We start from the raw sequence: 56,067 nt of genomic DNA, 5'->3' as shown, positions 1-56,067 counted from the left end.
AAATCACCTTTGAAGTTCTATTGAAATTCTCCCCTTCAACTTGAACCAAGTAAAGGCCGGCAGGAAGTCCCGAGAAATTCACCTTGACAATTCCATTTACAGGAACGCGTGTTTCTCCCTTTACCAGTGCACCCTTTGCATCGTAGACCAGTATCCTAACCTCGCCTTCATTTTTACCAGTTAAAAGTTCAAGAGTGGTTCTGGCTATAGCTGGAATCGTTATGCTTGGCTTCTTCACCTCTTCGCCAGCATTTACCACCGTGCCCCAGTACCTTGCGTAGGCATCGTCAATATAAGATTGCAAGTTTGTATACGATCCTGCTCCTGCTACAACAAAAGCAACTTTTACTGAATCGTAGGGTGCGATGTTAAAGGGACCCGCTGACACCATTGAAGACCAGTCAGCATTTCTGTCGGTTGATGTAGTTCTATAGGTGCCATTAAGGAAGTTAATCTGAATATTATCAGGGAGTCCATTATAAGGATAAACATAATTTTCGTTGTCAATTACTGAATAATTTGCTATTAAATCTGTTTGTTCTCTGGATGGATTGAGGATTGCGGTACCCATGAAAGTTGAAGAATAGTAGAGGTAAACAAGGTTTCTCGTGGCGTTAGTACCCCCCGCGTTAGAGCTATAATCAACAATATCCCAGTCTGTAAAGAGTCCTGCATAAAGGCCATTTATCGGGTTTGGGGAGGAATTGTACAACGTGTATTCAAGGATTACATAGTTTGGAGCAACACCGTCGTTAAAGGTGTGTCCTCTCTGATATACCCATAGTCCCTTAGACTCTTCACCACCTGCATCGGTGAAGATCGCCTGGGAATATTCATAATAGGGCGGGTAAGGACTATACTTGAAGACTCGCCCATCGGGCTCTGTTGTTGTAACCCAATCGTCATCGTCACCGGAACTTGATTCATAGTACCTATCTATGACGTAAGGGAGTTGGGTTCCTACTGCAAAGGAACCGTAAAATAGGTGGGAATCTGAAGATGATGGGTATTTACACCCGGAACCTTGGTTCTGGTCTGAACTCATATATCCCAGTGTACCGTATTTTGTTATTGTCAAAACTATGTTTCCCGGAGAATGGTCTGCATAATCCACTCCAGGAATGCCGACAGTGATGGAGAAGTTGTAGTTCCAGGTATACCCCCCATCGCAGGTAATGTTAAGGTTGAAATTGACATCCGTTCCGCTGGGAGTAGCGGGATCTGAAGTGACGACGAATGGATCGCTTCCATTGTCAGCTGTCCCGCTGGTGGAGATGTCTCCAAAGAGGGTTGTTCCATCGCTGATGGAGGCATAACCGGAATTTGTAGTAAGGGTACCCTGCACATTGGACGCATCTACCCCGTTGTTTTTAACAGTTACGGTGATATAAATTGTTTCCCCAGCATCCCAGATTGAATTTTCATTTTGATCAGCAAAAGAGTAGTTTAAAAAGACGATGGAAGGCTGGTCAGGTGAGGGGGTATTTATAAGCGCCTGATAAACGTCCAGAACTCCCCAACCGTAGTCGTTATTGGGATAGGGAGCACCCTGTGAAGGTTGGCTTGCATAATCTAAGAGAAGGGAATAGACGGTGTTAAAGTCAAGATTTGGGTTTTTCTGCAGGAGTATGGCCACCGCACCTGCCACATGAGGTGTAGCCATTGATGTGCCGTCCCAGGACTCGTATCCTCCGCCCGGGACTGATGATGGTACACCTACACCGGGCGCGGAGATGTTGGGTTTTACAAAATTCCAGTCGCTCCGTGGCCAGTAGGCTGTATTATTCCATGGGTCCTGATTGGGAGCAGGCCCCCTACAGGAGAAATTGGCTATGTTGTCATTGTTGTCTGTAGCACCAACAGCTATTACATTAGGAAATGATCCCGGTGTATTTATCGTGCCAGAGTTTGGACCATTGTTACCTGCGGCAAAAACCGGTATTATCTCCAGGTTCCTCCAGTTTAAGACATCATTCCAATACTCAGTGTTTGTTATATCTGTGGAACCCCAGGAGTTGGAAACCACCCGAATATCTACACCTTGTGATTTCCACTCCGCTATCTTTTGAAAACCGTTATGAAGCCACGTGGCAGTTGCACTTCCCTGTGAATCAAAAATTTTACAAGAAACGAATTTTGCACCTGGTGCTACTCCGATGTCGTTTGTGAATGATCCAAGGCCGTCTCCACCAAGGATTGTTCCCGTACAATGGGTTCCGTGGCCATGGTCATCGTAGGGTTGTGACTGTCCGTTTACCGCGTCGTACCAGTATCCATAGAACTTCCCGGAGAGGGCAGGGTGGGTAGGATCAACGCCGGTATCCATTATTCCTACTATAATTCCACTTCCGTCATAGCCGGCTTGCCAGCACGAGTCTGCTTTTACTTTCGTAATGTTCCATGTAGGGGATTTTGTGCTTGCATTTTTATCAGATGTTTTAACCTTTTCTAAGGTAATGGTAAAATTGTCAATTAGATACTCCACGTCATCCCTTTGGGCAATCCACTCAATAACCTCTTTTTTGGCTTCAACGTAGAAACCGTTGAAAATCCAGTAGGGCTGTAAGGTTTTGATCTTTTCGCTGAAGTTTTGCTCAAGAGAATTGAGAATATCTCTTTGGGACTCCATTGAGAAGGTTTTCAATACTTCAACGTATTGTGCTGGAGTTAGTCCTTTCATTGCGTGATAGTCAGGTTTTGCTTTGAGGTGGACAATAGCTTCGATGTATTCATTTGGTGAGGCTTTGAAGAGTTTTTCCCCGAGGGCGGGGTAAATGTATGCCCTTGTTGTTAGGAGAGATAATAACAGAAATTTTAACAACACTATACCTCCTTTGCGTACAATTTTATACCCTGTTTAAAATTTTTCAAAAAGGGTAATCCGCATTTTTTATTGTGAATGGCTCTGACGGTGAATTGTCTTTAGAGTGAAAATTTTATTCTGCTTATTTCTTTGTATTTTGTAGTGTAATCTCACTTTAGCAGAATTAGCTTTTTCGTCTCAACAGAGCTTGTGGTCTCTAAATTGCAGAAGTATATACCCTCGGGTAAATCAGCAGAATTCCAGCGTATGGTATGCTTTCCGGCAGGTAATACTCCTCTGACTAAAGTAGCAACTTCCTGGCCGAGCATATTATAGATTCGTAGGGTAACGTAAGTTGATTTTGGTAACTCGTATTGAATATTAGTATATCTGCTGAAAGGATTTGGATAATTCGGGAAAAGTTTCGGTTTTATGTTTAAACTATTTTCGTCTCTTATACTTACAGGGCTGATGAATCTGCCATAGACGTCACCGTCGGTGAGGTCGGAATTTACACGAGTAGCTATCACAAGATAATTCCCGCCTCCAAAGCCGACTCCTCCCACAGGTATTTTGTTGTTTAAAGGAGCAAAGATAACAAAAGGTGTGTCAATAGGTTCACCGAAGGTGTTATAGAATCTTCCTACCATATTTGAATCGGAAAATTGTGTCCAGGTTATTAAATAATTAGTACCATCAAAGGCAACATAGGGTAGAAACGGCATTTTAGTTGTATCACAAATAGTAAATGTATCCTCGAGGGTTCCAGAAGTGGTTATGAATCTGCCAAGCAAAGTCCATTTTGGGAAACCCACGTCACTAAGAGTTTCATGAAATGCCAGCAGGTACCTTGTACCATCAAAGGCAAGGGAGACAGGGTTATCGCTGTAGTATGGGCCGTTGTCAATGACAAAATTGCCCCCCACAAGTGAGCCTGTTTTACTTACAAACTGCCCATAGATGTCTTTGTCATTATTGTCATCAACCCAGACTACGAGAAAATTGTTGCCATCAAATGCAGTGGCATTTTCACGTGCATAGTTATTGCTAATTTGTATTTGGGACCCAATCAGATCACCACTACTGCTTAACATTTGTCCATAGAGATAGCCGTCATTTTTAACGAAAACTGCCAGAAAAACCGTATCGCCCATAGCAATACTATTTCGGCCGTTTGGGTCTAAGTCGGTGGCGATGGTGATTGGAGAACCAACCAGATTTCCGTTCGTATCAATGAATTCTCCTTTAAGAGTTCCATAGAAGTCGCACCACATCAGGAAGTAATTGGTCCCATCAAAGATTGGTATCGCGCCCGGGAAAACTCCTGTATCACCTAAGGAAATTCTTGGGCCTATTAGATCTCCAGGATAGGCAATCAGCTGTGCATTGATACTGTACGGGCTTTCAGAATCACCGTAAATAGCTACCAGGCCGTTGTTATCACCGTAAACCGCTCCTCCAGAAAAAGTCGTATCACTACCCACTGCGATAGGAAATTCCTGGGCACTGATACCTTTTTGGAAGAAAAGAAAAGAAGCAACTGCAAAAACTATTTGGTAAATTTTTTTGGACATATCCCCTCCTTTTTCTAATTTTACACCCAGTTTAATAATTTACCAACATAGAACATTGCAAGTCCTGAGAAAAGTGAACCACTCAGGTTGTCGTCTAATTTCCATGGCAATATCTCAGATATAGCTCCTACTAAAGCACCTATGATGGTAAGAGGAAATGGGTAGTTTGCCAGTTTTGAGTATATATATCCTGCGATTATCCCAAAGGTTGTATAGGCTAAGAAACCTTCCAGGGTTTTTTCAAAGAATCGCCTTCGTCCGTATTCAAGCCCCATGAGTTTGGCAAACATATCACCAAAGACTGGGTAGAGGATTGAGCAGGAGGCAATTTTTCCCGGAAACAGCAAGTAGCTTAAAAAGGATGCTACAGTGAAGTGGGTCATGCTGGAGAAGGTTTTTTCTTCTTTACTTTTAAAGGCAAAACTTAGGGTTTTCATTATAGCCCGATTGATGCCTGCTTTAGAAAGTCTCACAAGATCAAAGATTAGGAAAGCGAGGGCTACAGTGCCGGTTAGTTTTAGAATAAAGCCCTTTGAAGTCTGGAAGTAGATGATTATATACAAAATAGCGAAAGGTCTTGCCACAAATCTTGACCATTTGATTGTCTTTCTTGTTTGTTCACTTAGTTTGTATCCGCTTTTGATCCGGTTGCTGAGACTAACGGAGAAAGTGTAGGCAACGAATACCAACATTATTATCCATTCAAGAGTCGATAAATGGACTGCTACTAATAGAAAGACTGCCGGCAGGATGTATAATCCCAGTATCCTTGAAGGCCCGATGATGTATAATAAAATTAGTGAATAAAAAACCAGAATAAGAAATGCAGTAAGAAAATCGGGCTTTGTAAATAGAGTTCTAAGAAGAAAATACAAAATTATGCCAGTTGCGGTTGCTTCCCCCTGCCCCCCTCTAAATTTAAGGTAGAAGGGAAACACATGCCCGAGAACAGCAGCGAAGGAGATGAGAATATTTAGGGGATACTCTATTCCCACCAGGTGGGCGATCCATGCGGACAACATTCCCTTTGAAAGATCGAAAATGGCTGTAAAGAGTGCAGGAATAGGACCGAGTGTTTTATAGGCATTTATTGTCCCTGCGTTCTTATCTCCCACCTCACGGATATCAATTCCTTTAAGGAGTTTGCCAAGGAAATAGGCAGGTAAAATTGAGCCTAAAATGTAGCTACTTAAGACACTTATAGTAATTTTTATAGCCATGTTTTTATTATAAAGGAAGAGGCATTATAATTTAACGATGAAATTTGTAGCAGTGGTTTTGTGTGGGGGGAAGGGGGAGCGGTTCTGGCCATTGTCGAGGAATGAAAATCCCAAACAGTTTCTTCAAATCGCGGGTGAAGGTACCCTTATTGAGCAAACCGCAAGAAGGTTGAAAAGAGTTCCCGAGTGCGGGGAAATACTCCTGGTTTCTAACGCCAAATTCAGGCAAAAGCTGGATTCTATGTTTCCCGGTGTCTTTAAGATACTTGAGCCGGTCGGTAAAAACACCGCGCCTGCCTGTGCTGTTGCCAACGAGTATGTAAGAAGAAGATATGGAGAGGTGATAGTAGGCGTCTTTCCTTCGGACCATTTCATAAAAGAAGATGATGTTTTCCTGAAAGCTATTGATGAAGCAGTAAAACTGGCCCAGCAAGGTTACATCGTTACCATTGGAATTAAGCCTGCAAGACCTGAAACAGGTTACGGTTATATTGAGAGGGGTGAAAAACTGGGCGAAAAGTCATATAAGGCTATTAAGTTTCACGAGAAGCCTGAAAGAGAAACGGCTGAGAAATATGTCTCGTCAGGGAAGTTTTACTGGAATGCAGGTATGTTTGTATGGAAAACGGATGTCTTTGATGAAGCGGTAAGGAAATTTATGCCAGATTTTTACAAAGTTTTGAAAGAATCCAAGATCCCTGAGGAACTTGATAAAGTTTATGAAAAAGCGCCTGAAATTTCAGTGGATTATGCAATAATGGAAAAGGCTGACAACATAGCAGTTGTGGAAGGGGAATTTTTCTGGGAGGACTTGGGGGCATTTCCATCTCTTTTTAAAGTTTTAGATACTGATGAAGAGGGGAATATTATCTCAGGTGAAGCAGTGGTCTCGGAATGTAAAAATTCTATTTTTATTCAAAGGGGACCGTTAATTGCAGCCTATGGGCTTTCGGATGTCATAGTGGTCTCAACCAATGATGTAGTGCTTGTAATTCCAATGAGTGAGGCTCAAAATATTAAAAAGTTAAGGGCAATTTTAAAGGAAAGAGGGCTTGAAAAATTATTGTAAGCAGGAGGTTTTTATGAAGAGGCTTTTGCCGCTGTTTGCGTTGGCGATATTAATCGCCGGATGCAATCTGAAGATTGAGGAGTGGAACAGCAGTAAAGTGCTGCCACTCGATGTCAGCCTTCCCGTGGTGAACAGGACTTATTTGATGACCGATTTCGTGAATGATAATCCGAGATTTCTCACGATCGGTGGTGACACGATATATTTCGCCGAGGATACAACAATTACGAACACTTATCTGGCTGTGGATAGCACGTTCAACGTAACTTTTTCTCATGGCCTACCTGAGATTCTCGATAGCTCACAAACTACAGTATCCTCAAGGGTCATGGAAATTACCGGAGTCATAAAGCTAAAGGGCAATGTGGTAAGTCCTTTTCACCTGCAAGCTGTCTTTTCCTACTACAAGGAAGGCACATTAGAGCGTTCAGATACTTTGGATATTGCCTTTACTTCTGTTGGCCCTATAGATACAGTGATAAATTTAACGCTTAGTGATATCCCTATTGGTCCCTTTTCCGTTAATTTGAAAGGAACAGGCTCCCTGGGCGCAGTTCAAGCGGATACTCTTTATTTGGGATACAAGATTCCCTCTACGCTCGATTTGAGGGGAGATACACTTGTGTTTGACGAAATTTCAATTAAAGTCGATTCCGCAATTATAGAGGCCGCTCAAAAAGGCCTGATTGACACCGTTCAATTTTCTATGTTTGGAGGAAATAGACTTCCTGTTGGAATACTGGTGAATACGTGGGTACTTAATAAAGAAAAAACGGACAGTGCAAAGGTGTTTGATGTAGATTTTAATCCCGCCACTGTAGATGATCAGGGTTTTGCGATTGGAGAGACAACGTGGGCTATTACTGCAAAGCTTCCAAGAAATGTAATAGATTTTCTTACGAGGGATACGATTTATATCCACCAGTCAATTATTATACCTCAAATGCCAAACCCCGTTGTTGTTAGATCTGTTGACTACATAAGGTACAAAGGCTATATGAGAGTGGTTGGATACCTTGATTTTGAGAAGCTTTCAGAGTAAAGGAGGATAAAAATGAAGAGGCTTTTTATAATGCTTTTTTTAGTCAATTTAACCTGGGCATATCCTATTATCTCCTTTAATGGAGAGTGGTACGGAACTACCGGACATTTTGGCCCATATTCCGTTTTCCATTCCCCGCAAAACTTAGCGGGAAAATACAATCCATCTTTTGTGCTTATGCTTCCTTATTTGCACGCGGGATTTAACAACGATCTAATTTCCCTCGATTTTTATAACAGGCTTGCACCCATGGATACGATAACCGATGAATTTAAGCAAGATGTTTTAGAGAAAATAGGTGATAATTTTGAGTTTAGTCAGTATCTTTCTGCAATGCCCATTGGGCTGTCAATAGGCCCTATTGGTGTTGCCAGCAGGACGGTGGAAGCGGCTAAAGTTAATATCCCAAGAGATTTATTCCGCATCGGCCTTTACGGAGTGCAGGTTAACAAAACTTATGATTTTACAAGCCTTCAGGCAGAGGTAATATCATATCTTCAGCACACCCTTGGCTTTGGATTTAGTGAAAGGATATCCAATAGAAAGGTTCATTTTGGTTTTTCAGGTTCTTACATCCTTGGACAGGCATATGCAAAGATTACATCAAGAACTGGAAAAGTGGAAGTTGCAGATACTGCTATTGAGGTAAAAGATACCGTTGAATTTATGTATTCAACACCGGATTATGTTTATGACATGAGGAATTTTAGTGTCGGGGAGATATATAAGCCCAGTGGTTATGGCTTCTCTCTCTCCCTTGGTTCTTCCGTTGAATTAACACCCAAATTCACATTAGGCCTTGCAATTGAAAACCTTTTTTCAAATATTAAATGGAATTCTGATTCAACATTCACAGGGGTTGCTGCTATTACTTCATCCAGGTTTAATCTTTACGACCTTTATAAAGCAGATTCTCTAAGGGAGATTTTTACCGACACAATTGAAAGGAACGCAGGAAGTTTCAATACTAAACTTCCTGTAATACTGAGGATTTCCGGAATGTATGATTTCTACAGGTTGCCTCTGAAGTTTTATTTTGATCTTGAACAGGGCTTCAAAAACTCTGCTCTTTCCAGTACTACGCCGAGACTTTCCCTTGCAATGGAACTAAATACATTCCTTCCAATTTTGCTCGGTGCGACTTTCGGGGGTGGCCAGAAACCCAGCTTCTCTTTGGGAACGGGCTTTCAGCTTCCCTTCATGTTCATAAATGCGGGTATTTCCAACCAGAGTGGTCTTATAACCTCTGCAGAAGGTCTTTCGGCAACAGTAACGGCAGGATTTAGGAGCCCAATAATTCAAAGGATTGAGGGAACAATCATTGATTCAACGACAGGGAGTCCATTGATTGCAAGAGTTACGATTGAAGGATACGATGGTAAAGAAAGAAGAGTAACCACTGAAGGGGATGGGAAGTTTAGAGTTAAAATACCATGGGGCTGGACCAAAATAAGTGTGTATGCAGAGAATTATACATCGAAGGATACCTTAATCTTTGTGGATAAGAAAGAGAAGGTTAAAACCACCTTCTATTTGAAGCCATTGGTAGGAGAACTGGTTGTTATGGTAACCGATTTTGTAACAGGACTACCAAAGGCTTATGTTCCTGTGATCGTTATGGACGAGTCAGGAAAGGCTGATACCCTTCTGACAGATTCGACTGGTAAGGCCTCCAAAAAGTACCTTGAGGGTGTGTATTCTATTAAGATTGAAGAGGCAAATTACAAACCCATTTACGAAACCTTTGACATAAAACCATTAGAGACACTTACTAAGAATTATACCATTGTACCAAGAGAAGGAGAATTGATTGGAAAGGTTGTTGATGCGAAATCCCTTTCACCCCTTGTTGCAACGGTTGAAATTTACGATTCTGTTGGCAATCTGATTGAGACAATAAATACATCGGAAAACGGAGAATTCTCTCTTAAATTGAAAGAAGGTTTATACAAGGTAAAAGCTCAGGCAGAAAAGTATATCCCCTTTGAAACTACCTTTGTTATTGAGGGTGGAAAGAAGACTACAAAGGATATAGCCCTTCTCAAGAAGAAGATGGTATTTACCTTTAGAAATATTTACTTTGAGTTTAACAAAGCTGACGTAAGGCCTGAGTCCTATCCAGTACTTGACTCGATTGCGTTGTTCCTTAAGGAGTATCCCAATGTTAAGGTGGAGATTGGAGGACATACAGATTCAAGGGGTTCTGATGCATACAATTTGAAGTTGTCTCAGGCAAGAGCCAATGCGGTGAGAGACTACCTCATTAAGGTTCACAATATATCGCCTGATCGCCTTATAGCGAAAGGATATGGTGAAAGAAGACTGGTGGTATATCCCGAAAGGAGCGAGGAAGATTATCAAATGAATAGAAGAGTAGAATTCACAATACTGGGGACCATAGAATAGTAAACAAATTTCGGGAGAACGAAAAAGGGGTCCAATTGGCCCCCTTTTTCGTTCGAACAGATTTAATTTTAGTTAGTGCTTGATTTCGAATCCCTTTTCACCTGTTGGAGGAATTTCTTCTTTTATTACCCTTTCAACAACAGCGGCTGGTGGACCTTCCTCTACCCTTCTTAAAAATTGTTCAAGAACGTCTTCTGGTCCTTCCGCTTCAATTTCCACCGATTCGTCAGGCATGTTTTTTACGTATCCGCTGATGCCCATGTTTGTTGCAAGCCGATAGGCAAAATATCTAAAGCCTACACCCTGAACGATTCCGTAAATTCTAATATAGTAACGCTTAATGGCCATATTCAAGATTTTCTTAAATGTTCAATAGTTTTTTCAATACCTTCCTCAAAATTTACTGTTGGCGACCAGCCCACTTTTTTTGCCCTGTCAACGTTCAGATAGATCTTGTAAACCTCACCCTTTCTTGGTTCTTTGTAAATAGGTTGTTTACTGTACCTTGTTATTTTTTTCATCATTTTAAAAAGTTCATTAACCGATGTTCCCTTGCCAGAACCTATATTAAACTCCCTCTCTGCCAGTTTTCCCAATTTTGTGAAAAGTATATTCGCTCTTGCCACATCCTCAACATATATAAAGTCTCTTTCCTGATTGCCATCACCATAAATATAGCAATCTTCATTTTTCAGCATGTTCATTCCAAATATTGCGACAACCCCTGCCTCTCCATAAGGATCCTGACGGGGACCGTAGACGTTACCATATCTCAGTATAACGTAATCAAGCCCAAAATTTTTGTAAAAGTATCTTATGTACATTTCGCCCGCATATTTTGAAATTCCGTAAGGGCTGAGGGGGTCAATGGGGTGAAGTTCATCACAAGGCAGGTAAATTGGGTTTCCATATATCGCACCTCCACTGCTGGAGAAGATGAATCTTTTGACGCCGTGTTTTACTGAGAGTTCTAAGAGGTTTATGGTTCCTCGAATGTTAGTATCCGCATCTTCTTGTGGATTCTTAGTGGAATATATTACGCTAATCTGGGCAGCGTGGTGATTCACAATATCCGGTTTTTCCTCAGAAAATACTTTTTCAAGACCTTCCAGATCGCGAATATCCAGTTGGTAAAATTTTGCCTTTGGATTTAGGTGTTCCTTCTTCCCAGAGGTAAGGTTATCAACGACTACTACTTCGTGACCTTCTTTGATGTAGTAGTCTTGAATATGAGACCCAATAAATCCGCAGCCGCCTGTAAGAAGAATCTTCATGCTTTAATTATAAAAGAAAGTTTGTGAAAAGGGTGAACTTACCACGCACCTCCACCACCGCCACCTGCGCCACCGCCGCTAAAACCGCCACTAAATCCGCCATGACTACCGCCAGAGGAGTGGGGAATACTGTAAAGGGTAGAATTGAGATAGGTCATTGTTGGGACGAAGGAGTGGACTCTCACGTAGCCAAATTCAACTCGTTCTTTTATCTCTTCAAATATTTCATCAAAAACTTTTCCCCATTTTTCCTCTTCTCCGAAGGCTATGGCATAGGGGAGCAGTCTTTTAAACATTTCTGGATTATCAAGGGCAAAGAGTTTAAGCCTTTCTTTTTCAACGGTATGTATAAATTCTCGGAGCCCCCTCAAGTATCTCAAGGCTTGTGCTCCTTTCTCAGTCTTAGCTACCATTATTCTTCCAAAGAAAGAAAAGATCAAGAAATTTAAGATTGCGGAGAAGATTATTATGAACAAATTGCTTGTGCTGTTTTTCATTAATAACTGCCCTACAATCCCGATTCCCATTGAAATTCCGACTCCGATGGCGTAATAAGAGGCTCTAACAGTTTCTGGCTCTTCTCTGAAATAGCCTCTCGTTGTGAGGCTTTTGTAGATTTCACGACTGATTTTCTTGAATTCCTTATAGTAGCGGTTTTTCAGATCCGAAATTTTTACAACTTTGTTGTCTTCCTTTGCATATTCGGGCTTAAAGAGGCTTTTTAAAATTGCACACTGGTGAGGTTTAAGATTTTCGTCACAATCTTTTAGCTTTTTGATTATGATTTCTTTTTTGTCTCCCTCTTCTATTTGGATGTATCCGTTTAGCATTAAGAAAACGATTTCTGCTGTTATATCCCTCGGATCAACCTTCTCGTCAAAGATTGTTCCGCTTTCTGAAGGGGTCAAATCTTCGGGAGGTTGATATTGTACAACAATGGTCCCGGTATACGGGTCTCTTCCCCGTTTGTACCACTCCAAGAAGAGAATAAAAAAAGCGATAAAGGGTATGAATAATGGCCATAGCTTAAGAAAGAGTTTTCCAAGCTTTGAAATCTTGCTTTGGACTTTAAACGTGTTTGGAGGAAATTTAAGCAGGATTGTGAGGCCTTCGTAAGGTTCCAGGGCTCTCGTTGTGGCAAAAGAAAGGTAACCTTGAATGCTGTCAGCGTATATCTTTGCATCTTTCCCCCTTGCCCCAAAGAACCCTGTGTAAGCACGGGCTTCCAATGGCAAAACGGGTAATGCAATATTGCAAATTACCGAATCTATGGGGACATTCCAGCTATTTCCTGTGACATTCCAGATAAAATATTGATAATTGAGACTGTCAAAAACTGCATACTCAGTTTGATAGTTAATGTAGTATCTTACCACACCTGATACGTATTTATCAGGATCTCCGATCCTTATAGTGAGATAGTCTGGACCTCTTTTTAAGACCCATGGCATTTCTTCGAAGTCATAACTTCCTGCAGAAATAACCTTTATGGATAACTGGTCGTTTCTAAATTTAACAGGGATGTTCCTATAGATACCATGTCTTTTTTCATTCTCAAAATCTACGGTGATTGTCTCATTGACATCAAGAAGATTATCCCCTGTAAGTCTTAATGCTACATTAAACTCTTTAATGTACCATGAAAGGAGAAGGGCTATAAATACGTTCATGTTTAGATTTTAAAGTGTGTCTTATAACAGTGCAAAGGATAACAGTGCAAAGGATTAATCTGAACCCCAAACTAAAAATAGGGTTTTAAATAGGTTCAATGGTAGCCGTGTACAGTTAAGCTTTAAATTTGGTGCAGGTTTGGATTTCACTTTTCTATTTCAACTAATCCCATTTAGTTATGCTTATTGTTGGTGTTGAAGGTATTTGAACTTTTGAATTAATATTTTTCGGTATTGGCTTTCTGTTTTCCCTATGTTAACTTGACAACGTTGTTATCTTTTTTTGCATGAGTTATATCTTTGTTTGTGTTCTTGTTGAAAGAGAATCAAAGGATTTAGCAAGTGGTGCTATGTAAATTAAAAGGGCTTTGATGAATGCCGGATTTTTTAATCTATCCCAAATTCTGAGTCTTGAGAAATTGTTTTGATCTTTTAATTTTTCTTGGGTTTTGATTTCCGCCTGGCTCTTCGTTGTTTTCTTAAGTTGGTTATCCTTTCAATCCCTTTTCAACAATTTCTCTCAAACGCCTGGCAGATTCGTATGGATTTGTGGATTTCATTATGGCACTGGATACAGCAATACCACATACCCCCGTTTGTATCACGCTTAGTGCGTTTTCTTCAGAGATCCCCCCTATGGCAATTTTGGGGACATCGGGTGTTATCTCTACAAGTTTTTTCAAATTTTCTAAGCCTATGGGTTTTCCTGCATCTGGTTTGGTAGGTGTTGCGAAAACAGACCCAAAACTGAGATAGTCGAAAGGCATATTCATCACCTTTTCAAATTCTTCTTTGTTTCCTACGGAGATTCCGACAATTTTTCCGCATACGATTCTTTTAACTTCGGTGAGGGGTAAGTCGTCTTGCCCGATGTGAACTCCATCAGCATCAAGAAGAATTGCAAAATCGGGTCTGTTGTTTATGAAAAAGGCGACGCCTTTTTCTTTACAAATTTCTTTCAGATTCTTGGCGATTTCGTAGGCCAGCCCGTCGTCTACACCTTTAAATCTAAATTGGACTGCCGTAACTCCGCCTTTAATTGCCTCTTTAACTTTCTCATAGAAATTTTCATCGTAGTAAAGATAATCAGCAATGAGATACAGCTTTAATATATCCTTCATAGTTTCTCAATTAGCATTTCTGCCAGCTTTTTACCTGATAATAACATACCTCCGAAAATAGGACCCATCCTCGGCCCGCCAAAACAGGCACAGGCGGCCATTCCGACAACGTATAGACCGGGAAATACCTCACCTGTTTTTTCAACAGTGATTTTTTCTCCTTCTTCAGCATCCATAGACCTTTCACCAATTATTTCGCCTGTTTCAGTATTTAATTTCACACCGTTCTTTTTAATTAAAACTTTAACTACCTCAAGGTCGTGTCCCGTGGCATCAACTACTGCCTTTGCCAATAGGGTTATGGGGTCCACGTGGAGCTTTGCTATTTCTATCGGCGATGCGTTGATCACCACACCTTGGACTCTGTTATCTTTTATGACTAAATCTTCTACAGAAATGAGATTGAAGATTTCTGCTCCCACCTTTATTGCGTTAAATATTAAACCGCTGGCTAATTCTATGGAATCAACGGAATAGAGGTCCTCTTCCTCTTTTTTGTATCTTATGCCCATGTCGTTCAGGATGGGGAGGCATGCCTCTTCCACTACAGCAAATTTGAAACCCATTCCTCCTCCCCAGGTTCCTCCACCGAGAGATAGTTTCTTTTCAAGAATCGTGACTTTTTTACCGGTCTTGGCCAGGTAATATCCGGCCACCAAGGAGGAAGGACCACCCCCGGCAATGATTATATCACTTTCTATGGCGCTTAAAAGGTGATTAAAATGGTTCCTGATTATGATTTCAGTAATTTTCTTTTCTTTCATTTCTCGCTCCTTTTTACCTCAAACTTCAAGTTTTCTGAAAATTCATTAGGTGTTAGATTGTAAAGCCTGTCAATTAAAAGGGAGTAGAAACCCCCGGGGCCTGTGGCATTCTTAGAGGCGAGCTCCCCTGCCACCCCAAAGAGAGCAAGGCCAAAAAGGGAAGCAAAGGCTTTATCCTCCTCTACAGCTGCAAAAGCTCCGATTATGGAAGATACTGCACAACCGGACCCGGTTATTTTACCAAGCAAAGGTACTCCATTGTGACATTCCAAAACATTATCTCCTTTTATAATGTAATCTATCGCCCCTGAAATTGCGACAATAGTTCTTGTTTTTTTGCTAAATTCGATAGCGGATTCAAGAATATTTTCCGGTTTCGTTATGGAGTCAACTCCCTTCGTCTTACTTTCCAGACCGCAAATTGCTCCGATTTCAGAGGCATTTCCCCTTATTATGTCTACCTTTACCTCGTTTAGTATTTTCTCTACTAAATAGTTCCTAAATCTTGTGGCGCCTGCACCAACGGGGTCCAAAATTACGGGCTTTTTTAGCTCGTTTGCCTTTTTACCGGCGATAATCATAGAGTTGATCATGGTTTTAGTGGGTGTTCCTATATTAAGGACTAAGGAATTTGCGATGGAAACCATATCTTCTACCTCATCTTCAGAGTGTGCCATGACAGGTGAAGCACCTATAGCCAGTAGTGCATTCGCCTGAAAGTTTGCGGCAACATAGTTGGTTATATTGTGAACAAGAGGGCTTAAGTTCTTGATATTCTCAAGGGCTTTTTGAGCTTTTTCTTTAATATTCATTTCTTTTAATCCTTGTTAATTAGGAATACGCAGTACTCACCGCACATTGTACATAAACCTTCGCCGGACTTTTCAACCCTCAATCTCCTTGAGGTTTCTGGATGAATAGATAGAGCCATCATGGTATCCCAGTTCAGTTCTTTTCTTGCTTTTGACATTTCCTCATCCCATTTATCGGCATCCTTGATTCCCTTTGCAATGTCAGCAGCGTGCCCCGCAATCCTTGCAGCAATTACGCCCAGTTTTACGTCTTCTGCTGTTGGAAGTCCGAGATGCTCGGCAGGAGTTACATAACAGAGGAATTCAACGCCCGACCAGGCAGCGATGGCACCACCTATTGCGCCAGTGATGTGGTCAAACCCTGGTGCTATGTCTGTCACAACTGGTCCAAGGAGGTAAAGAGGAGCTCCGTAGTTTAATTTTTTCATTCTTTCCACTGCTTCCTTGACTTTATGAAGAGGAACATGCCCGGGACCCTCAACGATGGTCATAACCCCTGCTTCTCTCGCCTTAAGAACCAGTTCTCCGAGAACTTTCTGCTCTCCCACCTCGAAGTAATCTCCTGCATCCTTTATTGCGCCGGGCCTCATACCATCGCCGAGGGAAAGTACGACATCGTACTTTCTGGCTAATTTCAGCAGGCGATCGAAATGTTCAAAGAGTGGGTTTTCTCTATTGTAGGTTTTGATATAGGCAGAAAGTATTGCACCCCCTCGGGAGACGATACCTTCCAGTCTTGGGTTTTCTTTCAGTTTCATAACAAGTTCTCTTGTTACCCCTGCGTGTATGGTCATAAAGTCAACGCCTTCTTCCATTTGCTGTTCAAGGATATCGAAAATCTCCTCCACATCAAGCCTTACGACTGCACCTCGCTTAATTCTTGCCTGTGTTGCAGCCTCATAGATGGGCACGGTTCCCACTGGCACAGTAGAATTTTCGAGTATTTTCTTTCTAATAATTTTTAAGTCCTCTGACAGTGAAAGATCCATGACTGCGTCAGCACCTGCATCTAAGGCAGCTCTGAGCTTTTCCAGTTCTTCCGGAAGGCTTGACCGATTCGTGCTCGTCCCGATGTTAGCATTTACTTTTGTACGAACAAAGTTTGAGAGTATAAAAGGATTTCTTCCGGTGCGGTATCCGACGACGACAGCTGTACCGGAGACAACTTCTTGTGACATCAGCTTTGGGTCTACCTTCTCTTTTTTACAGATTTCTATGAACTTTTCTGGGATTTTACCAGATTTTAGTGTTTCAATTAAAGTCTCCCCCATCTTTTCCTCCTCTGGCTTTAAGGGGGAGGGCTGAGCGTATGGGAAAGCTACTGGCACTTTCCCTTCGCCGGCATTACCCGGATCAGGTTCGAGGGGTCGCCTTTTAGGCAGGCCTCTCAGCCAGGCTTTTACCCAGCTCCCCCAGTGCCGAATATTATTTTATCACAAATATTATGTAATTCAAAAATGTCAGTTCAAAGGGCTTAGTTTACAAAATGGGGAGATACTTTTTCAGTTCAAACTCGCTACCTCGTTTTCATACCTTGTTCCGACTTCCATTACGTAGTTTTTCCATTCTTTCTCTTTGTTTTCAATGAGTTTTTCATGAACGTGTTAACCAAGTACTTCTCCGCAAGACCTGCTGGTTCTAAAAAGTTCAAGAGCTTTTAAGCTCAATTCTGTACGAGTTTTTTGAGTCTTTTCTGAAGTTCAGTACACTCACGCAGAAGGAACGGTTCTTTGTCTCCAGGCTGAATAATACGGGGCCTCATAACCTGGTCTTAGTCTTTTGTAAGAATTAACCCATTGATTTAAAAACCGTTGAATTTCCCTCCATATTAGATAAGGCCATTGCAAAGCGTTTTCCGAAATCGGAAAACCTGCGGGGGAGTGAAATAAGTTTTCGCCATTTCTGAAGAGAGAAATATGGAGATTCACTTCATTGCCAGGGAGATCCTTTATATGTTTGGCATAAAGAAGAAATGAAGGTTTAGTCTCTCGGGTGTTTTTTTAAAAGCATATTTTGCAAGCGTAATGCTATCTACGATTTCTTTAGCTGACCGTATTTTAAATCTATTTCGTGCTGGCTCGGAGCTACTTCGTGATGATCACAACCAACAGAAATACCCATTTTACAAACATATCACGGCAACTTTTCTGAACCAACACGAGCTCCCGCTGTAAAAATAGCCTCCTGTACCTGATGATTTAGTGCTTCTATCGTTTTCGAATAAAAAAATTCAATCTCTGGACCAATGCATTTAAGTTCCTTGCCTATCTTCAAGAGCTTTGATTAATATAAACCTTGAATCACCGTTAAACCCGTCCCCATTGGCATCGTAAATGTTACCAAACATCAAAGATTTACACCAGGTCTCACTGCCAAGTTCATGCTTCCAAGGTAATACCCTAAAGCTTCTGGGATCAGGTACAAAAACTGAGTCAAATTCACGAATTCTTGCAAAGCCTTCAACCGAGCTTCCATCAAAGCCTTTTCCCTTTTTAAAGGTATCTTCAATTTCTTTTGAGGGTTTAGTAAAGTTTAGAGGCCTGCGGAGAACATTTACAAAAAGAAATCTACGGAACTTGACCTCGGGATGATCATTGAGAAAATTGATCACTTCTTCCTTATTTTTAAAGTCAAATCCTTTAAAGTTGGCACCTCCTCTTAAATGAACTGAACTTCTTTTAATGGCAGTTTTGGGAAAAATTTGGTATACACGATATGGCTAAGTCCACAGACAAACATCGTCAGCCTCTCAATTCCAATCCCAAAACCTGCAGATGGGGGAACTCCTTCCTCCAATAACTTCAAATAGAATGTTTTTAGGAATTCCGCATCTTTATTTCTAAGCTTGTTTATAACATTTGTTCTGTCGTCTTCCCTTTCGCCCCCAGAAATTGCCTCTCCATATCCATAAGGGTACAGGAGGTCGAAGTCGGCCATTTTCCCCGTTGATGGGATTGTCTTATAATAAAATTCTCTTCTCCCTTCAGGAAAATGGACTATCCAAACCGGAACTGATGAGTTTTCAGAGATAACCTTTTCGTAATCTTCTCCATATAGGCTGTAAACGTCTTCAAATTCATAAACAGGAAAAGGGGGACTGATTTCGGGAAGAGTTCTACCAAAGTAAGCCAGTTCTTCTTTAGCCTCATCTTTTAACCTTTTGAATAAGTAAGTTAGCATTTCTTCGATGAGATTCATCACCTCTTGCATTTTTGCATTTTTTATTTCAACGTCAAGCTGGACGAATTCCACAAGATGTCTTCGTGTTGAGGATTTCTTTTCCTCTTCAATTCTTATGTTCGGGGAAAGGGTGAATATTCTGTCGAGATTGAATAGAGCCATCCTTTTGTGAAAGATCATGCTTTTGGTGAGCTGATATTGCTGACCATAGATTTCAAAGGATATGGATTTTTTAACCTCTGATAGGGGATCGGTAACTCTGGAAATCACGACGGGGAGAATTTCAAAAAATCCCTTTTCGTGGAGAAAATCTCTCAAAATTTTGATTATAAGGGATTGAACCCTTACTGCTATTTTTACTTTTTCGTCTTTTAAATGTTCAAAGATTTCAAACTCTAACATAGTTTTACCTCCTTTTGGGAATCAAAGAACAAGCGGGGTTCTATTGATTTAGTATGCCGTCCCCCTTATGAGCGGGGGACGTTATTATTGTTGAAATTAAGTGCGAAATAATTAATAAGTAGAATATTCGATGTAAACACAAATAACAAACCACACATTACCATTGATGATATTATATTAAGCCGCGCATGGAAAGTCAAGAAGGCAGTATAAAGCTGTGTTTTACCTTCTTTAAAATGTAAGTTAGTGCATGGACTCGTTAAGAATTGCCCAGAATCTGCGAAAGGTATTTATACCCATCATCTGGAAAAACGGTAACAATTCTTTTAAATTTGTACTTCTCTTTGATCTTCAAGGATGCCAAGAGATTGGCTGAGGAGGATATTCCTGCAAATATTCCTTCTTTCCACAATTTGACCGTCCAACCCAGTGCTTCGCTGTCATCGATTTGGATTATTTCATCAATCAGCTTTAAATCAAGTATTTTAGGCTTAAAGCCCGCACCTATTCCCTGAATTTTGTGTTTACCAGGGGAACCACCACTTAAAATTGCGGATTGTTTTGGCTCAACCGCTATGATTTTTATGGTCGGGTTAAATTCTTTTAGGAACTTCCCAACACCCGTTATTGTTCCTCCGGATCCTACACCAGCTACAAAAGCATCAAGTTGATAGTCCATTTGTTTTAGGATTTCAGGCCCTGTTGTAGAAAAGTGAGCAAGTACATTCCTTTCGTTTTCAAACTGGTTTGGCATAAAAAAATCCTTATTTTCGGAAATAGCTTTGGCTTTTTCTACGGCTTCTTCAATGGTATCAGTTAATATTACTCTTGCTCCCAGACCTTGTAAGAGCTTGATTCTTTCGATAGATGCTGCTTTTGGCATTGTTAAGATTGCCTTTAGACCCAATTGAGTTGCCAGCCAGGCTAAGGATATTCCCGTATTTCCGCTGGTAGGTTCCACGATAGTGGTATGTCGCGTTATTTTGCCTTCTTTGATTGCTTGAAATAGCATGAAGTAAGCGGCTCTATCTTTTATACTACCCGTAGGATTGGATCTTTCAAGTTTTACGAATATTTCGTATTTTTGCAGATAAACTAATGGTGTATCACCGATTTTTATGAAAGACAAGGTTGACAGAAGATCGCTTTGCTTTTTCGCCATTTATTTCACCTCTTGTGCTATCCAATGACTTGTGTTTAGACATAAACAGTGGCTTTCCTCGTCTTCACAAAGGTGATCTAAGTCGTCACTATTTTTTGAATTGGGAGTAGTTTTTATAATGATCTTAGCTGGAATCCCTACTGCCGTAGCATTTTCTGGAACATCGTTAAGGACCACACTATTTGCCCCAATTTTGGCTCCATCGCCTATTTTAACAGGCCCGAGTATTTTCGCACCGGCTCCCACAAAGACGTTTCTGCCGAGGGTAGGATGTCGCTTGCCCGTTGAGAGATTTTTTGAACCGAGGGTAACGCCGTGATATAGTACAGTGCCACTTCCTACTACTGCCGTTGAGCCAATGACCAAACCAACCCCGTGGTCTATCACAACCCCTGGTTTTATAACAGCAGCTGGATGTATGTCAACGCCGTATAATATTCTGGCAAGGTGATATATAGCGAAGGCAATAAGCTTGAACCCCGTTTCATAAAGCATATGAGAATACCTGTAAAGTTTAAGGGACTGAAAACCTGCGTGAAACAGGTACTGGTAAGGGGTTTCAAAAGCTGGATCTAATCGTTTTAGAGCTTCTTTGTCTTTTTTGATGGCGAGGCGAACCTCACTATATTGTTTTCCCAGAATAAGAAGTTGCCTACACAACCGCACCCCATTTATACTCTCCTTTAATTTGAATGTAATAATTTTAGGCCTCCTCTCGTGGATTTTCAATTTTTTAATAAGCTCATAAAAATCTACATTAAATATTATTCCAAGACGCATGCCACACCTTTACACATTTTACTATGTGAAGGAGTGGGCACCGTACATATAAAGCTCTTAGTTTAATGGCGAGAAAGTTATTTAATATTGGTTTTGTAAACTTTCAAGCTCTTAAATCCCTTTAAAATTCGCACTTTTTCCTTTAAACTGAGATTATGCATAGATGCGATCTCCATACACATACTACGAAATCTGACGGGCTCTATTCACCTAGGGAACTGGTATATTTGCTTTACTCAAAAGGAATTAAGATTTTCTCCATTACTGATCACGATTCGGTGGAGGCATTAGCGGAGGCTCAGGAGGAGGCCCTTAAATTAAATATAGAGCTTATACCTGGAGTTGAGCTTTCAGCGGAGTATAAAGGGGAAGAGGTTCACGTTTTAGGCTATTTCATAGATCTCAACTCAGAATATCTGATTAGTTATCTTGAGACTTTTAGAAAGGCAAGAAAAGAAAGATTTTGGAAAATGGTAGAAAAATTGAAAGGTCTGGGTATTGAGATTAACCCCGATATTTCAAAGTTTGAGGAAAATAAAGCGATAGGAAGACCTCACATCGCAAGGGAATTGCTGGAAAGGGGTTTTGTATCGAGTATAGAGGAAGCTTTTGAAAAGTACATTGGAGATTCAGGACCGGCTTATGTAAAGAAGTTCAAGATCTCTGTGGAAGAAGCCATAGATATTATTCACAAAAGTGGTGGCATTGCTATCCTGGCCCATCCGGGGATCATAAATCGTATGGATGAGGTTATTGACATCTCAATTTTGAAAGAAATTGATGGGATAGAGGTCTTTCACCCTAAAAATCCATGTTATCTGGAAGATAAATTGAAAGAGATTGCCTTTAAGAATGGCCTTTTGATTACGGGTGGAACAGATTTCCACGGAGATTTGGAGGGGCAAGGATACCCCGTGGACTTCAATCTTTATTGTGATGTTTCTGGAAGAAGAATTGATGTGGTGAGGCGATGATTAAACCAGTTGAGTGTTTCAGGGACACCATAAAAGTATTAGATCAGACGAGACTGCCCGAAATCGTCCGTTTTGAGTATGTTTATACCCTGCAAGATGCCATTGATGCCATTGTTAATTTGAAGGTGCGCGGTGCCCCCCTTATTGGCATTTTTGCCGCCTATGCTATTGTGCAGGTGATAAGAAGCCTTGATATTGAAGAAATGGAAAGGATCAGGGAGATAGGTTTAAGTAGTGTAAATGAACTGCGAAAAACAAGACCCACCGCTGTTAATTTGTTTCATTCGCTGGAGAGGATCGAGAGAATAATCAAAAACCCTGAAGTAAAGGACAAATCATCCCTCGAGGATCTATTAATGAAAGAAGCAGTGAAGATAGAAAAAGAAGAAGCTGAACGTTGTGAGAAAATGGCTCAGTTTGGAGTTTCTCTACTTCCTGAAAAGGCTAAGGTTATGACTATATGCAATACAGGTTATCTTGCAACTAACCACATAGGAACCGCTCTTGGCATAATATATAAAGGCTATGAGCAGGGAAAGATTGAGAAGGTTTTTGTGCTTGAAACTCGGCCTGTCCTTCAGGGTGCAAGGTTGACCACCTGGGAACTTCTTGAGAATGGAATCAGCCCCGTTCTTATAACGGATAATTCGGCTGCTTTCGTGATGAAAAAAGAAAAGATCGACGCAATTTTTGTCGGTGCTGACAGAATCGCGAGAAATGGAGATACTGCGAATAAAATTGGCACCTATATGCTTGCAATTCTTGCAAAGGAGCATGGAATTCCTTTTTATGTAGCCGCGCCTACCAGTTCTATTGATCTTGCCATTGGAAGTGGTGAAGAAATCGATATAGAAGAGAGAAACAAGAGGGAGGTAGTTTTTGTTGGTGAGAAGCAGATTGCTCCTGAGGAAGTGGATGTTTTAAATTATGCTTTTGATGTGACCCCGTGGAGTCTTATTACTGCAATAATTACCGAAGAGGGAGTCTTTTATCCACCTTATAATTTTAGTCAAAAAGGTTGACACCAATACCGAAAACAGCGCCCTTCAAAAGATCATAGGAAAATCTTGCTTCTATTGCCTTGAAGAGAAACAGTGAAAGCCCGATTTTTCCTTGCAAAATCTTAGATCTGTGGTCGTAGAAGATTGTCGCTGCGGGTTCTAATGCGATTTCTCCTTTTTTGAATTCAAAAGCGGGCGAAACTCGGAGGGCCAATTTACCTTGGCTCGGCATAAAGTAGTTAAAAGATAATTGAAGGTATTCTTTTTGAATGCCACCGGAAATTCCTGCGATGTATGGCCCACCTCTCAACTCGCCATTTTCCAAGTAGTAAATCCCTTCTTTCCCGATTTTTGCGTCAATGCTGGCAAAATATCCGTTCTTCTCCAATTTTATCGACCCATAAATTGGATTTTCGAGCCTGTTGTAGAAGTTATTAGCAGTATAGCCAATTCTTAGGGTCAGGAAATTTAAAGTATGCTTAACGTCAAGGTATGGGTATAACTTCTCGCAATAGCTTAGGCCAAGCGAAATTCCCTTATAGTGAAATATTGCATTGTGGATTTTTCCATCGATTTTGTAATATGCTGATAGATTTCCTACTATGAAGCCCAGTCCTGCTTCGTTAAATTCGCCTTGCCTATAAAAAGCGAAAAGATTCCTGTAAGAAGAGGAAAGCGCATAACCGTTTTTGCCTTCTATTTGTGCGTAAGAAATGTTAAAATTAACTTTGCCGGTGTGTTTGAAAGCAAGCAGTAAAAAGGAAGTGCTGGAATCTACAATCTTAAGATTTGAGTAAAGAATCACTGACTGGTATTCGATTTTTTCAATGGGAGTTTTAAGAAATCCTCCGACTTCGGAAAACCTCTCACCTCTGAGCGAATAAAGGAGTACTTCGGGGGACCTCAAAGAGTCTTTGATGAATATAAAATCAATTTTTCCGCTTCGTTTTTCGAACTCTTCACAATTCCAAAACCGCAGGTTACAGTTGGGCAAGAACGGGATTTCCTGTATATAAATTCTGTCATTGATGGGTCTTTGAAGTTCAGGTTTTAGAAAATCCTCTGTGGTTAGTGGTACAAAATAAGATATTAGGCTTAAAATAAAGAACATCTCACGATAATGCTCTTTTGTATTTCTTCAAAGCTTCAATAGGATTGGAGCTGTGAGTGATAGGCCTTCCAACGACGATGTAGTTAATACCCAGTGTTTTTGCCTCCTGTGGTGTTATAACCCTTGCTTGGTCGTCAACCTCTTCCTCCTCCATTCTGACTCCGGGTACGATAAATCCGATTTTACCTTGGAATTTGTAGCCCAGTTTTGAAACCTCGATTCCGGAGAGCACCGCGTAGTCAATTTCGCATTCGCAAGCGACATTTAGCATACTTTCAACGATTCTTTCTATTTCACATGGATATGCGAAGAGTCGCTGGATCTCGAGCCTTGAAAGGCTGGTCAAAACGGAAACACCTGCCAGGGCAATACCTCGTTTGTGGGCTTCTTCTCTAGCTCTTTTTAGCATTTCTGAACCACCGGAGATATGAACGGTGACTATTTCCACTTCCCCTCTTTCAAAAGGTTCAAGACTTCGAGCTACTACTGAAGGGATGTCGTGAAGCTTGAGGTCGAGGAAGATTCTCTTGTGCCTTTTCCTCAGTTCCTCGATGATTTTTTTACCATACTTTAAATACAAGGGAAGGCCGACCTTGTAAAAATCGTGTTCAATGCCAATTATATCCACCCACTTTAATGCTTCTTCCATTGAGGCTGTATTTAATGCTATTATAATTCCTGTACTAATGGCAATACCTCCTTTATGGTCAGATTTTCTATCCCCAATTCTATTTTTTGTTGAATGAATTCAATGGCTTTAATTTCAGTTTTTAAGAGGCCGTTTGAATCAAAGTTTAAGACGCCAATAGTCTTTGTTAAGTCTTTTATGAGCATTTTCTCGGGGTGTTTTACTGGTACAAAATGGCCTTTTTTTATCTCCACAACGAGGTTATAGGCTTCCAGGGTTCTGAAGACAAACCTGCTCTTTGCAAGGTTTAACTTTAGGTGGTTTATGAGGTCCTTTAGCGTTATTGGCTCTCCATTTTCAAACTTTTTATAGGTTAATAACACTGCGACAAGGAGCAAAGAAGGAGTAACTTTAGCCCCCGGGTCCCCTTCTAAGAAAACGGCAACTTCCGCTCCGAGGAGTAAAAAAAGCCAAGAAAGGTAAATCCAAAAGATGAAGACCAGTATGTTTCCAAGAGTTCCATAAAATTTGGGTATGGTGGAAAAGTAGATAACGTAAGCGTCAAAAGCGTATTTTGCTATCTCCCACAAGAAGGCACCGAAAGCTGCTCCGCCTAAAGCGGCAAGGGGATTAACCTCTGCGTTGGGTAAGAAAAAGTAAATAATCCAGAAGGCAATAACTGTTATAAAGAAGGGCAATAGAATATACTGAACTGATCTGAATATGAGAGATTCCCCCAGTACTTTTAGAAAACCGAAGGAGGCAAAACGTGTTGAAATGTAGAGCGAAAGACCAATGAGAATGGGAACAAGGCTGATAAAAGCCCAGTAGGAGGCCATTTTTATAAGTAGGGGCCTCTTTTTTTTGATTCCCCATATTCTATTTATGTTTCCCTCTATTGAATCAACGACAAGGATGGTGGTTATTATAAGAGCAAGAACGCCGAAGATTTCAAGTGAACCAATGTTTTTGATAAGTTCGTCGAGCTTTTTTTCAAAAGCTATACCACTTTGGGGGATGAAATAGGTGAAAAGAAAGTTTTTGAATTTAATGTAAAGGTCTGAAAAAACAGCAAATCTCGCAAAGAGAAAAAAAATCAAAGAAATGGCTGGAACCGAAGCGAAAACGGTCATATAGGAGAGTGATGAGGCTTTACTAAAAAGCTCGTCTTCTTGAATTTTCTCAAAGAAGCGCTTAATGATGTTTATGGCTTTAATAAGCTTTCCTCCGTCTCTTTGTCAAAAAGATGGATCTTTCCAGAAAAGGTAAAGGTAATGTATTCTCCGGTTTTTGGGACATAAGATGCATGGGCTCTTGCTATTAAAGGTTGTTCTTCACTTCTTAAGTACACGATGGTCTCGTTTCCAAGAAGTTCGTAGAATTCAATCAGAGCTCTAAAATCTCCTTGGTTCAGGATTATATCCTCGGGCCTTACCCCTAATACTGCTTTTCTTCCCTCTTTGTCTTTCAATTTAAGTGCGATGTTTTCCGGTAAGGAGTACTTCCCTATGGGGGAATAAAACACGATTTTTCCGCTTTCTTCAATGAGTTCTCCCTCAATGAAATTCATAGGAGGAGACCCGATAAATCCAGCAACAAACCTATTTACTGGGTGCTCATAAAGGGTCATGGGATCGCCGATTTGCTGAATTTCACCATCTTTCATTAAAACTATTTTCTGCCCTAAGGTCATAGCTTCAACCTGGTCATGGGTTACGTAAATTGTTGTGGTCTTAAGCTGTTCATGTATTTTCTTGAGTTCTGCTCTCATCTTTACTCTCATTTTGGCATCAAGGTTTGAGAGTGGTTCATCGAAGAGAAATACTTTAGGATGTCTCACTATAACCCTTCCTACCGCAACCCTCTGTCTTTGGCCCCCGGAAAGTTCCCTTGGTTTGCGGTCAAGAAGATTCTTTATATCCAGCAATTCAGCAGCCTCCAGTATTCTTTTGTGTATCTCTTCCTTTGGTACTTTTCTCATTTTCAAACCGAAGGCCATGTTTTCGTAAACGGTCATGTGGGGGTAGAGGGCGTAATTTTGAAAAACCATCGCAATTTCTCTGTCTTTTGGTTCTACATTGTTCACGAGCCTGTCTCCGATGTAGATTTCACCGTTAGTGGGATATTCAAGTCCCGCAATTAGCCTGAGTGTTGTGGTCTTTCCACAACCTGAAGGACCAAGAATAACGCAAAATTCACCATCTGCAACTTCAAAGGTAACGTTTTTAACCCCTACGTTTCCCCGGGGAAAGATCTTTGAGACATTTACGAGTCTAACCTCAGCCATTTTTAACCCCCAGATAGGATAATATTTTGGAAAGAGTTTCTTTTAATTCCTTTCTTGGCACAACCATATCAAGGAAACCTTTCTCTAAAAGAAACTCGCTTCTCTGGAAACCTGGTGGAAGGGTTTGTTTTATAGTTTGCTCAATAACACGAGGTCCGGCAAAACCCAGAAGGGCCCCAGGCTCTGCTATGTTTAGGTCACCAAGGGAGGCAAAGGAGGCCATGACACCACCCATAGTAGGGTCGCAGACGACGGAAATAAATGGTATCCTTGCTTCATTTAGCATCTCAACTCCGAGGGTGGTTTTTACCATTTGCATCAAAGAAAAGATGCCTTCATGCATCCTCGCCCCTCCGCCGGAGGAGGTCACGGAGATAAGAGGGATTTTCTTTTCCCTGGCTACTTCGCAAGCTCTGTAAAAAATCTCACCATAGACGGACCCCATGCTACCACCGAGAAACCGGAAATCTGTCAAAAAAATTACCACTTTTTTCCCGTTAATTTTACCTATCCCGGCAACGGCAGCCTCTTTAAGGCCTGTATTTTTCTTGGCCTGTTCCAATTTGTTTTTATAATCGGGGAAGTTTAGGGGATCATCGCTTTCAAGGTGAGAAGCTATGGGTTCTTCAAATTCGCCATTGTCAAGGAGTAGTTTTTTATAGATTTCCACATTCGCTCTGAAATGATGACCGCATTTTGGGCAAACGAGAAAGTTCTTTTCCAGGACAGTTTTATAGAGCATTTCGTCGCACTTTTCGCATTTCACAAAAAGACCTTCAGGGACTTCTTTCTTAGCGGGCTCTAATTCTTTCCTTTTCTTAAAAAGCATCCTTAATCTACCTGAAATTTTGAATAAATCTCTTTTATTTTTGCAATTTTTTCACGTGGGTTAGGCTTTTTTAGAATTATCTTAAACTTTTTCCTTACTTCCTTGCCTGGTGCAGGAGAAATCAGGCTTATCAATAAAGTCCCAAACCCAACTCCCATAATGAATGCAAAAAACTTTCTCAACACAACCTCCCTGTCTATAATTATAATGATGGCTTTTAAGATAATCAATTACCAAGTAGATTAGGAGTGCCCAGGTTTGTTGGCTTAACACGCAAGCCTTAATCCAAGAGATAGTGCATAATTTCTCACTTCCTCATACTCTTTGGAGGTTATGCTCCTTGAGAGTTCAGTGAATTCGTAGGCGCGGTAAGTAGGATAATACTGATCCATAATATTTACATAAGCATTGCTTGAAATTTCATTCTTTATAACATCAAGAACCTTTTTGGAATCGGCAAGTCCCTTAGGCAGTACCAGGTGACGGACCAGAAGTCCTTTAATTGCAATGCCATTTTCAATGGTCAGGTCACCGACCTGCCTTTGCATTTCTTTAATTGCCTCTTTTGCCACATCGAAATAATTTTTCACCCCTGAGTATTTAAGGGCTTTTGTGTTGTCACCGTACTTGAAATCTGGCATGTAGATGTCCACAACTCCTTCAAGCAGTCTGAGGGTTTCTACGGAATCGTATCCGCTGGAGTTATATACGATGGGAACTTTGAGTTCATCGTAAGCTAAATATAGGGCTTCAAGAATCATAGGCACAACGTGGGTTGGGGTTACCAGATTTATGTTTATTGCTCCCTGTTTTTGTAAGAGTATAAATATTTTAGCAAGATTTGAGTTTGAAACTGATGTACCCTCAACGTATTGACTAATAGTATAGTTTTGGCAAAAGACGCAACGAAGGGAACATCCTGAGAAGAACACTGTTCCAGAGCCTCTTCCTCCGACTAAGACCCTTTCTTCACCAAAGTGAAGGCCAAAGGATGAAATTATCGCTTTGCTTCCCGTCCTGCAGAGGCCGATTTCGTTCTTAAGTCTGTTGACTCTGCAGTTTCGTGGACAAAGGGTACAGCTTTTAAGGAATGAATAGGCTTTCACTACACGCTTTTTTAGCTCTTCTCTTGAAATTCTCATTCCTGAAAGTGAAATTTACCTAAAACATGCTCCAGGCCTTTGGAATAAATTTTTCCTCAAAGACGAGGAGGGCAAATCGGTCAGTCATTCCAGAAATATAGTCACATGCTGCTTTCTGGGGTGGGTAGTCTTTAACCTTACTCTTAACGCTCTCATAAAAGGGGATTTCTTTGTAGTTTTTCACGTAGTAATTGAAGAGAAATTCGATAATGTGCTTTGCCTTCTCAGATTCCGAAACTACAAGGGGTGAAAAGTAGACCCTGCTCCTTAAAAAATCTCTAAGCCTTTCAAGCATATTTTCCGTTTCTTGGGACATTGATATGAATTTGTAATCATTTTCTATCGTTGTATTTATTACATCAGAGACCATAAAGCTAATTCTTTTGGAGCTTGTTTCTCCAAAGTATTTTATAAACTCCTCGGGAATTTCGTCGGTTCTTAGAATTTTTGCCCTTATTGCGTCATCAAGATCGTGGTTCACATAAGAGATTATGTCGGAAACCCTTACTATCTGGCCCTCTAAGGTAGAAGCCAGTGATTTGATGCTGATGATTTTTCCAAACCCCTTGGAGTGTTTTGCAATCCCTTCTTTAACTTCTTCTGTGAGATTTAGTCCTCTGCCTTCCTTCTCAAGGATTTCAACGACCCTAACCCCTTGTTCGGGGTGTTTGAATCCACCAAAGTCTTTCATAAGTTCGTTTAAGGCATGTTCACCTTGATGACCAAAAGGGGTATGACCGAGATCGTGTCCTAAACTTATGGCTTCTGTGAGATCTTCATTTAGAAAGAGCGCCCGTGCTATCGTTCTTGCAATCTGAGAGACTTCAAGGGTATGGGTAAGGCGTGTACGGAAATGGTCACCCTCGGGTTGAATAAAGACTTGAGTTTTATGTTTTAATCGGCGGAAAGCCTTAGAGTGAATTATCCTGTCTCTGTCTCTTTGAAACTCTGTTCTGATGGGGCATGGGGCCTCTTTGTAAGCCCTTGTACTTTCCTTGGATTTTTTGGCTTTAGGATGGAGAATCTGGTATTCTCTTTCCTCTAATATTTCTCTTATGGTCATAGTAGCGATTTTATAATGTCTTCCACGCCCACATTGTCAACTTCGGCCTTAAAAGAGCGGATTATTCTGTGCCTTAAAACAGGTAAAGCAAGGTTCTTTACATCTTGAGTGGTTGGTATTATTGTTCCCCTCAGAAAGGCCCTCGCTTTGCTTCCGAGTATCAAAGATTGGGAAGCACGAGGACTCGCTCCGTAGAGGACATACTCCTTTACAATATCAGGAGCTTCTTTTTCTGAGGGTCTTGTCTTTCTGACCAAATCTACTGCGTATTCGACAACATGGTCGGGAGCGGGAATTTCCCTTATAAGCTTCTGGATCTCTAAGATTTCATTGCGTGATATAACTTTATTTATTGTTATTTCTTCAGGTCCTGTGGTTTCCTTGACAATTTCAATCTCCTCCTTTCGTGAAGGATAGGTGATTTTCACTTCCATCATGAATCTGTCAAGAAGTGCTTCAGGGAGTGGGTAAGTACCTTCTTGCTCTATGGGGTTCTGTGTAGCAACGACAAAGAAAGGTTTTTCAAGAAAATAGGTTTTTCCTGAAACTGTTATTTTTAACTCTTGCATGGCTTCAAGGAGTGCTGACTGGGTCTTTGGAGGGGTTCTATTAATCTCGTCAGCCAAGATGATATTAGCAAAAATGGGGCCTTTAACAAATTTAAAGTATTTTTTACCTGTGCTGGGATCTTCTTCCAATATTTCACTTCCGGTTATATCCGATGGCATAAGATCTGGAGTGAACTGGATTCTGGAAAACTGTATATCCAAAAGCTCGGCAAGGGTTTTTACAATTAGAGTCTTTGCAAGACCTGGAAGGCCAAGTACAACTACATGTCCCTGAGAAAAGAGGGCAATAAGAATCTGTTCAATAACTTCTTTTTGACCAACGATTCTTTTAGAAAACTCACTGAGAATTCGCTGGTACAGATCCTTACTTAATTCTGTAACTTTGTCTTCGTTCATGATAAAATTATAAATCCAGCTTCGTTCCTTGACAAGCCATAAGGGCGGTTTTATCCTTATTAACAGGCTTATGGAAAAGAAATTATATTCCGTCCATATAAATAAAAGTTATTGTAAGAGGTGTGGCATATGCGTTAATATATGCCCCAAAGATGTGCTTGACTTTGATTCTGCAGGATTTCCTATTGTGGTTGATGAAGATGCTTGTATAAATTGCAAACAGTGCGAAAATCATTGTCCTGACTTTGCCATCTGGGTTACTGATCGGGATGTTAAAAGTGAGATTCATCCTTTGACCGATTATTTGAGGGTGAGTCACATGCCCTCCGTCTGGTGTCCTGGCTGTGGTATAGGAATGGTTTTTCAAGCCCTTTTGAAGGTGATTAACAAGTTGGGCCTTGATAAGAATAAGGTTTCAATGATCTCCGGGATTGGTTGTACGGGAAGGATGCCAGGATATGCAGACTTCAATACTCTCCATACTACCCATGGAAGAGCGCTTGCCTTCGCCACCGGTTTGAAACTTGCTAAGCCGGAACTAAAAGTTATCGTGGTGATGGGTGATGGAGATGCTTATGCAATTGGAGGGAACCACTTTGTTCACGCGGCCAAGCGAAACATTGATTTGCTTGCCATTGTGGTGAATAACTACAATTATGGTATGACAGGTGGACAGGCCTCACCTACAACGCCCCTTAATGCCTACACTACAACGACCCCTTACGGGAACATGGAGCCTTCCTTTGACGGGTGTGAGGTTGCCAAAGCGGCTGGTGCAAACTTCGTGGCTCGTGCAACGGTTTACCACATACCTCTCCTTGAAAAACTTATTGAAAAGGCAATGAATATTGAGGGATTTTCACTCGTAGAGGTATTGAGTCCCTGTCCGACTTATTATGGTAGATTGAACCTGGAGGCAGATGCGTATAGGACCCTTGACTGGTACAAGAAGATCACCTATATGGTTGGGACAGCGCCGAAAGAAGGGGCTTTTATTCCGATAGGAATTATTGCAGAGAACAAAAATAAAAGTTATTTAAAACTATTGAGGGAAAAATGGACAGAGATAAGATCGAAATAACCCTGGCAGGTTCCGGTGGCCAGGGACTTATTCTTGCGGGTCTTGTGCTCGCCGATGCGGCGGGAATTGAAGAAAATTTGGAAATTGTCCAGACGGTTGAGTATGGTCCGGAGGCAAGACTGGGTACATCTCGGTCGGATGTAATTATCTCGAGAAGACCAATCTCTTATCCTAAGGTTCAACACCCGGATGTTCTTGTCACTCTTAGCCAGGATGCTTACACCAAATTTGTAAGGCTTGTAAAGCCAGGCGGAACTGTGATTGTAGACACCTTTAACGTCAAGAGTTTATCAAAGGTGGATGGGATTGAGGTTATTGCTTATCCTTTTACTGAAGTTGTGAAGGACAGGATAGGAACTCCTCTCGTTTTAAATATGTTTGTCCTGGGCTTTTTAGCAAAGAAATTTGATCTTGTAAGGCTTGATTCACTCTACAGGGCGGTGGATAGAAGAGTTAAAAAATATCATGATCTCAACAAAAAAGCCTTGATGGAGGGATATTCTCTTGAATAGGACTTTTTTACTTCTTAAGCCTGATGCTTTACAAAAAAGGGTGGTTGGAAAAATAATCTCTATGGTGGAAGAGGCGGGTTTTAATATTTTAGATATTCGCATGAAAAGGTGGACACGGGAAGAGGCGGAAAAGTTTTATGCTGTTCACAGGGGCAAAGAGTTTTTTGAGGGTCTCGTAGAATTTATGATTTCGGGGCCGGTAATTGGTTTGCTATTGGAAAAGGAAAACGCGATCGAAGACCTAAGAAAACTTGTAGGGGCGACAGATCCTTCAAAGGCCGAACCTGGCACTATTAGACACAAGTATGGAACTAATGTAAGAGTGAATGCTGTTCATGCTTCCGATTCACCTGAATCCTTTGAGCACGAAGTGAAGTGCTTTTTCGGAGATGAGTAGTTTTTTTGAGTGCAAGTCCTGTGGATATGTAATAGTTGCAGAGGAAGATCCCCTCTTCTGTCCAATGTGTCGTTCCTCAATGAAAAGAATTCCTGAGGCCTTGGGCAACTTTATCGAGATCCAATGCCCATCTTGCGGTAGAAAATTTTCCTATCCCTCGGTTAAACCACCCTATAAATGTGCTTTCTGTAACTACACCTTTCCCAAAACCCCCTTCAGAGTGCAAGAAGAGAAGCTTTAAAGTTTAAAAAATTCTATTTGGTTCAATGCTTCCTGAGATAGAGGGTCGTTTTGCCCACGGGACTTTATTATTTCGTGGTATAGATTTTTAGCTGTTTCCCTATAGTTAAAGTAGACGAGTATTTTCGCTGCATCCAGTTTAGCAGTATCACGCCAGTCGGGAAATTCTTTATAGTAGGTGTAAATTCTTTTTAGGGTAGCCAGGGCCATTTTGAGGTCCTGAGTGAGCATATAGGCTCTTGAGAGCCAGTAAAGGGCTTCGCAATCCTGCACCTTTGTTCCAATACCAATTATTTTTCCGAGAACATAGATCGCTTTCTCCGGATCAATCTGCCTCTCTACCAGCTGAAATCCAAGATTTATTGAAGCCTCAACACTTATTTCATCGTTAGGGAATTCATTAATTAGTTTTTCAAGATAAACCAAAGCAGAGTCAACCTGTCCCGTGTTTTTGAAAGAAATTGACAAATTGTAGTAAATTTCCTTCTTGAATTTGGTCCCTAAATTCAGAGCTTTTGTATAGAAGAACAGTGCGGAATTAAAGTTTCCCTTTGTCGCTTCTATATTTCCAAGGCGGAAGTAAATTTCGTGTTTGAGTGAGTCTTCAGCCAGGTCGATGGCGGATTTAAATAAATTAGCGGCGTCATCAACTTTCCCTGTCTGAATGAGTTTGACTCCGGTTAAATACAGAAGTTCAGGATCTTGAAGATTGCTGTTATTGATAACCTGGATAAGACTGTCAATCTCATTTTTTGCGAGTAGCGAGTAACTCTTGAGGATTATCCAATCATTTTCTGTGAAGTTGTAAGAAGCAGAATATACCTGGAATATGGAATCTAAAGAGATTTTTCCGGAAAGTTGTGCCAAATATTTTAACTTCAACCAGGCCTCCTCTGTGTTTTTTGGCATAAAATCTAAAAGTCCTCTTTCATTTTTCTTTATATAGTAGTAGCAAAGAAGATCTTTACCTTCGAGATACCTCGCATCCGTCTCCTCTACTAATCCATGGTTTAAAAAGATTTGCGATAATATTTTTTTATTTTCTTCCCGATCGGAACGTAGTGCAAAAACGAAGGCTAAGTCGGTTTGATTCAGTTTTAGAGCAGAAAGCGCAGCCAGAGTTGAAAGTTCTTCGTCATTAATAAGATCGCTATATTGTTCATATTCTTTTATGAGTTCTTCATATCTCCCAAGATTGTAAAACGCCTTGAGCCTTATTTTATAAATTTCGGTTTCAATTGGATAAAGCGGATTTACATTTTGCGTTAGTTCAACGATTTTTTGGAATTTCTCCTGGTAAAGAAGAAGTCTTGTGAGTTCAAGTAGCATTCTATGGTTGTTACGATCTAAGTATTGTAAGGCGGAATCGATATCGGAATTCAGAATGGCACGATAGAAGCAAAAGTAGGGTGCATTGTAATCAGCCAGTAATGACCTGTTTTGGGTTTTTAGGGCTATAATGAAAAGATAGTAAGCGTCTTTGTTGGAGAGATTTTTGGGGATGCTGTTTAAATAGGGCGTTGGGTCGTTAAGTTTTGATGCTGCCTTCAGAAAAAGGGTGGGGTAGTTGTTGCTTTCGCCTTCCAATAAGCTAATAGCTTCATGGTAGTATCCTTTTTCGATTAGGGCGCTTGCAATGTAATACTTCATGTTGCTTGGTAGCGGTTTTCCACTGGAAAACCGTATCACGCCATCAAAATCAAAATTGTCGTAAAGGATCTTAATCAGTTCAGTATCAGTGTAGGCTGTCTCAATGGTGTTAAAAGGTATTTTGTGATTTATTTTGACATCATTGGTTTCGATTCTTTCTAAAATATCTTTAACTTCCAGTTTCAAAGCCTTAGATACGATTAATATTCTCTCGTCTCTTTCTGTGAGTGGATAGTAGAATTCGATCTGCTTAAGCAATTCTAACACTTCCTTTGTGAAAATTCCTCTCGAGATGAAGGTGTCGATGAGCTCTATTTTAAAGCGGTTGTATTCAAATGAATCTGGCAGAGAAAGGGCTAATTGAAGGGACTTCACTAAGTATCCTTCTTTTAAATAACCCTTAGCAAGGATGTAGTTTCTAAGGTTTGAGTTTTCTAAACTTTCCAGCTTCTGGAGGTCTGCTAAGGTAAGGCTTTTCTGATTGAAATATGCGGTATACAGAGGATTTTTTAGATGTTTTCTAAATTTTGAAGTACTTAATCCAGCTTTATCAAGTATTAGTGCGAATTCGAACGATGTTTTCTCGTTTTCTGAGTCCAATGGATACAAAATACCAATGAGTCTTGCTGAATTTCCAGTCTTTCTAAGAAGAGTAATTGCTTCTTCAGGAATTTTTTTCTGGGGGTTGTTTCTAAGTAAACTTAAGTATGCAAGGAAGTATTTGTTTGAGTTTATAAAGGCTTTTATTTTCAAAAAGGAAAAACCCTCGCGTTCTGAGATAATGAGGGCTTTTCCGGGTTCTTGTGAAAGGAGTTCATTTCCAAGATCGTACAAATATTTTTGGTTTTTGTAATCTGAGGCGAGAATTCTTTTTAAGAGTATCCTCGTCGAATTGTCTAAGTCCGATTGTAAAATGTTTTCAATTAATTCTTTTCTTTTTGCAAAAGTAGGAAAATATTGCACAAGTTCAATACCCCACTTTAGTGAGTCATTTTGAGTAGAGGAAAGTTCAGCAAAGGTTTTGTAGGCGAGGTAGGCTAAGGAATCGTCGTAATTTTCCTTCCATAGTGTAGTTAGATTTCCAAGAGAGGATAGGGTGTCTCCAAGTCCCAGTAAAGAGAGACTTAAATAGTATCTTGCCCAGTTACCTTCAGGGGTATTTTTTGAGACAGTCAGAATCTGCTGAAATATTTGGTAAGCCTTATCATAATCTTTGTTCTGAAGATATTTTATACCCACATCAAGTACACTTTGGCTTATTACAAAAAGTAAAAAAACGAGTTTCATCGGTAAGATTGTAATTTAGCGGGTTTGTATAATCAAACTTCGGATAACTTTTTATTGGGATTAGACTTAAGTACCAATTTTTCAACGCCTTTGTTGACTGACAAATTTTTCAACGATATAATATTTGTAATAAAGGGAGGCTTGGTTATGGATTTTTATTTTGACATTCTCCTTGAGCTTTATAAGGCTCATGGCGAACTTATCTTTGAAAATCCTTCAATAATTAAGGAAGAAATGGCGGACTATTCCAATGTAGAAAGAGCAAAAGTTTACGCACTGGCTTCGGCAATAGAGGAGAAGATACCTGTAACCTTGAGAGATTCAGGCTCGCTCTCTGAGGAAGATTTAACCCTCATCGGCAAAGGCTTTGCTGAAGGGACAGGGATTAAGGAAGAGCTCGCAGTGTGGGCAGTTTTTACGCTGAATAAATTGATAAGAAATGTTGAGGAGGATCCTGCTTTAAGGAGGCTCAAGAGGAAAGCTCGTAATGTAGAAAGCCCCCGCGTAGAGATTAAAGAAGGGCTTGCCAAAGCTACCGTTATAAAGGGAGGTGTTGCTAATACTTTCAATTATGACGGCTCACTTCCCTTTGCCGATTTCCTTGAGACACACCTTGAGGAAGCCGATGAGCTGGCAGTTGAAATAAGTGGAGATGTAGAGATAGAAAGGCCCATTACTGTCCAAAACAAAAAGATGGTCCTCAGCGGAATGGAAAAAGCAATATTGTATTCCGAAATTTTACCAGCCTTTGAACTCATAAAATCCGAGTTTATCGTTGAAAATTTAGCCTTTAAGCATACTAAGGAACCAGAAAGGACAATTGGCCTTATATACGCTACTGACAGTTCTGTTGAACTTAACAAAGTAGAGCTACATGGTTCAGGATTAAAGGTTCAATCTTCGAAGGTATTTATTTCTAAGTCAAAGTTAATTGATTGCAAATACATTGGAATTCATGCGGAAAATTCAGAGATAAAAGTGCAACACTCTGATTTTCAGGAAAATGGGATTGATATTTTCAGCCCACAGATGCGTTTTAAGGGATGTAAAGTACTTTTGAAAAATTGTAAGGTGGACAAAGGGAATGGGGCTGGTATATGGGCGGACGCTTCTGAATTGAATCTTGAAAAAGTGGTAATAAGTGGGAACTATTATTACGGAATATTTATGGATGGCGGTGGTTCCTTGCAGATGAATAACAGCAGATTGGTAGAAAATGGAAATAGTGAGGACAACTATCCACAGTTAAAGCTTGTTTCCTCTAAAGCCAGTTTGAAAAATTGCAGAATATTCAACGGAATCAATAATTCTGGAATATCCATTGAAGACAAATCTTTGCTTGAGTGTGAGGAGCTAAAGGTAACAGGACACTATTACAACGGGATTGAAGCAAAAGACGATTCTGAGTTATTAATTAGAAATGGGGAGATTGCAAGGAACGGGAACGAAGATGAAGATAATCCACAGCTTGTTTTTGTGTCATCCAAGGGCTATCTAAAAAATGTAAAGGTTCACGGAGGAATTTATAACAGTGGTTTCCTACTTGATGAGGGTTCAAGAGTCGAAATTGTAGGCTCTCATATTTACAGGCATTTCTTTAATGCAATTACCCTCAAGTCAGGTTCGGAGGTGTTGATTGCCGATTGTGAAATTCACCAGAATGGAAATGAACATTTCCATGCGCCTCAGATCTGGTCTTCTTCAGCGACACTGAAGATGGAAAATTCAAGCATTTTTGATGGGATAAAAAACGACGGGATTTATGCACGTAATTCAAATTTAATTTTTGAGAATGTCGCAGTGTACAACCATTTTAGAAGAGCGCTTTTTGTTGAGGCTAACTCCAATGTCACTATTAAGAACTCAAGGATTTATTCGAATAACAAGGGCATTGATGGCGAGGGTCAAATAGAAGTTAAGTCAAGTCTTTTGAAACTACACGATTCGGAAGTTGATAGTTCGTATAATGCAGCAGGAATATATGCGACAGATATATCGGTGGTTGACATAAGTAAATCGAGGATCAGCAACAACTATTCTCAGGGTATTTGGTTTAGTTCGAATACAACCTTTAATGTAAGCGATTGCCACATTTCTGAAAATCTTGGAAAAGATGGAATGTTTCCTCAAGTTCTGATTACTTCAAGCCGTGGAAAGTTTGAAAGAACCACGATAACTAATGGTTCAGGGGTTTCCGGGATGGTGATTGAAAGGTCTTTCGTCCAAATAGTTGAATGCAATGTAACTAAAAACGAGAACTTCGGGCTTTATGTCCTGTCCAATTCTATTGCCGATTTGACTGCATGTGAAATTTCTAGTAATGGTCAGGAAAATAAAGATTTTGCGCAGATCAAAGTAGAAAACTCCAAGCTAATTTTGAAGTCGTCCAAAGTTGTTTCAGGAGTTAATAATACTGGTATATCAATAATGGAATCCTCCTATGCTGAAATGGAGAATACGATTGTCTCGCAGAATCCGCGTCACGGAATTGAGGTATATTACAATTCTGAGTTGAGATTCATGAGCGGTGAAGTTTCAAATAATGGCAGTGAAAATGAGAATTCCGCTCAAGTCTGGGTGGGTTCTTCTTACGCCATTATTAGGGATTCTATCATACATGATGGAAAGGGAAATATGGGGATAGGTGTGCTTAAATCTTATGTTGAACTCGAAAATTGCAAAATTTTTGGACATAGGGATGAGGGTATAAGCCTTGCGTGGTACTCAGGAATAAAGATTAAGGAATGTCAAATTTACTCGAATGCAATGGATTCGAATGTTGCGCAGTTGTCAGTCATTTCGTCTAACTGTATTACCAGGGGGTCGGAAATATATGAAAGTGTGGCTGGTGATGGAGTTAAGGCAGACGATGGGGCGGTTGTGGAGTTGGACAACACAAAAATTTATAAAAACAAGGCATATGGATTAATAGTGAAAAATAATTCGGAAATTAAAATGTCTGGCTGTGAAATTACAGAAAATAATGAGATTCATAAGCACGGTGCCCAGATCTTTCTTGATAATTCTAAGGGCGTAATTAAGAATTCTAAAATTTCAAAGGGAGTTAGTGGCGGGGGTATAAGGCTTTCCCACACTCATTTAGTTGAAATATATCATTCTGTGATTTCAGAACATAAAGGTGCCGGAATTGAAGTTGTAGATAACATTTCAAGGTTGAAGATCGTTGGCGTAACGACATTTAAGAATGAAAAAGGTGGGTTGGTTTACAGAAATCCATACAAGGTATCCACCATTGATTCGAACTTTGATGACGGCGCTTTCCGTAAAAGTTGATTTAGTTTTGCAAAAAGCTGTCATTTAATTTAAAATTTTCCTATGATGGTTACTCTGGCATTTTTAATAGGTTATTTAAGCGGTGTGTCCGCTCAGACTTATGCCCTGGGTGGGCTTTACAATCCCTCCTCCCTGAAGTCGGACGCGGTTTTTATAAACCCTTCCATGATACCAAATTCAAAATTTTCTGGCGTTCTCGGAATTAGACAGAGCTACTTTGCATCGGAATTGACCGATATTCACTTTTCTGCTTCTACAAAAATCAATAAGTTGGGTTTAGCGCTTGGGATTTTAAAGACTGGCATTAAGGACGTTTATTCCGATTATACGTTTCTAATGGGAGTTGGATTTAAAAAAAGTAATTGCGGAGTCGGAATTAATTCTCGTATTAAATATCTTAAAAATATAGAAGATGACCTCGCTTCATCCTCTCTTTCCCTGGATTATGGGCTTTTTGCAAAGGTTGGTATTTTTAACTTCTCTTTGATGCATCTCAACTTTCTCAGAACTTCGGTAGGTTTTTATGATAGGAGCGAAAAGTCTTTGGATGAACTTTTATTCTTCACTTCCTTTAATATACCCGAACCTGTTACGTGGGTGTTAGGGATTGATAAAACGCCGGAGAAGATGACCTATAGGTTTGGGACTGAGCTCTGGTTTACTGAAGGGTTTGGACTTAGAGTTGCTGTATTGGAGCGGGAGATACGGCTGGGACTTGGTCTTAAAACCGATACCTACGGAGTTGATATTTCCTTTGGATCTTCAAGGGAGCTTGGAACAACTTATTTGATTTCGACTTCGTACACCATTAGATAGTACAAAATTAATGAAAAAAATCGATAAATATTTCTTTCTCGAATTACTGAAATTTTTTTTGATTTTTTCGGCTTCTTCGGTTGCCATTTTTGTAATAGTGAATTTCTTTGAGAGATTGGGTTACTTTATTGCTAATAAAGCCAGACTCGTTGACATTTTTAAATTTTACATTTTTCAGATTCCTTTTATTTTTAATTTGTTAGCACCTTTTGCATTTCTCATTGCCTCTTTTTTCCTCTTCCAGCAGAGTGCCTATAGAAATGAGATTTTGCTTATAAGAATTTCGGGAATTAATGTTCGTAAAATTATTTCAAAGATTTTACTGTTTACCTTTCTCCTATCTATCCTAATGTTTTTAAACGGGGAGTTCTTGGCTTTCCCAGGACTTCAGAAATCTACAAGAGTTAGAAAGGCGAATATTGAGAAGAGCGAGTATTACTTCTATTACCCTGTGGTTTCCGATTTCAGTTTTATGAATAATGATACTCTATTTTATTTCTCCCGGTTAAATGCCCGAGAAAGAAAGGGGCTTGGTGTTATTGTTATGGTCTTAAGCGAAAACGGTCCAAGGGTAAGAATAGATGCAGATTCCTGCATCATTGTTGGAAAAACATATGAACTCTTTAATGTAAAGGAAAGGTTTCTTGGAATTGATAAAGATTCCATTGCTTTCCACAAAAAAAAGGTCCTAATATCGGGAGTCTCCCCTTTTGAGGTTATTAAAAAGAAAACCCAGATTGAAGAGATGAGTGCAAAACAGCTTTTAAAGCTTGTATCCTATAAGAAACGCATGAGATTACAATTTAAAGAAGAGATAGTTGAGCTTCTTTATAGGTTTTCTTTTCCTTTAACGGCTTTTGTGTTTGCTTTTTTTGCCCTGCCACTGGCGGTTTCGATAAAAGCACGTGGGAAGACCTATTCTTTTGGCCTCGCTTTGATAATTTCATTTTTATTCTGGGTCTTTATACAATTTTTTAAAGTCTCTGGCCAGGCAGGAAAGGTAAACGAATTTTTTTCTACGTTTTTCCCGCTTCTTTTATCGATGGGTATGGGTGTTGTTCCGTGGCTTAAAATGAAGTTATAAAAGCTTTAAAAATTCATCTTCCCTTTCAATTTTTACCTGGAGCTCAAGGGCGAGAAGATTTTTGAAAGAGGGATATTTAATGAGGTCTTTTTCCGTAGTAACTACATAGTCAAATTTTTTGAGAAGAGCTCTCAGCTTCGGCAAGGGATAAATGTTGTGGTCTCTGATGGCAATAATCTCCTTCGGTGTGATTCCGATTTTAGTTAGTAGGTCAATAAAACTTTTAGGGTCTGCAATACCAGAAAGCGCTGCCACGTCAAAGCCCTTGAGAGAATTAAGCGATATTTGTTGGCCTTCAAAGTTGTAAAACCTTACAGGTTCATATTTCATTACGAAGATTGGTTTTTTGTAGGTTTCGAGAAACTCTACTGCACGGTGGTCAAGGGTATCGCCTTTTATGTTGAGGACTAATATGTGAGCTCTTTTTAAGGCTGAAAATTTTTCTCTTAAAGTGCCCCTGGGTAAGAGGTAATCACCATGAATAACGGTACCTTGATTTATGCAAACGATATCTATATCCCTTTTGAGAGGTAAGTACTGGAAACCATCATCCATCAGTAAAACTTCGCATTTAAATTGGCGTATTGCAATTTGCCCTGTTTCATATCTATTTTTACCAATAAGGATGGGAACACCTCCCCGAAGTTTTTTCCACATTAGGTAAGGTTCGTCTCCAACTTCTTCCCACCTCATTAGTGGCGTGTTTTCTTTAAGTATGTATATTCCCTTACCTTTTCTCCTGTAGCCCCTCGTAAGAATTGCAACTTTTCTATCAGTGGAAAGTTTCTGTGCAAGAAAAATTGTAAGTGGGGTTTTTCCAGTACCTCCTGTGGTTATATTCCCTATGGATATTACATGGGCAGGTAAAACGTCTTTTGTTCTGAGGATTTCATCATACAGATACCACAAATTTAAAGCCAAACCGTATAATTGTGAAAACAGTGCTTTTATCATTTGCGTTAATTATATTTTGCAAGATGTGATTTTACAAAGTTTTGCACTGAAGTGTTAATTATTGCATGGATTTTTAAGTTGTCTTGCCTTGACTATTCCGTCTTAACCCCTGCGGATTACCCTTTGTCATTAAACTTAAGGATCATTTTATAATTTTGAACAGTCGACGTAAAATCTGCGTCTAAATAAAAAATGGCTGTTAAGTTTGAGGAGGTTTATACCGATTATAAGGAGATGGTGTTCAACTATGTTTTTTGGAGACTTAATGATTACGATGAGGCTGTCGACATTACACAGGAAATTTTTATTAAAATTTACAAAAATCTTGGAAAATTTAAGGGTGAAAGCTCGATGAAAACTTGGGTTATGAGTATAGCCATAAACCATTTAAATGACTTTTTTAGGAAAAAGAAGAAATTTAATCCAGTCTATTTTGAGGAATACGCTAATGATGAAAGCCCTGATGCCCCGGGACCTCTTGAGGAGATGGATGTAGAGGATGTGGTTAGAGTGGAAAGGGCATTAGAAAAACTAAAAGATTGGGAAAGAGAGATATTAACGCTTTACTATATGGAAGGTTTTCAATATGAAGAGATTTCCCGACTTTTGAATATACCGATAGGAACGGTAAAATCTCGTTTAAATAACGCGAAAAAAAGTTTGAGAAAGGTATTAACAGGGGGTGTTGTTAATGGTAAATGAAGTAGAAGTTTTTGGTAAAATAAGGAAATCGCCCCCTCCTGAACTCGATATTAAAGTGAGGAGGGGAATAAGAAGGTTGAAAGTAAGACGATTTGCTGGTGTTTTAAGTGTGGTTTTTATCTTTGCTTTTTCTTTCGGTGCTGCGCTAAGATTGCTGTTATTCCGTGACAGCGAGGTTCTGCAGATTACTTCAGTTTCAGTGAAAGAAAATTTGAAGGAGAGTATTTGCCCTGGTGTTGCCCCTCTTAAAGTGGAAGTTGAACCTATAAGTGTATACTCTTACAAGGTGTATTTGAATGGCGATATCTACATGGAGGGTTATACTTCAAAAGTTATCGATGATTCAATAGTTATAAACGATCCCGTTAATTACATAAACCTTCAGATAGTCGATTTAATCAATGGCGGAGAAGAAGATTTATCTTGGTTTGTTTATAATTTCTGAACTTCCGAGTTATATTTTTTCAGGAATTCTTCTTTGAAGTCGAGGAGATAATCTCCTTTAATTGCTTCTCTAATCTTTCTCATTAGACTTATAAAAAAGTAGAGAGAATGGTAGGTTGCAAGTCGGGGTCCAAGAATTTCGCCCGCATTAAATAGATGCCTAATGTACGCTCTTGAAAAGTTCTGGCAGGTATAACAGCTGCACTCCGGGTCCAATGGAAAAAAATCCTCCTTATAAGTTGCATTTCGGATTGTTAGTTCTCCGAAGGAGGTAAAAACGGTTCCCGTTCTTGCATTTCTCGTTGGTAGAACACAATCAAAGAGGTCAACGCCCATTGTCACAGCAGAGAGAATGTCATCCGGATAACCAACTCCCATCAGGTATCTTACCCTATCTTCGGGAAAAAAAGGTGATAACTTTTCAATTATTCTATCTCTTTCTACTTTCGGCTCGCCAAGTGCTAATCCGCCGATAGCATAACCGTCAAAAGGCATTTCAGTAAGAATTTTTGAGTGCTCAATTCTTAAGTCATCATAGGTACCGCCCTGAATAATGCCAAAGAGGCTTACTTCCTGATAAGCTGAATCTCTGTACCTTATAGCTCTCTCAGCCCATTTTGTGGTAAGATCCATGTGGAACTTGGCCTCTTTGTAGGTCGATGGATAGGGGGTAGGCCAGTCTAAAATCATTGCTATGTCAGATCCCAATTTGGCCTGAATTTCCACGACTTTCTCAGGGGTAAAGGTTATTATGGAACCGTCTATGTGCGATTTGAACACTACCCTGTCTTCCTCAAGTTTTCTTAAGTCTGCAAGGCTGTAGATCTGATATCCCCCGGAATCGGTTAGGATTGCCCCCTTGAAGCCCATAAATCTGTGTAAGCCACCAGCTTTCTGTATAAGTTCTTCTCCTGGTCTCAAGTGGAGGTGATAGGTATTTGAAACGATAATTTGCACACCGATTTCCTCCAGGTCCTTTGGAGACATAGTTTTAACGGTTCCTTGGGTTGCAACGGGCATGAAATTTGGTAATTCAACAGTTCCGTGTGGTGTATGAAGCAAACCGAGCCGAGCACCGGTGTGTTTTTCTTTCTTAATCAGTTCGTAGCGGACTCTCACTCAATCTCCTCACTTTTTTGCCCTGTTCAGTGAAAATAATTTCAATTTTATCCCCTGCAAAAAGAAGTCTGAACCCATCCATACCTTCGATTTCTTTGTAGCTAAAACGAATGCGCTCCTGAGTGTTTTCTACTCTGGCGATACCTGAACCCAGATTTTCATTAAAATAAATAACGGTTGCTTTAACAATCCTATTCTTGTTTTCCTTCATTAACAATCTTTACATTGTACTTTTGCCACAAAGTGTCGATAAGGCTATCCCATGCCTTTTTAGTTTTTTCTGCCTTTATGTTTCTTTCGATTTCATCTCTGACTTCATCAATGTTCCTGTATGAGGCTTTTTTGGGTTCTTCTTCCACTCTGATTACAGCGTACTTGTTTTCTTTTTCCAGTTTGATTGGCTTACTAATTTGGCCTTTTTTCATTTTTAACGCTGCGGTTACAAGTTCTTGAGGTCTTCCACTTTCTGGAACATCTTTTTTGAGTCCAGATGTAGATTTGAGTTGTTCGTCTGTGTTGTACTTGGCGAAAAGGGAGTCAAAATCGGCGCCTTTTCTAAGAAGGTTGTATACAGTATCTGCTGTTTCCTTAGAATTTACTACGATTGCCCGGAATGTAACTGAAGCAGGAATTCTGTACTTTGAATCTTTGTTCTTTTCGTAATATTCTTTAATCTCTTTTTCGTCAACGGAGATGTTCTGAGAAACATTCTGGAAGAGAGCCCTTATTAAAGCTTGTTCACGCGCCCTTTTCATTTCTTCTTGATAGGAAGAGGCTAAGTACATCTTCCTGTTTTCTGCTTCTTTCACAAGAAGACGTTTCTGAATGAGATTTTTCAGCAGTTTTTGTTTCCCTTCTTCTGTTTCGTATTGAGCCCTTGCAAAGGGCGGGATGTTTTCCAGTTCCCTCTCTAATTCAAGCCTTGTAATAGGCTCATCATCAACGAAGGCAACATATTCTTTGAAATTTTTTCTGAAAACTCTTTCCACACCATCTAAGGCATGAGAAAGGTATTTGCTCTTTTGGAATCTCACCGCTACGGTCTGATAAGCATCGGCAGCGTTTTGATAATCACCCAGCTTTTCATATGCGAGGCCGAGCCTGTAAAAAACTTCGTCCATTTTCCTATAAGCATCGGTGAAATCTTTCCTTGCTGCCTGGAGATATTTAATGGCCGAGTCGGGTCTGTTAAACTTGTCTAATTCTAAGTCTGCTATGTTGAGGTAAACTTCAAATTTCCTGTTTTTGTCCAGTCCTCTCGAACCTAAAACCTCTTTGTAAATGGAGAGGGCATTTTCAAAATCTTTCCTTTCTTCGAGTACTTTTGCCTGTTGTAACTTTTCGTCAACTGATTGAGCGTATAGCGTTGCAACAAAAATTAATAACCCAAAGACCTTCTTCATATTTACTCCTCCTTTTTTAGCTGAAAAGCTTTGCCAGTAAATAAATTATAAAGGTTCCAAGAAATTCTGCGTAAAAATTATCATCAGGGGGTGGGTTAATGTATTCTATCAAGGAGACAATTACACTTGTGGTTAATTTTACTATTAATGGAAGTCCAGAATTCACGATAAAGGCTACAATTATCGCAGAAATTAGAAATGTTATAAGATGGTGATGGTCCTTATTGTTTTTTCTAAAAAGAAGGAGTGTAATTAATGGCGTTAATCCATCAACAAGGATTGCAATTAGGGATGCATAATAGAAGTACTCAAAGTCGAAAATGGCATAACTCAAAGTCATTGAAATTATTAGGAAAGATGCACCTGTTACCTTTCCTGCTTTTTCCTCCTCCTTTAAAAGGGGGGAGAAGATTTTCAGAAAGAGATTTTTTAGGCTTGGGATCATATTTCTTGCAATTTCAAGCAAAATCGCAATGGCACTGAGGGATAACATCAAGATGAGACCGGCTTTTTTGTCACCGTGAGTGTGCAAATACTTTAAGAAAGATAATAAAATAATTGTTGACAGATGTAGCGCTTTTCTCAGAAGCATATACCTGCACCTATTTTGTGAGTAACATTGAGCTCGGGATTGGGTGAGATTGAGTAGTCTAAATTTAATTTTTTCCACTTAATACCTGCGCCCGCGTTGAAATACCCTCTATAAAATCCCATCCTCACCGCAAAATTATCCATCGGCCTATACTCTGCACCAAATTTAAAATCAATACTCAATCTTCCTAAGCTAATTATCGCACCTGGATATGGGCCGTCACTGAAAAGCTCAGCCTCCATGCTCCAATTCAGATTTTTAGAAATCTTTGTTAATCCTAAGACAAAGGAAGGATGTACGACTTCCAATGACTTTCCTTTAAATATTGAGAAGAAGACATCTCTTGCAGTTATTCCGAGTGCTAAGTTTTTAAAGCGAACGAAGTATCCCAAATCAACTCCTGCCCCATTTTCAGCGTAATTATAAAAGGATTCACGGAACAATTTAATGCTAGCACCAAAATACGATTTTTCGCTGATTTCTTTGCCAGTTACCCAGGAGAATAGATAAAATCTGTAGAGTTGAGTTCCGTCGACTTCAATATTTCCCTCTACAATACCCAGGTTTTCGTCCTTTAATCGTGTGACCTCCATAGGGTCAGAGTGAAGATAAAAGATATTGATAGCGTTTTTGTTTAAAGCCCCATCTATATCAATCTTCAGATTCAAGTTCTCTGCAGCTATCAAACCACTATAAACTTCAAAATGGGAAAAGTATACTCCGGGATTTACCAGATTGACTAAAGATGGATTTAATAAAACGGTGCCTAAGGATTGTGGGTCAGAAATACCCGTATTGCCCTTTGCCGTTGATACAGGGTCTCTTAAAAGAAGGAAAATTTCTCCCCTATACTTCTCGGCTGAAACAAATCCAGAGCCACAAAGATAAAACAGTAATATAAATTTCAAAGACTTTTGCAATTTTCTAATGCTCCATTAAAATTATAAGTCTCATAATGAACATTTCAAAGGAGGCAGTATGAAGTTTAAGATATTCGGCACGATTCTACTTCTAATAGGGATACTATCGGCGCAGCAGAAAAAGCTGGCTCCCGATTTTACAGTCACCACTATTGATGGGAAGAAGGTGGCCTTGTCCGACCTTAGGGGTAAAGTAGTAATCCTTGATTTCTGGGCTACATGGTGCCCACCATGTAAAAAGGAAATTCCCGGTTTTGTGGAGTTGAAGAAAAAATACGCTAAAAGGCTGGAAATAGTAGGCATTTCCGTTGATAGAGGTATTGAGCCGGTTAAAGAGTTTTACAGGAAAAACAAAATGAATTATCCTGTTGCAATGGCAACGAAGGAAATATTAGAAAGTTATAATGCTATTTATCGTCTCCAGTATATACCCACGACTTTTATTATTGATAAAGAGGGCTACATTCATGATGTCAAGATTGGATTTGTTTCAAAGGATGAGTTTGAAAAGTTAATACAAGAGCTCATAGTGGATGGGAAGAAGTAGAGTAGCCCTCTTCGGGGCAACGGGAAGTATAGGTACCAATACCCTAAGGGTAATTTCAAAATATAGAGAAAAGTTTGAACTTGTTGCCTTTTCTGTCCACGAAAATTTGGAAGGTTATTACAGGATAATAAAAGAGTTTGAGCCAAAAGTGGCTGTAGTTACTGGAAATTTAAAAATTTCATCACCTCCTATAACTACTATATATGGTAAAGAAGGCTTGATAGAAGTCTCAGAGCGCGAAGATGTTGATGTTATTGTTGTAGCCACGTCAGGAAATATTGGCGTTTATCCAACTATTCACGGTTTGAAGAGGGGTAAGAGGGTTGCACTGGCAAATAAAGAAACCCTTGTTTCTTTTGGAACGATTGTAAAAGAAACCTGGTTGAATTCCAGTGGCGAACTGATACCCATTGATTCCGAACATTCTGCCCTCTTTCAGCTTTTTGAGAAATACAAGAGAGACATGGATGTACTAATCTTGACTGCTTCGGGTGGACCTTTCAGGACTTTAACCCGTAAAGAAATGGAAAAGGTAACCATTGAGGATGTATTAAAGCATCCTGTCTGGAGGATGGGAAAAAAGATAACGGTTGATTCAGCGACCCTTATGAACAAAGGGTTAGAAGTCATAGAAGCTTACTGGCTGTTTGATTTGCCTCCTGAAAAGATAAAGGTTTTGATCCATCCCCAATCAATTGTCCATGGTATGCTAAAGTTACGAGATGGTGCCTTTGTCGCTCATATGTCGTATCCTGACATGAAAATACCCATTCAATATGCGCTCACTTATCCAGAAAGGTGGGAATGTGATTTTGTGCAGCTTGATCTTACTGAAGTCGGTGCCTTAGAGTTCTATAAGCCGGATTTTGACAGGTTTCCTTTGCTTAACTTGGCTTATGAAATGTTAAAGGCTGGAGGGGTGATGCCCTGTGTGATGAACGCGGCAAATGACGTTGCCGTTGACGCCTTTTTAAAGGGATATATTAGTTTTCTTGACATTGAAAGGGTCGTAATAGAAACCTGTTTGAGTTTTGAAAATGTTGAAAATATAACCCTTGAAACTCTTGAAAATTACGATATAAGAGCTCGGGAGAAGGCCAGAGAAATTCTTGACTCTATAAAAAAATAAACTGGAGATGAGGGGATTCGAACCCCTGACCCCCGGCTTGCAAAGCCGATGCTCTCCCAGCTGAGCTACATCCCCAGATAGTATATTATTATAGGGCAAAGCGTGCGAAAATTCACAATTTAACTCGGCAACGGCTACTTTTTGCAGTTAAGTAGAGTTGAAAATTCTATATACCAAGGGGAAATTTTTTGGTAGTTCAGATGCAAGATTTGCCTGCTTGTTCTTGTTGAATTGTTGGTTCTGAAAAAATTGTGCGGTGTAAAGTACCCTCTTGACAAAACGCGCTATAATATATAAAATTAAAATGATTACAAGATTAAATTTAAAACAAGGGGGTTAAAAATGGGACTGCCACTATTAGGTGAAAAAATACCTGCATTTACAGCAAAAACAACCCATGGGATGATCAAGTTTCCCGAAGACTACAAGGGTAAGTGGGTAGTACTGTTCAGTCATCCTGCTGATTTCACGCCTGTGTGCACAACCGAATTCGTTGCTTTCCAGAAGAGGTATGACGAGTTCAAAAAGTTGAACACCGAGCTCATTGGCCTTTCTATTGATCAGGTTTTCTCCCATATTAAGTGGATTGAATGGATAAAGGAAAAACTTGGTATAGAAATAAAATTCCCTGTAATCGCAGATGATAGAGGTCAGATTGCAGAACTACTCGGCATGATTCATCCTTCAAAAGGCACAAACACTGTTAGAGCAGTGTTTATAATTGACCCTGAAAGCATTCTTAGGGCAGTGCTCTATTATCCGCAGGAGCTTGGAAGGAACATGGACGAGATACTCAGAATGGTTAAAGGTCTGCAAGTTACTGACCAGCATAAAGTGGCATTGCCAGCGAACTGGCCAAATAACGAGCTTATAGGCAGTGAGGTTATTGTGCCACCGGCCAATGATGTTGAAACCGCTGAGAAAAGACCAAAGGAATATACCTGCTACGATTGGTGGTTCTGCCACAAGAAAATATAAGATTTTGAGGGTTGCCTTTCTGATGGGGTGACCATACGGTCGCCCCATTTTTTTTATGTGAAAGTTCGAGGTTTTTACTGAATCTTTTTTCACACTCTAAGTTTGAGAGTTTCAGGATCTTAAATCTACTTTCCTAAAGTGCGAAAAGTTTTTCGCACTTTAGGAATATTTCCATTTTCTCATTTTTATGAGTTACAATAACTTACATCCTGACTCTCTTTTGGCATACTTTTTGCTTATTAAAAAGTATGCCGGAAGGGAGGGTAGCCAAAAACGGAAGGAGGTAAAAATGAGATACATAAACAGAGAGAATGCACCACAAAAAGGCATTATAGATTTTCTATGTGGATGCTTTCTGACAAGGTGTGATCAGAGGGCACCGAGGGACAGCGAACAAAAGTAGGAGGTGAAGAATGAAGGCAATTAATATTAATAATAGCCAGAAAGTGAATTTACCATCTATATTGCCACCTATTTGTGGTTGCTTTTTAACAATTTGTAGGAAGGACCAGGTGTAAAAATTAAAAAACCCACCTCCCTTCCGGTCTAAAAAGGGAGGTTGAAATGGGATTTCACAAAAATTTTTATAATATTGAAATTGAACACGAAGATGGGCTTTTGCTGTATAACATCTTAACGAAGAATTTTGTTTTACTGGATAAGCGGTACGAAGAGTTTTACAGGAAGTTTCCAGAAATTAACGATGAGAAAATCCTGCAAGAATTTGTTGATGCGGGATTCATCGTTGAGAACAGATTCGATGAAAAGGGCTATTATTTAAGAAATTTCTTTATGAGCAGATATTATTCTCGGAAGCTTCTTTTTACCATTGTTCCCACAACGGGTTGTAATTTTGGCTGCTATTATTGTTTTGAATCGGGGATTAAGAACGTGAAGCTTTCTGAGGGAACTAAGGGGAAGGTCTTAGATTTTATTAGGGAAAAAGTAGATGCTTTTAAACCTGAAGATGTTTCCCTCTCCTTTTACGGTGGTGAGCCCTTACTGTGTAAAGATGTGCTTTTTGAATTTGGCCAATTCTTTAAAGAGCTGGCTGAAAAAATGGGATTTAAATTTTCGTCCGATATTGTCACCAATGGTTATCTCTTTGACATAGAGACCGCAGGAGAGTTGATCGAAAAGACCTCTTTGAAATCTGCCCAGATAACTCTTGATGGACCCCCTGAAATTCATAATAAAAGGCGATTTCTGAAAAATAAGGGTGGTACTTTTGAAAAGATCTTTGAAAATGTGGAAAGGGTTATTGAAACTTTTCCTGAATTTGTTATCAGGATACGCGTTAATGTTGATAAGGAAAACATAGAGCATATTGAGGACCTTTTGAAAATTTTTGCTAAGATTAAAAAAAATAACTTGGAGGTCTACTTTTCACCAGTTACGGGTGAAAAGGACAAAATTGACTTTGGCGAGAATCTTTTTGGAGACGAAGAATACGGTAAAGTTTACGCTGAGAAGATCGTGCCTCTACTTTACAAGTACGGCTTTCCCTATGAGGTTTATCCTGAACTTTCCTATGTCTTTTGTGCTGGTATTACACCTTTTCACTATTTGATAGACGCGGATGGAAGCATTAAAAAGTGCTTTGACCTCGTGGGGAGAGATAGGGAATCAATAGGGTATGTGGATAATTACAGAGAGGACGCAAGAAGTGTTCTTAAGTGGGAAAACTTAAAGATACTCGACAAGGAGTGTTATAACTGTAAGTATCTCCCTGTATGTGGAGGAGGATGTCCTCTTTACAAATTAAAAACTGGAAAAAATCGTTGTGAAATTTGGAGATACAGCCTTGAGTTATCGTTAAAAACTATTTACGATTTAAAGGAGCACAGTTTTGCGGCAAAGTGATTTAAAGCTATTCATAGGGTATTTTAAAAGATACACCCTTTTTCAAGGCAGTTTATTCGCCCTGTCCTTAATTTTACTCCTTTTAGGCACTGCTCTTCAATTGCCTGTTCCTTTAATTTTCAAGGAGATCATTGACCGAATTATTCCTGCAAAGGATCTTCCGCTTCTCGGTTTGTATTCTCTCATCATTTTGGTAGTTGTTGTTCTGAGAGAAGTTACCCTTTACTTTTCCAAGGTGGTGGATCAGAAGTTAAAAAACGGAATTTATGAAAAGCTGGTGGATGAGCTTCTTTATGTTTATTATCAGCTACCTTTTAAAAAGGTTAAAGAGAAGGATTCGGGGTATTTTTATTCACGAGTTTTCAATGAGCCAGCTGAAGTTGAAGAGAGCTTAACTACTACGGTAACCTTTGTTATAAAGGTCTTTTTGATCTTTTTCTTTGGCCTTATTGTCTGTCTGAGGCTTTCCTGGAAACTTACTTTATTTGTACTTTTCTTGTCTACGGGTTTTTACTTTCTAAACTTGCTGTTTGGGAATCGAATAAGAGATTACTCTCTGAAATTTCAGGAGTTTAAAGCAAGGTTCGGGGAAGTTGCTGTAGAAGTTTTAAAGAGTTTTAAGATTGTAAATTTACTGCAAGTGGTGTCACCTGTGAAAACGATATTAGGCTATGCTTTAAGGGATTATTTGGGAATAAGGCTAAAAAGAGCGGAAGTGAGCGGTATTTATTCGGGTATTTATGGGGTTTTAAGTGATTTTCTTCCTGTAGGAGTTTTTCTCTTTGGTACCATTGAGATAGTAAGGGGTAATTTAACGGTAGGTGGTCTGGTGGCTTTTATGGAGCTTATGAGGTACATCTCATCCCCTATTGATAGCATATCTGAAATTTTCATTGAGATACAGACAACTTCAGGCGTTATCGGAAGAATTGAGGAGTTTAAAGCCGTGGCGAATGGTGGAGGTGAGGTTAATATTGAGGGATCAATAAATGCCATCAGTCTTGAGAATGTTACTGTTGACTTTGGAGACAACAGGGTTATAGAGGATTTATCTTTTGAGTTTGTGAAGGGTAAAAAATATGTAATTCTTGGCCCGAATGGTTCCGGAAAGTCAACATTAATTGAAGTTATTACAGGGCTGATTAATCCATCTGAGGGGACCGTTAAACTCAATAGTACCTTACCTTTAGAAAAAGTTAGTAAGAAAACTTACTTTAAAAGGCTATCCGTTTCCTTTTACCCGCCTATACTTTTACCCACGCTAAAAGATAATCTAACACTGATCTCTAACGGAAAATTAAGAGAAATTGCTAAGAAAGATGTATTTAAGGAGAGGGACGATGTTAAATTCACTCAACTCTCGGCAGGTGAGAAGCAAAAACTTTCTTTGCTAATCGCACTTTCGCGGGAAAACTGTGATTTTCTAATTTTGGATGAACCACTCGCAAATCTTGATGACGTTTCAAAAGCGTTTTATTGGAATCTGATAGAGAATTATTCCAAAGGGAGGGGTTTAATTGTGGCCCTACCGTCAGCAGAAATAGATTTGGGTGGTTTTGAAAAAATATGTTTAGCGGAAGTGGGACACAATTCTTCAAAATAAGGAGGTTTTTATGGTGCTGCTTTTGTTAATTGCCAAACTCATAATAGAACCTATCTATACTGAGAGTGTGGAAGAGTTCCTTAAAAAGGCATCTCTTCCCGACAGCATCCTTAGGCTTTACCAGGTATATCCGAGTCTTGACAGTTTCCCGGAAGAGTCCACCTTCTTTAGAATTGGACTCATATCGGGCAATACCTTTGCAGTATACTTTAAAAACTACCAGAAAACGAAGATATCTTCAACGGTTAAAAAGGATGACCAGGAAGACATCATGGCAGACGATTTCGTTCTCCTCTTCCTGGATACTGGAGGTAATGGGAATACTGCCTACGGTTTTCAGGTGAACCCTTTGGGCACTAAAAGGGATTTTATTCTCTCGGAAGGCGGGGATAACGTAGAAGAATGGGATGGTAGGTGGCAGGCAAAGACTGAGATAACCGATTATGGTTATGACGTCTTAATTTTAATTCCCCTTTCTGAAATTTCCTATACAAGGAATCCATGGGGCGTGAAACTTGGGAGATTCATAGCGGGAGCTGGCCAGTTTCAGTTTTCAAATATTGAAGGTTCATTCCAATCCCTTTCTCATATGCATAAGGTAAATATTGGCTTTGAAGGTTTAAAAAGTGAAGAGAGTTATAGAAGCACCCTTCAAATGAGGAATAGTTTTTATGTGAGAGGATGGACACAAAAGCAAGACACATTATACTTCAATCGTTTATCCTTTGGAGGCAATTTCAGATTTAAGAAGGGAACTTCAACGGTACTTGATATTGTTGTAAAACCCGACTTTTCTGAAATTGAAGCAGATGTGAAGGAAATCTCCCTTAGAAGAAGGCCTATATATTACCCCGAGAAAAGGGAAGTCTTCATGGAGGGTAAAGAACTTTACTCTCTTCCCTATCAGCTAATCTGGACGAGGGCTTTTGAAGACATTAGCTTTGGTGCAAAGTTTTATACCAAGTCCGAAAAGCTGAGTGGGATTGCTTTTTTACCGAAGGAAGAAAGCTACGACACCCTTTCCTTTGGCAAAATTAACTTTGCACCCTTACACGGGTTTAATATAGGAACATTTTATCTCTGGAGTCCGACATCCTATTCCTTGGCATCCTTTGATTTCAGTGGAGTTATAGCTCCAAAAGTAGGTTTTGGCTTTCAATCTCAAATATCTCGTAGATTTGATGAAAAGTCCAATTTGTATTATGTAAGGTTTTATAGGAGAAGTGAGTTTAAGGGGCTCGAAGCATCGGCCTCTTTCTTACAGATTGGTGAAAATTTTGTGATGCCCTTTAGCCCTATATATTTCGAAAATGTGAGAGAATATTCTTTTAACTGTGGATATGGTATTCCCCTCGGAAAGGCTACTTATTTCAAACCCCAGTTTTATTTTGATGAATTGAGAGACCTTTCAAGTGCTGACCTTGTGGAAAGGTATATAAATTTTGAAATAAGTGGTGCAAGAGGTCCTTATGGATTGGGTTTAAGTTATGTTAAAGACGAATTGGCATATCTCGATTTCCTTCCAGAAGACATCAGGTACTACTCTTTTTTAGGTATTGCCTTCTCTTACGCCCCGGCAAGCTACAACAACGTAGGACTATCGTTTATGAAGGGTGAATACCTTGGCGAAAATAGTTATAACGCGGCTTTAAAGCTCAAGATTTCTCCTCTCAACCTTTTCAATGCCGGTGTAAATTTCCAAATTTTGAGATATGGCGAGGAGAAAACTTCAATCTTCCAGCTTTTTGGACTGGTCCCTATTGTCAGGGATAGATTTGTTATAAAACCCTATGTGGAGCACAACACTGATGGCCAGACTCAAGCCCTTTACCTTAAGAACGTTGGGTACTTGTATTTAACTGATTGTATCTCCATCCTTTTCCTGAGTGATGCGGGCTGGAGAAAGGATACAGGGAGTTATGAAATGACAAGCAGAAGTTTCTCTGTTAAGTTAAAGTTAGAATTTTAGGGGGTGCTTATGAAATGGATCAACAAAACAAAGGAAAACATAAAGGAAACATTACGTTCGTGGAGTAAAAAATACTGTGGGTGTTTCCTTGTTAAGTGCAAGAAGGAGAAGCCAGAAAAGGTTGAGAATAAATAGAATTTAGAGATTTAGTTTGATAACTTGATTTTCCATGCCCTTGGCGTCCTCACTGACACCAAGGGCATG

General features: G+C 39.8%; 50 protein-coding genes, 1 tRNA gene and 1 riboswitch. Of the genes, 20 read left to right on the top strand and 31 right to left on the bottom strand.

Translation table 11 applies throughout. The features are described 5' to 3' along the window. The 3 genes from QMD82_03965 to QMD82_03955 all read right to left on the bottom strand — a co-directional run. On the bottom strand, positions 1-2,821 hold a 2,821-nt coding region (locus QMD82_03965), incomplete at its 3' end, for a S8 family peptidase (GenBank protein ID MDI6851077.1). Positions 2,822-2,973: 152 nt separating this feature from the next. Next, positions 2,974-4,377, bottom strand: a complete 1,404-nt coding sequence (locus tag QMD82_03960) for a T9SS type A sorting domain-containing protein (GenBank protein ID MDI6851076.1) — start codon at positions 4,375-4,377, stop codon at positions 2,974-2,976. Positions 4,378-4,397: 20 nt separating this feature from the next. Beyond that, entirely contained in the window at positions 4,398-5,597 is a 1,200-nt protein-coding gene (locus QMD82_03955; protein MDI6851075.1) for a glycerol-3-phosphate acyltransferase, read from the bottom strand. Positions 5,598-5,634: 37 nt separating this feature from the next. Between QMD82_03955 and QMD82_03950 the strand changes: the two genes are divergently transcribed. From QMD82_03950 to QMD82_03940, 3 genes are read left to right on the top strand one after another with little or no spacing between them, the layout of a single operon-like run. Beyond that, a complete protein-coding gene (locus tag QMD82_03950) occupies positions 5,635-6,666 on the top strand; it encodes a mannose-1-phosphate guanylyltransferase (protein MDI6851074.1) in 1,032 nt (343 codons plus the stop codon). 13 nt (positions 6,667-6,679) lie between these two features. Beyond that, positions 6,680-7,708 carry a hypothetical protein gene (locus QMD82_03945; GenBank protein MDI6851073.1) on the top strand — a complete coding sequence of 343 codons (1,029 nt, stop codon included), beginning with the start codon at positions 6,680-6,682 and terminating at the stop codon, positions 7,706-7,708. Positions 7,709-7,720: 12 nt separating this feature from the next. Further along, complete coding sequence (locus QMD82_03940) at positions 7,721-10,114, top strand: DUF5723 family protein (protein ID MDI6851072.1); 2,394 nt, start codon at positions 7,721-7,723, stop codon at positions 10,112-10,114. A gap of 72 nt (positions 10,115-10,186) precedes the next feature. Here QMD82_03940 and QMD82_03935 read toward each other — a convergent pair whose 3' ends face one another. From QMD82_03935 to QMD82_03885, 11 genes are all read right to left on the bottom strand, one after another. Then, positions 10,187-10,462 carry an acylphosphatase gene (locus QMD82_03935; protein ID MDI6851071.1) on the bottom strand — a complete coding sequence of 92 codons (276 nt, stop codon included), beginning with the start codon at positions 10,460-10,462 and terminating at the stop codon, positions 10,187-10,189. Positions 10,463-10,464: 2 nt separating this feature from the next. Further along, positions 10,465-11,388, bottom strand: a complete 924-nt coding sequence (locus tag QMD82_03930) for an NAD-dependent epimerase/dehydratase family protein (protein ID MDI6851070.1) — start codon at positions 11,386-11,388, stop codon at positions 10,465-10,467. Between the two features lie 38 nt (positions 11,389-11,426). Continuing rightward, on the bottom strand, positions 11,427-13,058 hold the full coding sequence (locus QMD82_03925) for a DUF2207 domain-containing protein (GenBank protein MDI6851069.1): 1,632 nt from the start codon (positions 13,056-13,058) through the stop codon (positions 11,427-11,429). A gap of 488 nt (positions 13,059-13,546) precedes the next feature. Further along, on the bottom strand, positions 13,547-14,179 hold the full coding sequence (gene thiE, locus QMD82_03920; GenBank protein ID MDI6851068.1) for a thiamine phosphate synthase: 633 nt from the start codon (positions 14,177-14,179) through the stop codon (positions 13,547-13,549). Further along, the gene (locus QMD82_03915; GenBank protein MDI6851067.1) at positions 14,176-14,943 is read right to left on the bottom strand and encodes a sulfide-dependent adenosine diphosphate thiazole synthase; all 768 of its coding nucleotides are present in this window, start codon (positions 14,941-14,943) and stop codon (positions 14,176-14,178) included. Before QMD82_03915 ends, thiE begins: the two co-directional genes overlap by 4 nt. Then, positions 14,940-15,755: a hydroxyethylthiazole kinase gene (thiM, locus tag QMD82_03910; protein ID MDI6851066.1), complete on the bottom strand. Its 816-nt coding sequence runs from the start codon at positions 15,753-15,755 to the stop codon at positions 14,940-14,942. Before thiM ends, QMD82_03915 begins: the two co-directional genes overlap by 4 nt. 5 nt (positions 15,756-15,760) lie before the next feature. After that, positions 15,761-17,026, bottom strand: coding sequence for a phosphomethylpyrimidine synthase ThiC (gene thiC, locus QMD82_03905; protein MDI6851065.1), 1,266 nt, complete (start codon positions 17,024-17,026; stop codon positions 15,761-15,763). Positions 17,027-17,067: 41 nt separating this feature from the next. Further along, positions 17,068-17,179: riboswitch (TPP riboswitch) on the bottom strand. Positions 17,180-18,006: 827 nt separating this feature from the next. Then, positions 18,007-18,366: a glutamine synthetase beta-grasp domain-containing protein gene (locus QMD82_03900; protein ID MDI6851064.1), complete on the bottom strand. Its 360-nt coding sequence runs from the start codon at positions 18,364-18,366 to the stop codon at positions 18,007-18,009. Between the two features lie 47 nt (positions 18,367-18,413). Next, the gene (locus QMD82_03895; GenBank protein MDI6851063.1) at positions 18,414-19,337 is read right to left on the bottom strand and encodes an asparagine synthetase A; all 924 of its coding nucleotides are present in this window, start codon (positions 19,335-19,337) and stop codon (positions 18,414-18,416) included. 259 nt (positions 19,338-19,596) lie between these two features. Next, positions 19,597-20,499: a cysteine synthase family protein gene (locus QMD82_03890; protein ID MDI6851062.1), complete on the bottom strand. Its 903-nt coding sequence runs from the start codon at positions 20,497-20,499 to the stop codon at positions 19,597-19,599. Then, positions 20,500-21,279 carry a serine O-acetyltransferase gene (locus QMD82_03885; protein ID MDI6851061.1) on the bottom strand — a complete coding sequence of 260 codons (780 nt, stop codon included), beginning with the start codon at positions 21,277-21,279 and terminating at the stop codon, positions 20,500-20,502. A gap of 155 nt (positions 21,280-21,434) precedes the next feature. Between QMD82_03885 and QMD82_03880 the strand changes: the two genes are divergently transcribed. Beyond that, positions 21,435-22,253 (top strand): PHP domain-containing protein, encoded by an 819-nt coding sequence (locus QMD82_03880; GenBank protein ID MDI6851060.1) that lies wholly within the window; start codon positions 21,435-21,437, stop codon positions 22,251-22,253. Continuing rightward, complete coding sequence (mtnA, locus tag QMD82_03875) at positions 22,250-23,275, top strand: S-methyl-5-thioribose-1-phosphate isomerase (protein MDI6851059.1); 1,026 nt, start codon at positions 22,250-22,252, stop codon at positions 23,273-23,275. The genes QMD82_03880 and mtnA overlap by 4 nt, the downstream gene beginning before the upstream one ends. Here mtnA and QMD82_03870 read toward each other — a convergent pair. From QMD82_03870 to QMD82_03830, 9 genes are all read right to left on the bottom strand, one after another. Next, on the bottom strand, positions 23,259-24,365 hold the full coding sequence (locus tag QMD82_03870; protein MDI6851058.1) for a hypothetical protein: 1,107 nt from the start codon (positions 24,363-24,365) through the stop codon (positions 23,259-23,261). The two genes, mtnA and QMD82_03870, sit on opposite strands and share 17 nt — an antisense overlap. A 1-nt stretch (position 24,366) precedes the next feature. After that, entirely contained in the window at positions 24,367-25,014 is a 648-nt protein-coding gene (pyrF, locus tag QMD82_03865) for an orotidine-5'-phosphate decarboxylase (protein ID MDI6851057.1), read from the bottom strand. A gap of 20 nt (positions 25,015-25,034) precedes the next feature. Next, positions 25,035-26,192 (bottom strand): YihY family inner membrane protein, encoded by a 1,158-nt coding sequence (locus tag QMD82_03860; protein ID MDI6851056.1) that lies wholly within the window; start codon positions 26,190-26,192, stop codon positions 25,035-25,037. Between the two features lie 5 nt (positions 26,193-26,197). Continuing rightward, a complete protein-coding gene (gene ugpC / locus QMD82_03855) occupies positions 26,198-27,280 on the bottom strand; it encodes a sn-glycerol-3-phosphate ABC transporter ATP-binding protein UgpC (protein MDI6851055.1) in 1,083 nt (360 codons plus the stop codon). Continuing rightward, a complete protein-coding gene (gene accD / locus QMD82_03850) occupies positions 27,273-28,109 on the bottom strand; it encodes an acetyl-CoA carboxylase, carboxyltransferase subunit beta (GenBank protein ID MDI6851054.1) in 837 nt (278 codons plus the stop codon). Before accD ends, ugpC begins: the two co-directional genes overlap by 8 nt. Positions 28,110-28,111: 2 nt before the next feature. Next, positions 28,112-28,291, bottom strand: coding sequence for a hypothetical protein (locus QMD82_03845; protein MDI6851053.1), 180 nt, complete (start codon positions 28,289-28,291; stop codon positions 28,112-28,114). An 84-nt stretch (positions 28,292-28,375) separates the two neighbouring features. Beyond that, on the bottom strand, positions 28,376-29,251 hold the full coding sequence (locus tag QMD82_03840) for a radical SAM protein (GenBank protein MDI6851052.1): 876 nt from the start codon (positions 29,249-29,251) through the stop codon (positions 28,376-28,378). A 19-nt stretch (positions 29,252-29,270) separates the two neighbouring features. Beyond that, positions 29,271-30,314, bottom strand: a complete 1,044-nt coding sequence (locus QMD82_03835) for a deoxyguanosinetriphosphate triphosphohydrolase (GenBank protein ID MDI6851051.1) — start codon at positions 30,312-30,314, stop codon at positions 29,271-29,273. After that, on the bottom strand, positions 30,311-31,279 hold the full coding sequence (locus QMD82_03830) for a MoxR family ATPase (GenBank protein ID MDI6851050.1): 969 nt from the start codon (positions 31,277-31,279) through the stop codon (positions 30,311-30,313). Before QMD82_03830 ends, QMD82_03835 begins: the two co-directional genes overlap by 4 nt. A gap of 70 nt (positions 31,280-31,349) precedes the next feature. Here QMD82_03830 and QMD82_03825 point away from each other — a divergent pair, with 70 nt between their 5' ends. Genes QMD82_03825 through ndk form a run of 3 tightly spaced genes read left to right on the top strand, consistent with a single transcriptional unit; the run spans position 31,350 to position 33,269 of the window. Continuing rightward, on the top strand, positions 31,350-32,360 hold the full coding sequence (locus QMD82_03825; protein MDI6851049.1) for a thiamine pyrophosphate-dependent enzyme: 1,011 nt from the start codon (positions 31,350-31,352) through the stop codon (positions 32,358-32,360). Then, on the top strand, positions 32,336-32,872 hold the full coding sequence (locus QMD82_03820) for a 2-oxoacid:acceptor oxidoreductase family protein (GenBank protein MDI6851048.1): 537 nt from the start codon (positions 32,336-32,338) through the stop codon (positions 32,870-32,872). The genes QMD82_03825 and QMD82_03820 overlap by 25 nt, the downstream gene beginning before the upstream one ends. Further along, the gene (gene ndk / locus QMD82_03815) at positions 32,859-33,269 is read left to right on the top strand and encodes a nucleoside-diphosphate kinase (GenBank protein MDI6851047.1); all 411 of its coding nucleotides are present in this window, start codon (positions 32,859-32,861) and stop codon (positions 33,267-33,269) included. Before QMD82_03820 ends, ndk begins: the two co-directional genes overlap by 14 nt. Before the next feature lie 237 nt (positions 33,270-33,506). On the opposite strand, the gene QMD82_03810 is transcribed toward ndk, so the two are convergent. After that, positions 33,507-36,446, bottom strand: coding sequence for a tetratricopeptide repeat protein (locus QMD82_03810; GenBank protein MDI6851046.1), 2,940 nt, complete (start codon positions 36,444-36,446; stop codon positions 33,507-33,509). 147 nt (positions 36,447-36,593) lie between these two features. Here QMD82_03810 and QMD82_03805 point away from each other — a divergent pair, with 147 nt between their 5' ends. The 3 genes from QMD82_03805 to QMD82_03795 are packed head-to-tail and all read left to right on the top strand — an operon-like array spanning position 36,594 to position 41,640. After that, positions 36,594-39,740 (top strand): right-handed parallel beta-helix repeat-containing protein, encoded by a 3,147-nt coding sequence (locus QMD82_03805; protein MDI6851045.1) that lies wholly within the window; start codon positions 36,594-36,596, stop codon positions 39,738-39,740. A 42-nt stretch (positions 39,741-39,782) separates the two neighbouring features. Further along, entirely contained in the window at positions 39,783-40,556 is a 774-nt protein-coding gene (locus QMD82_03800; GenBank protein ID MDI6851044.1) for a hypothetical protein, read from the top strand. Between the two features lie 10 nt (positions 40,557-40,566). Further along, positions 40,567-41,640: an LptF/LptG family permease gene (locus QMD82_03795; GenBank protein ID MDI6851043.1), complete on the top strand. Its 1,074-nt coding sequence runs from the start codon at positions 40,567-40,569 to the stop codon at positions 41,638-41,640. Here QMD82_03795 and lpxK read toward each other — a convergent pair. Further along, positions 41,635-42,594 (bottom strand): tetraacyldisaccharide 4'-kinase, encoded by a 960-nt coding sequence (gene lpxK / locus QMD82_03790; protein MDI6851042.1) that lies wholly within the window; start codon positions 42,592-42,594, stop codon positions 41,635-41,637. The two genes, QMD82_03795 and lpxK, sit on opposite strands and share 6 nt — an antisense overlap. A 192-nt stretch (positions 42,595-42,786) precedes the next feature. On the opposite strand from lpxK, the gene QMD82_03785 reads away from it, so the two are divergent. After that, positions 42,787-43,296 carry an RNA polymerase sigma factor gene (locus QMD82_03785; protein ID MDI6851041.1) on the top strand — a complete coding sequence of 170 codons (510 nt, stop codon included), beginning with the start codon at positions 42,787-42,789 and terminating at the stop codon, positions 43,294-43,296. Continuing rightward, the gene (locus QMD82_03780) at positions 43,286-43,741 is read left to right on the top strand and encodes a hypothetical protein (GenBank protein MDI6851040.1); all 456 of its coding nucleotides are present in this window, start codon (positions 43,286-43,288) and stop codon (positions 43,739-43,741) included. The genes QMD82_03785 and QMD82_03780 overlap by 11 nt, the downstream gene beginning before the upstream one ends. Here QMD82_03780 and tgt read toward each other — a convergent pair. Genes tgt through QMD82_03755 form a run of 5 tightly spaced genes read right to left on the bottom strand, consistent with a single transcriptional unit; the run spans position 43,729 to position 47,762 of the window. Next, on the bottom strand, positions 43,729-44,859 hold the full coding sequence (gene tgt, locus QMD82_03775) for a tRNA guanosine(34) transglycosylase Tgt (GenBank protein ID MDI6851039.1): 1,131 nt from the start codon (positions 44,857-44,859) through the stop codon (positions 43,729-43,731). The two genes, QMD82_03780 and tgt, sit on opposite strands and share 13 nt — an antisense overlap. After that, complete coding sequence (locus QMD82_03770) at positions 44,834-45,070, bottom strand: hypothetical protein (GenBank protein ID MDI6851038.1); 237 nt, start codon at positions 45,068-45,070, stop codon at positions 44,834-44,836. Before QMD82_03770 ends, tgt begins: the two co-directional genes overlap by 26 nt. Continuing rightward, on the bottom strand, positions 45,051-46,262 hold the full coding sequence (locus QMD82_03765) for a peptidyl-prolyl cis-trans isomerase (GenBank protein ID MDI6851037.1): 1,212 nt from the start codon (positions 46,260-46,262) through the stop codon (positions 45,051-45,053). Before QMD82_03765 ends, QMD82_03770 begins: the two co-directional genes overlap by 20 nt. Positions 46,263-46,278: 16 nt before the next feature. After that, positions 46,279-46,854: a hypothetical protein gene (locus QMD82_03760; protein MDI6851036.1), complete on the bottom strand. Its 576-nt coding sequence runs from the start codon at positions 46,852-46,854 to the stop codon at positions 46,279-46,281. Next, entirely contained in the window at positions 46,845-47,762 is a 918-nt protein-coding gene (locus QMD82_03755; protein ID MDI6851035.1) for a hypothetical protein, read from the bottom strand. The genes QMD82_03760 and QMD82_03755 overlap by 10 nt, the downstream gene beginning before the upstream one ends. 70 nt (positions 47,763-47,832) lie before the next feature. Here QMD82_03755 and QMD82_03750 point away from each other — a divergent pair, with 70 nt between their 5' ends. Continuing rightward, entirely contained in the window at positions 47,833-48,321 is a 489-nt protein-coding gene (locus tag QMD82_03750) for a TlpA disulfide reductase family protein (protein MDI6851034.1), read from the top strand. Next, complete coding sequence (gene dxr / locus QMD82_03745; GenBank protein ID MDI6851033.1) at positions 48,308-49,450, top strand: 1-deoxy-D-xylulose-5-phosphate reductoisomerase; 1,143 nt, start codon at positions 48,308-48,310, stop codon at positions 49,448-49,450. The genes QMD82_03750 and dxr overlap by 14 nt, the downstream gene beginning before the upstream one ends. A 2-nt stretch (positions 49,451-49,452) precedes the next feature. Here dxr and QMD82_03740 read toward each other — a convergent pair. Then, positions 49,453-49,525 (bottom strand) — tRNA-Ala (locus QMD82_03740). A gap of 267 nt (positions 49,526-49,792) precedes the next feature. Between QMD82_03740 and QMD82_03735 the strand changes: the two genes are divergently transcribed. The 5 genes from QMD82_03735 to QMD82_03715 all read left to right on the top strand — a co-directional run bounded on the left by QMD82_03735 (position 49,793) and on the right by QMD82_03715 (position 55,998). After that, a complete protein-coding gene (locus QMD82_03735) occupies positions 49,793-50,428 on the top strand; it encodes a peroxiredoxin (GenBank protein MDI6851032.1) in 636 nt (211 codons plus the stop codon). A 564-nt stretch (positions 50,429-50,992) separates the two neighbouring features. After that, complete coding sequence (locus QMD82_03730) at positions 50,993-52,291, top strand: radical SAM protein (protein MDI6851031.1); 1,299 nt, start codon at positions 50,993-50,995, stop codon at positions 52,289-52,291. Continuing rightward, the gene (locus QMD82_03725) at positions 52,278-53,894 is read left to right on the top strand and encodes an ABC transporter ATP-binding protein (GenBank protein MDI6851030.1); all 1,617 of its coding nucleotides are present in this window, start codon (positions 52,278-52,280) and stop codon (positions 53,892-53,894) included. The genes QMD82_03730 and QMD82_03725 overlap by 14 nt, the downstream gene beginning before the upstream one ends. Before the next feature lie 10 nt (positions 53,895-53,904). After that, positions 53,905-55,863 (top strand): hypothetical protein, encoded by a 1,959-nt coding sequence (locus tag QMD82_03720; GenBank protein ID MDI6851029.1) that lies wholly within the window; start codon positions 53,905-53,907, stop codon positions 55,861-55,863. Between the two features lie 9 nt (positions 55,864-55,872). Next, positions 55,873-55,998 carry a hypothetical protein gene (locus tag QMD82_03715; GenBank protein MDI6851028.1) on the top strand — a complete coding sequence of 42 codons (126 nt, stop codon included), beginning with the start codon at positions 55,873-55,875 and terminating at the stop codon, positions 55,996-55,998. Positions 55,999-56,067: the final 69 nt, after the last annotated feature.

This window comes from bacterium (genome assembly GCA_030019025.1).
GTDB lineage: Bacteria > Hydrothermota > Hydrothermia > UBA1063 > UBA1063 > UBA1063.
Note: the sequence above shows the minus strand (reverse complement) of the source record. Positions and strands in the feature narration are given on the sequence as shown.

What these genes read in the sequence shown, in the direction of transcription:
- QMD82_03805 (MDI6851045.1), top strand. Translation starts at nt 36,594, where the DNA reads ATGGATTTTTATTTTGACATTCTCCTTGAGCTTTATAAGGCTCATGGC.
- QMD82_03915 (MDI6851067.1), bottom strand. Translation starts at nt 14,943, where the DNA reads ATGAAAGAAAAGAAAATTACTGAAATCATAATCAGGAACCATTTTAAT.
- QMD82_03925 (MDI6851069.1), bottom strand. Translation starts at nt 13,058, where the DNA reads ATGAACGTATTTATAGCCCTTCTCCTTTCATGGTACATTAAAGAGTTT.
- QMD82_03715 (MDI6851028.1), top strand. Translation starts at nt 55,873, where the DNA reads ATGAAATGGATCAACAAAACAAAGGAAAACATAAAGGAAACATTACGT.
- QMD82_03795 (MDI6851043.1), top strand. Translation starts at nt 40,567, where the DNA reads ATGAAAAAAATCGATAAATATTTCTTTCTCGAATTACTGAAATTTTTT.
- QMD82_03720 (MDI6851029.1), top strand. Translation starts at nt 53,905, where the DNA reads ATGGTGCTGCTTTTGTTAATTGCCAAACTCATAATAGAACCTATCTAT.
- QMD82_03890 (MDI6851062.1), bottom strand. Translation starts at nt 20,499, where the DNA reads ATGGCGAAAAAGCAAAGCGATCTTCTGTCAACCTTGTCTTTCATAAAA.
- mtnA (MDI6851059.1), top strand. Translation starts at nt 22,250, where the DNA reads ATGATTAAACCAGTTGAGTGTTTCAGGGACACCATAAAAGTATTAGAT.
- QMD82_03885 (MDI6851061.1), bottom strand. Translation starts at nt 21,279, where the DNA reads ATGCGTCTTGGAATAATATTTAATGTAGATTTTTATGAGCTTATTAAA.
- QMD82_03930 (MDI6851070.1), bottom strand. Translation starts at nt 11,388, where the DNA reads ATGAAGATTCTTCTTACAGGCGGCTGCGGATTTATTGGGTCTCATATT.
- QMD82_03895 (MDI6851063.1), bottom strand. Translation starts at nt 19,337, where the DNA reads ATGTTAGAGTTTGAAATCTTTGAACATTTAAAAGACGAAAAAGTAAAA.
- QMD82_03735 (MDI6851032.1), top strand. Translation starts at nt 49,793, where the DNA reads ATGGGACTGCCACTATTAGGTGAAAAAATACCTGCATTTACAGCAAAA.
- QMD82_03750 (MDI6851034.1), top strand. Translation starts at nt 47,833, where the DNA reads ATGAAGTTTAAGATATTCGGCACGATTCTACTTCTAATAGGGATACTA.
- QMD82_03770 (MDI6851038.1), bottom strand. Translation starts at nt 45,070, where the DNA reads ATGAAGGAAAACAAGAATAGGATTGTTAAAGCAACCGTTATTTATTTT.
- QMD82_03950 (MDI6851074.1), top strand. Translation starts at nt 5,635, where the DNA reads ATGAAATTTGTAGCAGTGGTTTTGTGTGGGGGGAAGGGGGAGCGGTTC.
- QMD82_03955 (MDI6851075.1), bottom strand. Translation starts at nt 5,597, where the DNA reads ATGGCTATAAAAATTACTATAAGTGTCTTAAGTAGCTACATTTTAGGC.
- QMD82_03785 (MDI6851041.1), top strand. Translation starts at nt 42,787, where the DNA reads ATGGCTGTTAAGTTTGAGGAGGTTTATACCGATTATAAGGAGATGGTG.
- QMD82_03830 (MDI6851050.1), bottom strand. Translation starts at nt 31,279, where the DNA reads ATGAACGAAGACAAAGTTACAGAATTAAGTAAGGATCTGTACCAGCGA.
- QMD82_03760 (MDI6851036.1), bottom strand. Translation starts at nt 46,854, where the DNA reads ATGCTTCTGAGAAAAGCGCTACATCTGTCAACAATTATTTTATTATCT.
- accD (MDI6851054.1), bottom strand. Translation starts at nt 28,109, where the DNA reads ATGCTTTTTAAGAAAAGGAAAGAATTAGAGCCCGCTAAGAAAGAAGTC.
- lpxK (MDI6851042.1), bottom strand. Translation starts at nt 42,594, where the DNA reads ATGATAAAAGCACTGTTTTCACAATTATACGGTTTGGCTTTAAATTTG.
- QMD82_03840 (MDI6851052.1), bottom strand. Translation starts at nt 29,251, where the DNA reads ATGAGAATTTCAAGAGAAGAGCTAAAAAAGCGTGTAGTGAAAGCCTAT.
- QMD82_03765 (MDI6851037.1), bottom strand. Translation starts at nt 46,262, where the DNA reads ATGAAGAAGGTCTTTGGGTTATTAATTTTTGTTGCAACGCTATACGCT.
- QMD82_03940 (MDI6851072.1), top strand. Translation starts at nt 7,721, where the DNA reads ATGAAGAGGCTTTTTATAATGCTTTTTTTAGTCAATTTAACCTGGGCA.
- QMD82_03820 (MDI6851048.1), top strand. Translation starts at nt 32,336, where the DNA reads ATGGACAGAGATAAGATCGAAATAACCCTGGCAGGTTCCGGTGGCCAG.
- QMD82_03825 (MDI6851049.1), top strand. Translation starts at nt 31,350, where the DNA reads ATGGAAAAGAAATTATATTCCGTCCATATAAATAAAAGTTATTGTAAG.
- dxr (MDI6851033.1), top strand. Translation starts at nt 48,308, where the DNA reads ATGGGAAGAAGTAGAGTAGCCCTCTTCGGGGCAACGGGAAGTATAGGT.
- QMD82_03945 (MDI6851073.1), top strand. Translation starts at nt 6,680, where the DNA reads ATGAAGAGGCTTTTGCCGCTGTTTGCGTTGGCGATATTAATCGCCGGA.
- QMD82_03880 (MDI6851060.1), top strand. Translation starts at nt 21,435, where the DNA reads ATGCATAGATGCGATCTCCATACACATACTACGAAATCTGACGGGCTC.
- QMD82_03730 (MDI6851031.1), top strand. Translation starts at nt 50,993, where the DNA reads ATGGGATTTCACAAAAATTTTTATAATATTGAAATTGAACACGAAGAT.
- QMD82_03870 (MDI6851058.1), bottom strand. Translation starts at nt 24,365, where the DNA reads ATGTTCTTTATTTTAAGCCTAATATCTTATTTTGTACCACTAACCACA.
- QMD82_03810 (MDI6851046.1), bottom strand. Translation starts at nt 36,446, where the DNA reads ATGAAACTCGTTTTTTTACTTTTTGTAATAAGCCAAAGTGTACTTGAT.
- QMD82_03780 (MDI6851040.1), top strand. Translation starts at nt 43,286, where the DNA reads ATGGTAAATGAAGTAGAAGTTTTTGGTAAAATAAGGAAATCGCCCCCT.
- ugpC (MDI6851055.1), bottom strand. Translation starts at nt 27,280, where the DNA reads ATGGCTGAGGTTAGACTCGTAAATGTCTCAAAGATCTTTCCCCGGGGA.
- QMD82_03960 (MDI6851076.1), bottom strand. Translation starts at nt 4,377, where the DNA reads ATGTCCAAAAAAATTTACCAAATAGTTTTTGCAGTTGCTTCTTTTCTT.
- pyrF (MDI6851057.1), bottom strand. Translation starts at nt 25,014, where the DNA reads ATGGAAGAAGCATTAAAGTGGGTGGATATAATTGGCATTGAACACGAT.
- thiM (MDI6851066.1), bottom strand. Translation starts at nt 15,755, where the DNA reads ATGAATATTAAAGAAAAAGCTCAAAAAGCCCTTGAGAATATCAAGAAC.
- thiE (MDI6851068.1), bottom strand. Translation starts at nt 14,179, where the DNA reads ATGAAGGATATATTAAAGCTGTATCTCATTGCTGATTATCTTTACTAC.
- QMD82_03835 (MDI6851051.1), bottom strand. Translation starts at nt 30,314, where the DNA reads ATGACCATAAGAGAAATATTAGAGGAAAGAGAATACCAGATTCTCCAT.
- QMD82_03800 (MDI6851044.1), top strand. Translation starts at nt 39,783, where the DNA reads ATGATGGTTACTCTGGCATTTTTAATAGGTTATTTAAGCGGTGTGTCC.
- QMD82_03935 (MDI6851071.1), bottom strand. Translation starts at nt 10,462, where the DNA reads ATGGCCATTAAGCGTTACTATATTAGAATTTACGGAATCGTTCAGGGT.
- thiC (MDI6851065.1), bottom strand. Translation starts at nt 17,026, where the DNA reads ATGGGGGAGACTTTAATTGAAACACTAAAATCTGGTAAAATCCCAGAA.